The following is a 46,216-nucleotide window of genomic DNA, read 5'->3' on the forward strand; positions in this document are numbered from 1 at the left end:
CTCATGCAGAGCGAGGAAGCCTGCTGTGCGGTCCTCGGGCGTCTCCGCGGCGAGCACCACCACGTTGGGGTCGAACCCCGCCTCGGCCAGCACTTCACGGGCGATGCGCACCGTGATGGCGAGCGGCAGCACCGCACTGGGGTGCGGCTTGACGATGACCGGATTTCCCGTGGCGAGCGAAGCGAACAGGCCCGGATAGCCGTTCCAGGTCGGGAAGGTGTTGCAGGCGATCAGCAGAGCCACACCGCGGCCGACCGCGGTGAACTTCTTCTGCATCACCAGCGGGCCGCCCTTGCGCTGGGGCTTGCTCCAACGCGCCGATGCCGGATGTCGCTTCTGCTCCGCCCAGGCGTAGGCGACCGCTTCCAGACCGCGGTCCTGCGCGTGCGGGCCGCCGGCCTGGAAGGCCATCACGAAGGCTTGGCCGGTCGTGTGCTGAACGGCGTGAGCGATCTCGAAACTCGCCTCGTTCAGCCGGGACAGGATCTCCGCGGCGACACCTGCGCGAACGTCGGGATCTGCGTCGCGCCAGGCGGCCGCGGCGGCCCTGGCGGCGGAAACCGCCTCGTCCGGCGAGACGCGGGGATAGGTGATGCCGAGGGGGAAGCCGTACGGAGAGGTCTCCGCCGGCGACAAGCGCCCCTCGCCCGGATGCCCCGGGAGGTCGAACGGCTCACCGATCTGGTCCTGGAAGGTTGTCTCCCCGTTCTTCGCGGCGTCCGCGCCGTACACCGATCCACTGGGCGATTCCGGGTACGGAGTCCAGTGGTCACGGTTCGCGGTGGCGGCCACGGCCTGCTCTAGCAGCAGGCGATGGCGCGCGAAGAAGTCGGGGCCCTTGGTGATCTTCTGCAGCATGTGGTCCACCTCTTGACAGGCAGTGGTGTTGCTGGATTACTAGGCCGTGCCGCACGCTAACCGAATGTTCGGTCGGTTCACAAGGTGGGTGGAACAGTGAAGCAGACCACTGACACGGATCCCGGGCCGGTGGAGAAGATGCTCGCCGCCGACGAGGCCTCACAACGGCTCGGTATCGAACTTCTGGAGCACAGCACAGGGACCGCAGTGCTCCGCATGACCGTCAAACCTGACATGGTCAACGGGCACAAAATCGCCCACGGCGGGTACCTGTTCCTGTTCGCCGACACCGCCTTCGCCTGCGCCTGCAACAGCCACGGCCCCGTCACAGTCGCGGCCGGGGCCGACATCGACTTCATCGCACCCGCATACGAGGGCGATGTGCTGGTGGCCACAGCCAAGGAGCGCACCAGGTTCGGCCGTAGCGGCATCTATGACGTGAGCGTGCTGCGCGGCGACGAAGTGATCGCGGAATTCCGCGGCCGCAGCCGCACCATCCGGAGTACGGGAACGAAGGAGTCGCGATGAGCAGCGAACCGATGAAGCCGACGCCCAGAGGAGCCCGCCTGGGAGAACCGCTCCCCGAGGAGCTTCTCGACGACACCGAGCGGATGCCGCGCGAGGAGCTGAGAGCAATTCAGCTCGAGCGCCTGCAGGTGACGTTGCGCCACGCCTACAACAACGTGGAGCTCTACCGGAAGAAGTTCGACGACGCCGGCGTCAAGCCCGACGACTGTCGCTCCCTCGAGGACCTTTCCCGGTTCCCCTTCACCACCAAGGCAGACCTGCGGGACACCTACCCCTTCGGCATGTTCGCCGTCCCCATGGCCGACGTCCGCCGCGTGCATGCCTCCAGCGGCACCACCGGCCGCCCCACTGTTGTCGGTTACACCGAGAACGACCTGGATATGTGGGCCGATGTGGTTGCCCGTTCGATCCGCGCCGCAGGCGGCCGCCCCGGGCACAAGGTCCACATCTCCTACGGATACGGGCTGTTCACCGGCGGGCTCGGCGCCCACTACGGCGCTGAGCGGGCCGGATGCACGGTTATCCCCGCCTCCGGCGGCATGACCGCCCGCCAGGTGCAGATCATCCAGGACTTCCAGCCCGAGATCATCATGGTGACACCCTCATACATGCTCACCCTGCTCGACGAGTTCGAGCGCCAGGGCATCGACCCGCGCTCCACCTCCCTCAAGGTCGGCATCTTCGGCGCCGAGCCGTGGACCGAGGAGATGCGCCGCGAGATCGAAGACCGCATGGACATCCACGCCGTCGACATCTACGGACTGTCCGAGGTGATCGGCCCGGGTGTCGCCCAGGAGTGCGTCGAGACCAAGGACGGCCTGCACGTATGGGAGGACCACTTCTACCCCGAGGTCGTCGACCCGATCTCCGGTGAAGTCATGGCCGAACAGGAGGAGGGCGAGCTGGTCTTCACCTCCCTCACCAAGGAAGCGCTGCCGATCATCCGCTACCGCACGCGCGATCTGACCCGCCTGCTGCCCGGCACCGCGCGCCCCGCCTTCCGGCGCATCGAGAAGATCACCGGACGCAGCGACGACATGATCATCCTGCGCGGAGTGAACGTCTTCCCCAGCCAGATCGAAGAGATCGTCCTGCGCGTACCCGAGGTGGCCCCGCACTTCCAGATCCAGCTGAGCCAGCGCGGCCGGATGGACCACATGACGGTCCGCGTCGAGGCCCGCCCCAACACCGGACCCGAGCAGCGCGAAGCGGCGGCCAAGGCGATCGCCACAGGCATCAAGGACGGCATCGGTGTGACCGTCGAGGTGGAAATCGTCGATCCCGAAACGCTGGAGCGCTCGCTCGGAAAGCTCCGCCGCATCAAGGATCTGCGCAAGGCATGATCCCGTGCCTTGACACAATGGCCCGGTGAGCAGAACGCCCATGCGAGACGCTGCCGACCGTCGAAGCCGGCCCTACTACGACCGCGAATCCCTGGTACAGGCCGCGGTCGTGGTCTTCAACGAGCGTGGCTACGACGGCACGGGCATGGATGAGCTGGGCAGGCGGCTGGGCTTGAGTAAGTCGAGCATCTACCACCATGTCTCAGGCAAGGAGGAGATCCTCGACCTCGCCGTTGTTCGTGCCCTGGACGCCCTGTTCGCCGTGCTCGACGAGGACCCTGGACGGGACGGCACAGCCGTCGCCCGTCTGCGGCACGTCGTCAGACGCAGTGTCGAGGTGCTCGCCGCTGAGCTGCCCTACGTGACGCTTCTGCTGCGGGTCCGCGGAAACAGCGATGTCGAACGCCGGGCCCTGAAACGCCGCCGTGAGTTCGACCAGCGCGTTGCCGAACTGGTGGCGCGCGCGGCAGCTGAGGGAGGGCTACGCCCAGACTTCGACCCGCACTTCACGAGCCGGCTCCTGTCCGGCGCGGTCAACTCCCTCATCGAGTGGTACCAGCCCGAAGGGGACCTGCCCGTGGGTACGCTGGCGGACGCCATGACCGCGGTCCTCTTCGACGGCTTGCGCGCCCGCTCCGAGAGCTGATCCGCGCCGGCCCTGACCCCTCGCACGGTCGCCCGACCTCAGCCGCCGGGAGCGGAGCGGTTGTACTTCTTCCGGCGCATCACCCCCGACGGCCAGCCGTGAGCCGAACCGCGTAGGGCCGCTCCCTCATGCATAACTCGCGTACTGCGCATCTGGATGGGCCCTTCACCGCGGGGCAGCGGTGACGGCCGTCAGACGCTGAAGCGGGATACGGCTCGCTCGTCCCAGGTCATGCCGAGGCCAGGCCCTCGTGGGGTGATGCTGCCATCGACGAGCTGTACGGGCTCGGCCAGCAGGGGGTTGGCGAGGTGGGTCAGGGCCTCGTTGAGGTGTCGGCACACCCTGCTGCGTGCCCTTGCGGAACACTGCCCCATTGAGTTGATTGGTCTCGGTGGGGCGCCCGCGCAGGAGGTCCTGCAGCATGGAAGGAAGGTGGTGGGGGGACCCGGGGCGGGTTTGGTCCAGGGCGTCCTGGAGCGGTGTGGACCTCGCTTGCCGACAGCCTGACACCGTCGGCGTGCGCGACCGCGACCACCTCGTCCAGCACGGGGGAGACGAGCCGGTCCAGCTGCGCATACTCGCTCAGCATGCCGACCGGCACCCGGATCAGGGCGGACAATGCGTTCAGCACACAGTTGAAGGCCACTTTGGTCCAGACGATGCGACTCACGTCCGCGGAGCGTTCGGCCCGTAGGCCGGCCTCCGCCATGACGCGCACGATGCGCGAGACGCCTCGTCGGCGCCCTGTGCTCGTGGAGCTTCCACCAGCTCGGCCGGTACATCGAGTACAAGGCCAGGCGGGTCGGGGTGCCGCTGGTGTACGTCGATCCGGCGTACACCAGCCAGCAATGCTCCGAGTGCGGCCACATCGACCGGAAGAACCGCGTCGACCAGGCGACGTTCGCGTGCCGGGCCTGCGGGTCCCTCATGCACGCGGTCCCGCAACATCGGCCGCAAGGCCGAGACCGTGTGGACTGCGGGGCGTGAGTCACGCGTCCCTGCCACCCCGTAACGGGTGTCTGGACGGAGGAGCCAACCCAGCAGCCAGTTGGGCACTACCTCCAAGCCCGGTCCTTCAGGGCCGGGTCAAGTTGACCGCTCCCATTGCGCGGTCGATGAGTACAGCGAGCGGAACGGCTCCGTTGCAGGCCGTCCAGGTGACCGAAGCCGCGTCCTCGCAGGCGAGGGCTGAGGCGACGAGCGCGCGAGCACGGGGGTCGTCGACGGCGGCCGGGTCGATGCCGAGTCTTCGGGAGACCTCCGGCACGAGCAAGTCCTGCCATGCCTGCTGCTTCTCCCAGCGGCGCGCCTTCAAAGACGGGGTCTCGTCGAGCATCCGCACGTACGCCAAGGTCTTCTCGGGTTCGTCGGCATTGAACTCGGTGAGGACGTCGAAGGCGCGGCGCAGCGAATCCCAGGGCCGCTCGTCCTCAGGGCGCTCGGTCAAGCGCCTGGCGACATCGTGGCCGAGGCCATCGAGATCACTGAGGACGACGTCCTCCTTCGTCCCGAAGTAGCGGAAGAAGGTTGCACGCGACAGTCCCGCCTCGGCGGCGATCTGATCGACGGTCGTCTTGTCGAAGCCCTGCTCGGCGAAGAGGCGGAATGCCACGGCGCTCACTTCCGCCCGCATTGCCTGGCGGGTCCGGTCGCGCAGCGTCGAGGGTGCCGCACGGCGTGCGGGAGGTCTCGATTTATCAGCCATTCCAGGAAGTCTACCCTCCAGGCTCATTTTGAGACTCAGTCTCACAGTGATGTAGCGTCTCTCGCGTAGACCTCGTTTCGCTTCTGGGGAGTATCCGCATGAGCAAGATCTGGTTCGTGACCGGTTCGTCCCGCGGCTTCGGCCGTCATTTCGTCGAGGCGGCCCTGTCTCGCGGTGACAAGGTCGCGGCGACCGCCCGCAGCACCGAATCCTTGTCGGACCTGGTCGCCGCGCACGGTGACCAGGTCCTTCCGCTGGCCCTGGACGTGACCGACAAGGCCGCCGTCGCGGCGACCGTCAAGCAGGCCCATGAGCACTTCGGGGGCCTTGACGTCGTCGTCAACAACGCTGGCTACGGCCTGTTCGGCGCTGTCGAGGAACTCAGCGAGCAGGAGGTCCGCGCCCAGTTCGAGACCAACTTCTTCGGCGCCCTGTGGGTCACCCAGGCGGTCCTGCCGTACCTGCGCACCCAGGGCAGCGGACACATCGTGCAGATTTCCACCGTCGGCGGTGTCACCTCCTTCCCTACCCTCGGCGGCTACAACGCCTCGAAGTGGGCCCTGGAGGGCCTGAGCGAGGCCCTGGCTCAGGAGGTCGCCCCGTTCGGGGTCAAGCTCACCCTGGTGGAACCTGGCGGCTTCGCCACGGACTGGGCAGGATCCTCCGCGGCCCAGGCCCAGCCGCTGCCCGTCTACGACGGCGCCCGCGACGCTGTCATCGCTGCTTTCGCAGGGCTCAAGGTGGGCAACCCCGCGGCCGCTGGCCCGGCGCTGCTGAAGATCGTCGACGCCGAAAATCCCCCACTGCGGGTCTTCTTCGGCACCGCCCCGCTCCAGGTCGTCCCTCACATCTACGCCGAGCGGCTCAAGACCTGGGAGGAGTGGGCCGAGGTGTCCACCGAGGCCGAAGGCGCGCCCGCCTGAAATCAGTGACCTCGGCTGCGAGCAAAGTGCCCGGCACCCCGCCGCCGTCCCTGCGTGACCGCTGGGCTCTCCCAGCAGTCCGTCCGCGGCCCGCCCCCACACGCAAGGGCCGCTCGACCGCACAAAGCCAACACCTGATCATGGAGCACACAGTGACCTTGTCCACCCCCCGGGAAACGGGCCCCAACCGTTCTGAAAAGACCGACCACAGCGCGGACAACCCCGTCGTCCTCACCGGCGGCACGGTGCTGACCTGCGACCGAGAGGACACCGAGGCCGAGGCGATCGCGATCGCCGGCGGTCGAATACTGGCCGTCGGCGACCTGGAAACCGTCCGCTCGGCCGCCGGCTCCGAAGCCCGGGTCGTGGACCTGGACGGCGCGACCGTTCTGCCCGGCCTCATCGACACCCACCCCCACGTGCTGCACCTGGGAGTCATGGCCTACCCGTTGGTCCAGCTGGACGACGCCGTCGACCACGACGACATCGTGGCGAGGATCGCGGCCAAGGCCGCGCAGACCCCAGCCGGGCAGTGGGTCATGACCATGCCCGTCGGCGAGCCCTCATATTTCATCCGTCGTTCCTGGCGGGACCTGCGAGAAGGCGAACTGCCGACCCGTGAAGTCCTGGACCGTGCCACCACCGAGCACCCCGTGCTCATCCAGGCCTGGGGGCCGACCACACCCAACGTGATGGTGTTCAACTCCGCCGGCCTGCGCGCGGTAGGCATCGACAGCAGCACTCCCGACCGCGTGGAAAGCGTCGAGATCGAGAAGGACGCGAACGGCGTTCCCACAGGCCGGCTCTACGGCCGGGTCAACAACATCTACAGCGGGGATCCCTTCACCGAGCAGCTGATGCGGGAGCTGCCCATCTTCGACCCCGCGGCTGTCCTGCCGGGAACCCAGCACGCGATGCGCGAGTACAACGCCCTGGGCGTGACCACGGTCTACGAAGGTCACTCACTGGACTTCCCCGAGATCGGCGCCTACCAGGCGCTGCGCGACGCAGACGCCATGACCCTGCGCGTCCTGTGCTGCCCCGAGGCGCAGCCCAACGGCCTGCCCGGGAGCGCGCCCATCGACGACGAGGCGCTCATCGCCCGCCTGGAGCAGGCCGCGGCCATGGTCCAGCGGACGGACGACATGCTGCGGGTCGACGGCATCTCGTTCGGCCGCGGCGGTCCGATCTCCTCCGGCATGATCCTCATGCGCGACCCCTACCAGGACCCGGACGGCAACCCCACCGTGGGTGCCTCGTTCCTCAGTGCCCAACGAGCCGAGACCATCATCCGGTTCGCCTACGAGCACGGGCTGCGCCTGAACATCGTGACCGCCGGAACCGCCGAGCATGACGTGAACCTGGACGTGCTGGAGAAGCTGGCCGGCGGGGGCACGCTGGACACCGAAGGCCGTGCCTGGCTCCTGCAGCACCTGTACTTCTTCGAGCCGGAGCACGCACGCCGGGCCGCCGCCCTCGGCCTCGATGTCACGACCAGCATGTCGTTCTCCTGGGGCAAGGGCGAGCTGGCCCGCGAGCGGATCGGCGAGCACATGCTCGAGCACCTCATCCCGCTCCGGAGGCTGCTCGACGCCGGCCTGCGGGTCGGCTGCGGAACCGACTGGGGACCGAAGAACGTTTTCGAGCACATCGCGCTCGCCGTCGAGCCCACCTACGCGGGCACCGGCGCCAAGGCCCCGACCCCGGGCATCAGCCGCAAGGAAGCCCTGGCGATGTGGACCCGCGACGCCGCCCACGTCCTGCGCTGGGAGGGCATCGGATCGCTCGAGCCCGGCAACTGGGCCGACCTCGTCGTGGTCGACCGCAATCCGCTGACCTGCCCGGTCGAAGACCTGCCTGCCACCGAGGTCTGGGCGACGCTGCTGGCCGGCGAGCTCGTACACGGCAGCCTCGAGTAGCGACGAACGCCCGGGTTCGCCAAGAGGAAATCCCGGAAGCACACCTGGCCCGGCGCGACCGCAATGTTCGCGCCGGGCCAGCTCACGTCACTGCGCAAGGAAACTCGCAGCGGACGTGGTCACCGCTCGATGATTGGAAGCACGAGCCGGCTGGGGTGCACCCGCCCGTGGTGGACGGTGTTCACAGCCGGCACCATGTCCGCCAGCCGCTCCTCGGCGATTACACCACCGGTGTTGCTGTTGCGGTCGTAGCGGGGGAAGTTACTGCTGGAGACCTCCAGCCGGATCTGGTGCCCCGGCAGGAACACGTTGGAGGTGGCGCCCAGGTCCACGGTCAGCTCGGTGATCTCACCCGGGGTCAGCGGCTCGGGTTCGGTGAGGGAGCGGCGGTAGCGGGCCCGCAGGATCCCTTCGCAGAGCAGGACGGCCCGGCCGTCCGGGTGGACGTCGACGAGCTTGCCGGTGAAGTCGGTGTCCACGGCCGACGAGGACACGAACAGCTTCAGTGCCACATGGCCGGTGACCTCGACCGGGGCGGTCAGCTCCGGGGTGGTGAAGCACAGCACGTCGTCGCGGGACTCGACCACCCGCTGGTCGAGCGGCCCCGCGTCCGTTCCGGTTGCCGCGCCCAGGACCGGCCCGCCGATGCTCGGCACGGGGCGGAGCGGGTCGTAGAGGTACGTGTCGTGTCCCTCGTCGGCCGGCGTTTCGACGGACAGCAGCCCGTCGCCTGCGGCGGAGTGCGCACCCGCAGTGCTGGACAGGTGGTAGTCGGTGTAGCGGGTGTCTGGCAGCGGCCAGTCCGCCTCGTCGCGCCACTCGTCGAGGCCCATGACGAAGATCCGTACGGGGTGGTCGTCGTCGACCACGTCGGTCCGCCCGCGCAGCCACCGGTCGAAGAACGCCACGTGCCGCTCGGTGATCTCGGCGAACTGGAACGCGGACAGCGGGCCGTGGTCGCGGCCCGGGAAGGTACCGGACCGGTGCTCACCCATGTGCGCCCAGGGCCCGATGATCAAGCGCTGCCCGGCGCGGGCCTCGGCGCTGCCGCCGCGCTCGCGCATCGTCCGGTAGGCCTGCAGGGTGTTCGGCAGGAACAGGTCGTACCAGCCGCCGACGTTGAGCGCGGGGACGGTGACCCGCTCCGGGGTCTGGAGGGCCGACATGTCCGTCCAGTACGCGTCGCGGGTCGGGTGAGCCAGGACGTCCGCGAGCGCGGGCATCCTGGAGCGCACCCACGGATGGTCGCGCAGCGGTGTGGCCGCGAAGGCCTCCGGCAGGGTGGCAACGTGCCCGAGGGCCGTTCCGATCTCCGCCGGATCGCCCTTGCCGAGGGTGAGGTCGCGCACCACCGCGTTGGTCGAGAGCATCGTCGTCCACGTCAGCAGTGTGTCCAGCGACAGCGCACCGCCGGGCGAGTACCAGGGGGCGAGGTACGGGTCCGCGGACGCGGTCAGTGGCGCGATCGCCGCCAGCCCCTCGATACCGGCGGCTGCGGCGTGCCACTGCACCATCCCGACGTAGGAGGTTCCCAGCATGCCGACGGTGCCGTTGCACCAGGGCTGCTCCCGCAGCCAGGCCACGGCGGCCGCGCCGTCGCCGGCCTCGTCGACGTGAGGTGTGAAGGATCCCTCGGATCGGAACGTCCCGCGACAGGACTGGTAGACGACGGCGTACCCGGCCTCCACCAGGGCGTGGACGTTGGCCGAGATGTCGTCGACGAGGACGTTGAGATCGTCCTTGCCGTACGGGGTTCGGGCGAGCAGGACCGGTGTCGGCTCCGCGACGTCCGGGCGCCACACGTTGGTGGCGAGCGGCGTGCCGTCGTGCCCCGGAACCAGGATCTCTGTATCGATCAGGATGCGCATGGTGTCCCCTTGATTCGGGCGGGTCGGAGGTCGGCGCCGACGGCGCTCGCGAAGCCCATGGCGGCTTCGAGGAAGGCGGCGTTGAGGGCCTTCTCGTCGACGAAGGTGGCGGCACGGTCCTCGACCAGGATCCGTCCGTCCACCACGACGGTGTCGATGTCGCTGCTGCCGCCCGTGATGAGGAAACTCTGCAGCGGCCGGTTGGTGCCGACGCAGCGGTAGTCGTCGATCGGCACCGTGCAGAAGTCGGCTTGCATGCCCGGCCGCAGCATGCCGATCCGGTCCGACCAGCGCAGCGCCTCGGCGCCCGCCCGGCTGGCCATGGACAGTGCCCGCATCGGGGTGACGACCGTGGGATTGGAGGCAGTCTCCCCGTAAGCGAGCCAGGCCATCCGCATCGACTCCGGCAGGCCGCCGATCGGGAGGTCGAAGCCGTCGGAACTCAGCGAGATGCGCGCGCCGTCCGCGAGGAACCGCAGGACCTGGCGGGTCGTGGTGATCACGCCTTCGCCGGCGGCTCCGTAACGCTGCGGGGAGTGCGTGACATGCACACCCGCGTCGAGCAGCCAGGCGTACTCGTCGTCATCGGCGAACGCGGTGTGCGCCGAGATCAGCCGGGATGACAGCACACCCAGCCGGTGCAGACGCTCGATCGGGCGTGCCCCGAAGTGCCGCGTCGAAGCGGCCGACTCGTTCGCTGCCAACGCGACGTGAGAGCCCCACGGGGTGTCGAACCGTTCGGCCAGCGCGGCGACGCCGAGCAGCAGCTCGTCGCTGGCGTTGGCGCCGAACAGCGCGGACGGCATTGCCCGCAGACGGCCCGAGGGGTCGTCCCCGTACGTGGTGAGCATCCGCTCGATGGAGGCAAGCATCGCGTCGGTGTCCGCGGTCCGATGGAACCCGTCTTCGCCGGGCCGGCACTCACCGTCCACCCCGTAGGCCGAGACGACACCCCGGATGCCGGTGGCGTGCACCGCGGCGGCCAGCGCCTCCGGCGTGTTCAACGAGCCGAAGTCCGCGACGCAGGTCGTCCCGGACCGCAGCTGCGTAACAAGCGACTGGATCGCGCACACCTGCGCGACCTCCGGCGGCAGCGCGGCGAGCAGGCCGGGGAAGCTGTTGAAAAGCACCGATGCGGCTTCGATGTTCGTGCCGTGCGCGAACTCGCCCGGGACGGTGTCGGCGTCGTCCGGGCCCACGGTCAGGCCTCCCATCGCCCGCATGGCCCCGGCGTCGTGCCAGTGGTCGTTGACCAGTCCCGGCAACACCATCCGGTCCGAGGCGTCGATGTGGCGGATACGACCCACGGCCGGACCGAGGGACGCCTCGGCCGCGTCGACCTCGGCGGACGTGCCGACGGCAGCAATCGTCGACCCGGTCACCAACAATGAGGCGTCGGGCAGGACGGCCCGGTCGGGATCGGCTGTGTAGATGAAAGCGCCGTCGATGCGGAGGCGGTCATATGGTTCGGGTAGCGGAGAAAGCAGCGAACCGGGGTCGGGGGCGCTCACGACCACGCTCCGTTGAGGGGACATTCCAGCGCAGACAGCGGGCCGTGTTCCAAGGCGAAGGCGGCGGGGGTGATTTCGGCGGCTGGTGTAGTTGGCGACGTCGCTCCTGCCGGGGAAGAGGGGTGCTGTGCGCTCCAGTTCTCTCGGACCACGTCCGCCTTCACCGCCGTCGGTGTGTGCTCCATCCGCAGCCTGTCCGCAACCTCATGCATGTGCGTCTACCTTTGGGCTTGACGGGAATTCGTTAGGGGGACCTTGAGGTGAGGTATCGAAGGCCCCTGGCGAGCGGCTGACCTGTCCCATCGCCTCCTCATGGGGCGTCCCGCCAGTCACCAACTGCTTCTCGTGTCACTCGCTCAGGGAGGGTGCTCGGGCTGCAGATGCGACGTGGGGTCGGTCGCAGTCCTCCTGGTGGCGGCGCCGTGAGTGGGGCCGGGGGCCTGTCCGCCTCGGGATGGCCAGGACGCTAGATGCAAGCACCGATCAGAGTCAATAGAGGGTGACAAATTTTTGAACTATTCGTTCATTAATTTGTCGAGTGGTTCAGTATGTGAAGGTGTCCGGCGCCAAGAGCCTTCCGATTGCCTGTTGCCAGGCAGCCGGGCCGTGGGACCCGCTGAACACGCGGGCCCCACGGGGAGAGCACAGGCCTGTCCGGCCAAGGATTCGAGCGGAGGCCCCGCGCTACGCCTGGGAGGGGAGCGAGCCGTCGTCGTGAACCGTGCGGCCGCCAACGTGGGTACGCAGCACGCGGGTCGACGGGAGCGCGTCGATGTCGCAGGTGATCGGATTGCGGTCGACGATGGCGAGATCGGCGTGGTGACCGGGGTTGAGGGTGCCGATGCCGCCCCAGCGAAGTACCTTCGCGCCGGCTGCGGTCCACATCCCGAAGGCCTCGGCGCGTGAGATGACCTGAGCGGGGCCCGCGTTGGTGCGGCCGCTCGGGAACATCTGGTGGGTGACAGCGATCTGCATCTGCTCGAAGGGGTTGGTGGGACCCCAGTCCATGCCGGCGGAGGCGGAGAGCCCGGCGTCGAGGTGGGCGCGGAAGGTATTGAGCTGCTTCAGCGCCTCGGGACCGAAGCGTTCGGCGATCATGTCTCCCTTGCCGAAGGTGAAGCTCGCGCTGACCGTCAGGTCGAAGCCCAGTTCGGCGAGTCGCTTCGACTGGCCCGGACGCGTCATCTCAGCGTGCTGAATCAGGCCGTCCATACGAGCGAGGCCGTGCTTGCGCATCGTCTCTTCCGCCAGCGCGATGTTCTCGTCGTGCTCGTCGGGAGTGATGGAGACGACGTTCAGGCGCAGCCCGTGCTCGGCACAGAAGTCGAAGGCGAGGCGCATGTTCTCCTCGCTGATCGCACGGTGGCCCCTGGTGACGTTCCCGTAGGGATCCTGATAGCCGTCGTGCCACAGGACGTTGCCGCTGTAGCAGGTGCCGTACGTACAGGCAGTGACACCGTCGACGCGCACCCAATCGTCTTCGAGCGTCCGCATCGCCAGTGCGGTCTCCAGCAACGCGCGTGCCTCTTCGACCGACTTGGGCCGATCTCCGGGCAGAGCCGTACCCTGAAGCTCAGGAGCCGCCTGGACGCGCAGATTCAGCAGGCCCTGAGAGCTGAGGGCACGGTAGACGTCGATCTGCGGGATCTCTATGGCATGGCCCTCGTACACCGTGGTGATGCCCATGGCGTTGTAACCCTGGACGGCCTGCAGAAGAGCGTCGACGACGAACTCCCGCTGGATCAGCTCGGGCATCTGCTCCCGAAGGCTGTTGAAGAACGGGTCCTGGTTGTAGTAGCTCGTGACGCTGCCGCGCAGGATGCCGGTGGGCGTTCCCTCGCTGTCCTTCTCGATCCACACGTTGCTCATGCGGTCGGGAGTCGAGGCGGAGATGCCGAACTTGGCCAGGGCCGCGGAGTTCATGGCCACCACGTTCGGCAGCACGGGAGCCACCGCCTGGATCAGAACGGGGTGGTCGGGAGCCGCCCGGTCGAGGACGCGCCGGTCGGGCAGGGCGCCTTCCTCGAGGTCACGCCAGGAGCGGCGGTGGAAGTAGTGATACTCGCCGACCGGGGTGGTCAGGATCCACTCGCCGGCAGGGACCTCCTCCGCCTTCTTCCGGATCGCCGCGACGATGTCAGAGTGGTTGCGCGCCTCCGAGATGTCGACGAGCGGAGCCCGCATCGCGGAGAAGTGCATCAGGTGCGGGTGGGTGTCGATCAGGCCGGGGATGACGGTGGCGCCGTCCAGGCTCTGGCGCTCGACTCCCGATCCCGCCGCGCTCAGGACGTCCGCGTTCGATCCGACCGCGGCGACGCGGCCTCCACGGATGAGGATGGCCTCGGCGGATTCACTGTGGGGGTCGATCACCACCTCCCCGTCCGTGTAGACGACGTCGGCCGGTCCGGCGTGCGATTCGTTGCTCATCGTCACTCTCCTGCCTGCTGCTGAACATGACTGAATCAACCCCCTGAATTAGGGTGCGCCGAATCAATATGAAGCGAACCCGAAAGGGAATTGATAGGGACCCTAACATCACTCTCCCGGCCTCTGGTGCCGGGTAATGCGGAATGTTTTTCATCCCCCCTCGCCCTTGACGCCCCCGGCCTCCGTGTGAACAACATCCGTCCTGACCTGCCCATTTGTGATTTGACATCTCGGTGTGGGTGTGAGCATCAAGGAAATGAATCCGCTTTGGGTGCACGCCCGTCGAGGAATTTCAAATCGCCCCTGCGGTGCGACCCGGCTGCCGGTCCGGAGCCTCGCGAGGACCCGAGATGTATTCTCTGCCGGTCCGGAATCGAGGAAATTGGAAAATTTCGGCTGTCGAGTAGGTCGGTCGCAGTGAGGGGGCGTGATCGATCGGGTTGAGGTCGGGGTCGACCGGCCCGATGGGTACCGCGCAACAGGTTTCAGGGCTGGTCGCCCGCTCGCTCAAGATCTCGACGGCACTCCTGTCCGCGCCGTCCGCAGGGTTCGGAGTCAGGCGGATCCATCCCAGGAACGTTCCAGGAAGAGTGCGACGTCCGCCAGCTCGGGCAGGGCGATCCCGTGCCCCAGGCCTGGATAGAGGCGCTCCTCCAGGCGCGCGCCCGAGTGCTCGCGCAACCACGTCCCGGTGCGCTCCACCAGGTCCGCCGGGATCACGGTGTCCTCGGTGTCGCGCCCCCAGAAGACGGGCACCCCGGTCAACCGGCCCGGCTCCCCGGGCAGCTCGGCGTCCCAAGGCAGAGTGCCCGACAGGAGCGCCGCCGCAGCGAAACGGGCGGGCTGCGCCAGAAGTAGCCCGCCTGCCATGGCCATGCCGCCGGAGAAGCCGATCAGGGAAACGGAACTATGCGACGTTGTGACCGTGTCCAGCCAGCCGAACAGCCACTCTGCGGTAGCTGAGATGGAGTCCGGCAGTGGCCGCCCGATCCCGCGGTTGGCGAACCACGCATAGCCGCCGCCTTCGGCGATCGGCGCGCGCACGAAAGCCACTGTCGCCTTCTCGGGCAGGTGCGGCGCGAGCCGGGCGAACGACTCCTCGTCTGAACCCCGTCCGTGCAGGGCGACCACGAGAGGCGAATCCGGCCTTTCGTCGGGACCGATGGACCAGTGGACCACGGGGGTTGCGGCATACGGCATGGCGAACTCCAGGAAGACGTGGATGTGGTGGGAGGCCGACCGGCGACGGTGGGGTGAAGGGGGGCTGCGCCGCGCACTGCACTCCTCCCGGTCCGGGCACACTCTCACTGCTTGAAAGTTGTAGCAACTGCTATGATCCTTGAAACTTCAAGTTCTCCGTTGTGCGCCCATCTCGGGCTGCCGACCTCAAGGAGCAACCTCTTCATGGCCACCACCGCTGCCTCCCCGTCCCTTTCGGCCGACACGTCCACCGGGCCTGCACCCGTGCCCACGTCACACACCTACGACGCCGGTCTTCTCGTCCTGCGGCTTGCGCTCGGCCTGACCATGGCCGTTCACGGAGCTCAGAAGCTGTTCGGCTGGTTCGGAGGCGGTGGAATCGAAGGAACCGGTCAGTTCTTCGCCGCCTCCGGATACCCCTCGGCCAAGGCGTTCGCCGTCGTGGCCGGCCTGAGCGAGACGCTCGGCGGGCTGGGTCTCGCCGTCGGACTGCTGACGCCCCTGGCCGCTGCCGCCATTGCCGGCACCATGATCAACGCGATCGCCTTGAAGTGGGGCAACGGCTTCTTCGCCCCGACCGGCATCGAGTACGAACTCCTCATCGGCCTCGCCGCCGCTACCCTCGCACTGGCCGGCCCGGGCCGTCTGGCGGTCGACCGGCTGCTGCCCGGTCTGCGTGTGCACCGGCTTGGCTACGGCATTGCCGCCCTGGCCCTGGGCGTGGTCGCGGCCATGGTGATTCTGCTGCTGCGTCACTGACGACCCAGCTGTCCCCGAACGGGCTGACGGGCGACGCATCAGCCGGTGGAACTTCCTCTGGGCCTGACCAGGAAGCTCCACCGGCCTCGCCGGTGTTTCGCCCCGGTAGCGGAGCGATGTGGTTCAGATGTCCTGGGCAGCGGAGCAGGGCGGGAAGACGGGGCCTGAAGGCCCCAGGATGCCGGCGCCCGAGGGGGAGAGATTCCAGCGGTCCGCGCATCATTCCCCGCGATGTGCGCGGCGGCTGTGACGGGTGGTGTCGTTGCCGTCGTGGCAGCAGGGAAGGCGACAGGAAGAACCTCCCAGCCAGAGACAAAGGTGGCCGGTCTCTTCGGGAGTTGGTCGGCAGGGCGGGCGAGGGTGAGGTCCGGGAGCCGGTCCAGGAGCCGCTCGACCGCGGTCTGGCAGATCAGCCGGGCGAGATGGGAGGCGGGGCAGCCGTGAACGCCGGCGGAGAAGGCCAGATGCGCCTTGTTGCCGGCCGCGGAAGCACCGCCGGGCTGGACGGACGGATCGGTATTGGCCATCGCGAAGCTGATCAGGATCGGCACACCAGCACGGAGGGAGACCCCTTCGTAGGTCATGTCCCGACGCGGATAGAGCGGGCAGCAGTTGGCCATCGGCGGGTCCGTCCACAGTACGTGGTCCAGCGCGTCACTCACGTGTTGCACCCCGTTGAACACATCCCCCGCGAACCGATCGTCGCCGATCATCAGCATCAGCGCGTTGCCGATGAGGTTGGTGGCGGGATCGCTACCAGCGGCTATGAGAAGGAGGATCGTCTGGACCATCTCGTAGTCGGTGAGCCGGGCAGGGTGGTCTATCAGCCACGAAGTCAGATCCGTACCGGGAGATGCGCGCTTCAGAGCGACCAGCTCCAAGCCCGCGGCGTCCAGCTCGGCGAGGGCTTGGCGGGGGTCCGACGAGGCATCGAAGATCTTGATGAATGCGTCCACCATGCGCCGAGCAACCTCCGGCGGACAGCCGAGCATGTCGATCAGCACTGCGGTGGGTAGTCGGGCGGCGTAGTCCCCGATGAGGTCCGCCTCGCCTCGGTGGGCGAAGGAGTCGATCAGGCAATCGGAGATGCGCGCTGTGGAGCCTGCCACGGCGTGGGTGTCAACACGCTCCAGGCTGTCGGTGATCGCTTGCCGCAGCCGGACGTGCTCCTTGCCGTCCATGAACATCGCGTTCTCGGGCGGCAGCATCATTGCCAGGGCAGGGCTGTCGACGGGTACTTCACCTCTGCGCAGCGCCTCCCAGTTGCTGGGATGCTTGGCGAACTTGCCCGGGTTGTTCCGCAGCAGATGCAGGGCGGCCCGGTAACGAGTGGTGATCATTCCGTGGACGCCGGGAGCGATCTCGACCGGGGCGATCGGGCCCATGGCGCGCAACTGCTCATAGGCTGCCTGAGGGTTCGCGTTGAAGTGGGCGCCATGGAGAGGAGTCGGCCAGGAGGCGGGGAGCGAACCGTGGTCGAACGGGCAGCGACCGGAGGCGGCGTCCGGCTCGGCGTTGCCGGCATCGAACGACGGGCCGGAAGACATGGGGGGCTGACTCATGGGATGGGCTCCGGTTCACGGCTGAGCAGATACTCGACCAGGGCGATCAGCCCCTGCTTGGAGCTATGGCGATCGCGTGCATCGCAGATCACCAGAGGCGTTTCATCGGCCAGGTCGAGAGCGCCGCGTAGCTGCGCTACGGGGTATGCGGGTGCGTCGTCGAACTGGTTGATGGCGATGGCGTATGGGAGACCCAGCTCCTCCACTACACCGATGATGTCGAAGGACTCGGCCAGGCGGCGGGTGTCAGCCAGGACCAGGGCGCCCAGGGCGCCTCGCGTGAGGTCGGCGAGCAGGGGCATGAAGCGCTGCTGGCCGGGAGCGCCGAACAGGTAGAGCACGATTTCGTCGGTGAGGGTGAGGCGACCGAAGTCCATGGCCACGGTGGTGGAGGTCTTCCGCGGAAGGCCCTTGAGGTCGTCCGTGGCCACGCTGGCCTCGGTCATCACCTCCTCGGTGCGCAGCGGACGTATTTCCGACAGGGAGCCGACGAATGTGGTCTTGCCGACTCCGAAATGTCCCGCGACCACGATCTTCACGGCTGCCTCGTTGCCGCGTAGATGCGTGCCGGCGGCTGGGTTAGAGAGCGCGGAGTCCACGGAGCACTTCCTCCAAGAGCTTCTTTTCCCGTCGCTGGGCGGCCGGGATCGGGGCGCGGGTGGTGATATGGCCGGTGTCCATCAGGTCGGCGAGCAGAATGCGCAGCACGCTGAGCGGAAGACCGAGATGGCCGGAGACCTCCGCGACGGACAGCGCGCCCGGCAGGCAGAGCTCCACGACTTGCCGCTGTTCCGGAGTGAGAGGCGCCCGCGAGATACCGGAGTGGGAGATCACCAGCGTGGTCAGGTCGAAGGAGTTGCGGCTCGCGGCGGAACGACCGCCGGTCACCACATACGGACGCACCAGTCCGTCGCCCCTGCCACGCGGGCTCGGCGGGTTCATGAAACGCCGCCCTGGCCGTTCCGGGCGGCCAGATACATCTCCTGCCCGACCCGGCCGATGGCCTTCTCCATGGCGTACGAGACGGACTCGACATCTGCTTCCTTGCCGGCCGAGACCGCCAGATAGGTGCCCTGGCCGGCGGCCATGATGAAGATGTAGCCGTCCCGGTACTGGATCATGGTCAGCTCCCAGGGCGCGCTCTGGCAGTTGGCGAACTCTGCGGCCTGGCCGCTGAGAGCCTGCATCCCGGAGACGGCAGCGGACATCCTGTCGGCCATATCGCGGTCGACACCCTGCGAAGAAGCAGCACGCAGACCGTCCGCCGAGAGCAGCAGGGCATGCAGGGTGTACGGCAGACGCACCAGGTCGTCCAGCACCCAGCCCAGGTTGCTCAAGCTGTTGCGGGGATTCATGGTCAGGAGTTCCTCTCGTCCTGGTTCTGCTGGTCATCCGGGTTCTGCTGAGCTGCTCGACGACCGCGCACGAACGCGCCGAGGCTGCTGCCGGGGTTGGTGGGCGGCTGCATGGGGGGAAGGGACTGCGGGGTTGCCTGCGGCTGGGGTCGGCGACGTCGTCGCTGAGGGAGGCCATCGGCGCGCAGGGGAGCGTCCCAGTCATGTTGCGCCTGCGAATCGGTGAGGGGGGCCGGCATGGCCGACGAGGGGAATTCGGGAAAGGGGGTGCCCCAGGGCGGTCCGGACGCCTCAGATGCTGCGGCGGATTCGATGACTGCATGGGCGGAGGCGGACGACGGCTCGTAGGGCGGAGGCTCGTGCTCCCCAGCCGGGACCAGCAGCGACTTCGGGAGAAAGACGACCGCCCGCACACCTCCGAAAGGGGACCCTTCGGCATCGACGCTCGCCCTGAACCCGTACCGGGCGGCCAGCACCCCTACCGCGGCGTGACCGAACTTTGGGGGATTGCGAAGCTCGGTGAGTCGCACCGGCTCACTGCCGGTCAGCAGCCTCTTCGCCAGTGCGGAGTCCTCCGGCTTGAGCCCGACACCGGAGTCGTCGATGACGATGCTCACGCCGTTGTGGGCCTGCAGGAACCACACCTGGACATGGGAGCTGGGCTCACTGTGGCGGGCTGCGTTGTCCAGCATTTCGGCTATGGCAAGCACCACGGGCTCGACGGCCCGGCTGATCACGGCGACCGGCGGCTCGCCGATCACCTGGATCCGCTGGTAGTCGCGGATCCGTGAGACTCCACCGCGCACCACGGCCAGCAGCGGCGTGTTGACCCGCTGCCGGCCCGGCCAGGATCCCGTGAGGACTCCGATGATCTGGGCCCGACGCCCCAGCTGGCTGCTGGCGTGGTCGATCGCGCTCGCGTCATGCAGGACCTTCTCGTCATGGTGGCGCTGCAACATCTCCAGGATGGCCGCCTGTTGTTCGTTGATGAGGGCCTGCATCGACCTGGTCACGGTCTTCACCGCGGCCTGCGCCGCTTCCTCAGCGCGGTCTGCCGCGTGCGCGGTGACGCTGTGGACGATGTCGATCACCCCTTCGATGGCCGCTTCGAACGGGCTTCCCTCAAGTTCGGCCCGGTGCAGTGGTCCGGGTATGAGGGCTTCCTGGCCGTGCCGCACTTGGCTCATCAGAGCGGGCAGCCGATGGTCGACCAAGTGACGTGCCTCCGCGTCGCGCAGCTCGAGACGCTGCTCCAGCGCCGAAACGCGCTCGGTTTGCCTGGACGCCTTCCTCCTGCTGCGAACCGCGAGGTACACGGCAGCGGCCAAGAACGACAGCAAGATCCAGAAGGCTGCGTCCGTCGTGGGCTGGGTCATGGAGTCCTCGTGCGAAAGCGGATGAGGCGGGCCGGTGAGCCCACGGGGTGGTTCTTTGGGAGGGCGATCCGGATCTCAGGCGAGATCTGAGGCGAATCCGGAGGCGCAGGGGACCGCCTGAGGCGAGCCGCGGATCTGATCGCTGAGCAGTGAGACTTCAAAGGCGTGCATGCCGAGGCTCCCGTGCCGCTGCAACAGGGCTCAGCGGCACGGGAGCGCAAGCGAGGTCCCATTACAGGACGATGGTGACGGCCTTCTCCTCAGTGTTGGCCAGGATTCCACTCCAGCCCAGCTCTCGACCTATACCGCTGGCCTTCATGCCGCCCCAGGGAAGCGCCGGGTTGATGGCGCCCCAGCCGTTCACCCAGACCGCACCCGCGCGCACCTTCCGGGCGAGCGTGTGGGCCAGGCTGACGTTCTTGGTCCAGATTGTGGCGGCAAGGCCGTACTCGGTGTCGTTGGCGATCCGGATGGCCTCCTCGACGTCGTCGAACACCATCACCGCGCCGACCGGACCGAAGATCTCCTCCTGCGCGATGGTGGATTCGTTGTCGACGTCCGCGAAGATCGTGGGCTTGACGAAGAACCCGTCCCGCTGGGGCTTGCCGCCGCCGGCGACGAGCCGCGCGCCCTCGGCCTGGCCCTTGTCGATGTAGGACAGGACGCGGTCCCTGTGCTTGCTGCTGACCAGCGCTCCGACCGTGGTGTTCGGGTCGAGCGGGTCACCGAGCACCTGGGAGTCCGCCGCCTTGGCCAGCTCCTGCACGACGCGCTCGTAGAGGGACCGGTGGACCAGGATGCGCGTTCCGGCGGCGCAGACCTCGCCCTGGTTGAAGAACAGGCCCATGGCGATCCCCTGGACTGCTGCCTCGACGTCTGCGTCCTCCAGAACGATCTGGGGGCTCTTGCCGCCGAGTTCGAGAGTGACCCGCTTGAAGGAATCGGCAGCGACCTTCTGGATCTCCTTGCCGACGGCGGGGGATCCGGTGAAGCTGACCTTGTCGACCTCCGGATGACGGACCAGCGCGGCGCCGGCCTCGCTCCCCAGACCGGGTACCACGTTCACGACACCGGGCGGGAAACCGGCCTCCTCGATGAGCTTGGCCAGGTGAAGGACCGACAGCGGAGCGTCCTCAGCCGGCTTCACCACGAGCGTGTTGCCCGCAGCCAGGGCAGGCGCGAGCTTCCAGCCGGCAATCATCAGCGGCGTGTTCCAGGGGATGATCGCCGCGATGACGCCGATCGGCTCACGCACCGTGTACGAGTGCGTCGGGCTTCCCATGTGACCGGCGGTGGGCACCGTGCTGCCCTGAATCTTGTCGGCCCACCCGGCGAAGTGGCGGAAGGTGGCAACGGTGTTCGGCACGTCGAGCAGGGACGGGTGAGTGACCGGCTTGCCGATGTCGAGGGACTCGAGGCGAGCGAGCTTGTCGGCGTCCCGCTCGATGAGGTCCGCGAGCTTGTTCAGAAGCCGGCCTCGTTCGGCGCCGGAAACAGAGCTCCAGGGGCCGGAAGTGAGGGCGCGGCGGGCGGCACGGACTGCGTCGTCCACATCGGAGGCGCTGGCCGCGGATACCCGGGCCAGCAGCGTCCCGTCCGCCGGATTCAGGTTGTCGAACGTGCTCGACGCCGGCCGCCAGCGGCCGTCGATGAAGAGATTCGTCTGGAATGTCGTGTCAGCTGTGGCGGTTCGACGCCTCACGTCAGCTCCGTTCGTCGTGCGGGGCGCCGCAGGCGCAACAGTGCAGCGGCGTACATCGGCTTCCATCGCGTCGAGACTCGCCGAGAGGCGCTCGACGAGCAGGTCCACGTGCGTGTGCTCGAACACCATCGGCGGACGGATCTTGAGAACGTTGCCGTGCGGGCCGATCTTGCTGATCAGCACCCCGCGGTGCCGCATGTCCTCGACGATCCAATTCGCCTGCTCGGTACCCGGGTTGCCGTTCTTGTCGATGAACTCCAGGCCGAAGAAAAGCCCTTGTCCCCGCACCGTCTTGACCCGGTGGTCCTGGTCGGCGAGCTTCTCCAGCAGGTCGCGGGCGTGACGACCGACTTCCAGGGCGTTTCTCTGCAGTTCTCGGTCGGCCGACTCGCGGAGCACCGCAATGCCTGCTGCAGCCGACACGGGGTTGCCGGCGAAGGTGTTGAAGTAGAGATTCGCCGCGCCGAACTCGTCCAGCAGCTCGGTGGTGGTGACAACGGCGCCCAAGGGGTGCCCGTTGCCCAGGGGCTTGCCCAAGGTGACCAGGTCGGGCGCGATGCCGTACAGCTCGTGCCCCCAGAACTCGGCGCCGGACCGGCCCAGACCGGACTGCACCTCGTCGGCGATGATCAGCCCGCCCGCCTCCTGGACCATGGCCGCGACCGCCTCGATGTAACCCGAGGGCGTGCGCAGCAGTCCTTCAGTCGAGAAGAGCGGATCGAAGAGGAAGGCCGAGACGCCCATCCCTGCGGCCTGCAGGGATGCGATTGCGGCTGCGGCCTCTTCCACCGCCTCGGCCAGCACCACTTCCTCGGAGCGGGGGTCGCTGTCGAGGTCAGGTATCCGAAGCGGGCGGACATGCGAGCCCAGCGCCTCCTTGACCTGCAGTCCCGTGGTGAGTACGGCGAGGCTCGTGGTGTTGCCGTGGTAGCTGAAGTCGGTTACCAGAAGGCCGGTGTTTCCCGTGCGCTGACGCGCGATACGCAGGGCCAGCTCGTTGGCCTCAGACCCGCTGTTGGTGAGGAAGACCTTGTCCAGGTCTGGGGTGAAGGTCGCCAGGAGAGCCTCGGCGTACTCCACGACATGTTCGGACAGGTAGCGCGTGTTGACGTTGAGGCGGGCGGCCTGGTCGGCGATCGCCCTGACAACCCGTGGGTTGCAGTGGCCCACGTGAGGGACGTTGTTGTAGGCGTCCAGGTAGTCGACCCCGTCGGCTCCGCGGAGCCACACTCCCTCCCCTGACACCACGTGGAGCGGTTCCGCGTAGAAGGTGGGGGAGTGCGGCCCCAGCGTGGCCCTCCGGCGGGCCATCAGCGCCCTGGCCGTCCACTTGCTGGCGGTCGTCATGACGTCTCCTGTCGACTGATCCTCCTCGGCAAGAGGTGAATGAACGCCGAGTATAGTAATTGTACGACGCGTAAAGCGATTCGTCTGCAGGTGTCAGGCCGTCAGGTGTTCCGTCACGCTGCGGTACCGGTCCGGGCGCCGAAACTTCAGCCAGAGGCCGTACCCCGCGCCGGCGGCGAACACGACGGCGATGAAAGCGGGCAGTACGTTGACCAGCACGCTGCTTGCCCCGATGAGCAGGTCGAACTTGCTCACGGCCAGGGCGACGCCGGCACTCATCCCCGCGAACGCCAGAAGGGGAGCGATGGTCGTCGACCACACCGTCCCTCCGCCGTTCCTGCGGAAGTAGCCGACGAAGGCCAGGCACGCCAGACACTGCAGGGCCATGATCCCCACGGTCCCCAGGCCTGCCGCAACGGTCCCCAGCCCAACCATCGGCGAGACACCGCCGACGAAACTGATGCCGACGATCAGGGCGAGGATGATCGATACGACGATGCTCGCAGTGGCCGGGCTGCCGTACCGGGGATGCACCCGGCTGACCGCGCTGGGAAGGCATCGTTGGCGTCCCAGCGCGAACAGGTACCGGCTCGCGACGTTGTGCAACGAAAGCGTCGTGGCGAACATGCTGGTCGCCATGCACACCGCCATCACCTGCATCACCCACGGCGCCAGGTACTCCTCCGCCAGGCCGAAGTACAGGCTTCCGGTGGCCTGGTTCGCCGCCTCGGATATCCGTCCGCTGCCGATGGCCCCGACCGTCACCCAAGTCGTCAGGATGTAGAAACCGCCGATCAGGGCGACGGACCCATAGGTGGCACGAGCCACACTCCGGTGCGGGTCGCGGGTCTCCTCCGAGTACATGGCCGCGGACTCGAAACCGATGAAGCAGGTGAAGACCAGCATCACCGCGATGCCCGGCGCGCCCGAGCCGGCCGCATGGAGCGAGAACGACTCGGTGGGAAACGCGCGAGTGCCGAGGTGCCCGATGATGCTGACGACGAGGCACAGGAGGATCGCGAACTCGGCGACAACCAGTACCGCGATGACGCGCGAGCTGATGTCGATCCCCCGCAAGCTCAGCGCGGCCACGAGCAGCCCGCCAATGGCGGCGAACCATATCCACGAGGGGGCCCAGCCGAACAGGCCGGCCACCGCCGCCTGCGCGAAGTAGGCGAAATATGCGAGCGCCCCGGCGGCGATCACCGTGTACGAGAACATCGCCACGAACGCGGCCCCGAGCCCGGGCACGCCACCCAGCCCTCGCGTCACGTAGGAGTAGAAGGCGCCGGTCGAAACGACCCGACGGCTCATCGCCGAGTAGCCGACGGAGAACAGTGCGAGGATCACGCTCACGCCGAGGACGGTGAGAGGAACCCCGGCGCCGTTGCCGAAGGCGAAGGCGACGGGGACGATCCCGACCACTGCCCCCATGGGGGCAGCTGCGGCGACCACCAGCAAGATCAGGTGCCAAGCGCTCAGGCTCTGGCGCAGCGTGCTGTCCCCTGCCTCATCCGGAGCGTGAGTCGAGGGGCCGGACTTCACTTCCTGCCCGGCGGCGGATCTGTCCATGGTGCCTGTCCTTGATCTCTTCGGGGGCTCGTGACAAGCGTTTTCCAGCGGATTGGTGCATCCCCGTGCGATGCGCCGTCGCATCGCACGGGGACGCGTTCACGCGCCTTTCGGCGGAGAGGGTGGTCAGCGCCGCACGTAGCCCGGATGTGCTGGTCCTGGAACGGGAGTTCGTCACTTGCTTTAACCGGGCGTGCCCCTTGGTTTTCGGGGCGCCTCCCGTCGTTCCCTGCATGTGGCCGGATCGCCCTGCGGACGCCGGCTCTGGAAGGTCACCGCGCCCTTCGGTCTGGTCGGCGACACCCGCTTTTGCTGGTGCCCCCTACCTCTTCGGGTGCATGGAAGGACGTTAAGTTCAAGGGCTGGAAAGAGTCAATACTATGTGGCAGGAGTTTGAACGATGCGTACAGGCATTCTGTCGTGGGAATACTGAGCCCCGGGGCGGAACGGCCGACGGTAGCCGTCGCGCACGGCGAAGCCGCGGCGGTCATCCATAACGGCCGCCACGGCCTCGGGTGGAACATGAGGGAAGGGGTCAGGTGTACCCGACCTGATGGCAGAGAAAAGGCGACGCGGGGTGCTGTCCGGCGCGTTGCCATGCGGGGGCGTACGGCCCCAACCGGACGGCACAGGCCACGCGATCAGTTGCCAGTACTTCGGCCGGGCTCACCAGAGGCGGACCGCTGACGAGGAGGAGCCTGCGCGTTCAACCGGCTTGCCCGGCCGTGCGGCGGCTACAAGCTCCCGTGTACCAGCTCGCCGCCGAGCAGGGTCGCCTGGACCTGCGTGCCAGGAAGTTCCTCGATCGGGCAGGTCAGCGGGTTCCGATCGACTACGCAGAGGTCTGCCCAGTTGTCGGGTGCGAGCGAGCCGATGCCCTCCCAGCGCAGCACATGAGCGGCCTCTCGGGTCCACATCGCCAGCGCTTCCTGGCGTGTGACGCCAGGCGTCGGCGCGGGAGCTCCGCTGCCCGCGTACGTGGGCTCGATGGCGAGTGCGATCTGCTCGAAGACGTTCTTGGGTCCCCAGTCCGTACCGCAGCCGACGTGCAGGCCGGCGTCGAGCAGCCTCCGGAGCGGGATGAGGTGTTCGAGCATGTGCTCACCGATCCGCTCCCGGGCCAGCTCGCCCTTGCCCCAGGAGAACGACATGCTGGTCGTGACATCGAGGCCGAGCGCAGCCGCTCGCTGCGCGTGCTCCGGCTCGAAGAAGTACAGATGCTGAAGGAGCCAGGCTCGGCCGTCGGCGTGCAGCGTACCCCCGTCGGCGATCTTCTCGAGCAGGTCGAAGTTCAGGTCGTGTTCGGCAGTTCCCGCAGTCACGATGTTCAGACGCAGCCCGCGCTCGTACGCGAACCGGGCGACCGTCGCAGCACGCTCCTCACTCAGGAACGTCGTGCCCAGCGTGGGCTTCCCGTCGGGGCCCAGATAGGGATCGCGCATCAGCAGCATGCCGGGACCGCACGGGCCGCCGCGCCCCATCGCGATGCCGTCGACACGCAGCATGTCGTCGGTGCGCTGGACCAGGCCGGCCGCCTGCTCGAGGCGGGCGAGGAACTCGTCGTCGTCGTACTCCCTGCTCCACGGCATGCCGTTCGGCTGTGCCTCCGGACAGCACAGGACGCGCAGTGTCAGCTTCCCCGCATCGCGCAGGGCCTGGTAGGCGCCGATCTCGGGAAAGTCCAGCACGTGGCCTTCGTAGACGGTTGTCACGCCGAGAGCGTTGTTCTGGCGCATCGCAAGCTCGGTACCAGGCATGATCGCGGCGAGGTCCAGGATGGGGAGCTTGCGCATCAGCCCCTCGGTGAAAGCGTCACCGCTGTAGATGGTGTTGACGCGGCCGCGCAGCCGACCGGTCGGCGCACCGCCGGGCCCCTTCTCGATCTCGACGCCGCCGATGCGGTCAGAGGTGGCGCTGTCGATGCCGAGCTCGTGCAGTCCGGCCGAATTGAGCACCATCACGTTCGGCGTGGTCGGACCCCACGCCTGGATCATGACAGGGTGCTCCGAGGTGGCGCGGTCGAGGACCTGGCGCGAAGGGAGCTCGCCTTCCGAGAGGTCGCGCCATGAGCGGCGGAGGAAGTAGCTCGGTTCCCCGACCGGCGTTGTCATCACCCACTGCCCGGGAGGTGTCTGAGCGGCCTTGGCGGCGATCCTCGCCACGATGTCGTCGTGGTCGACCGCATCGGTCAGGTCTACCAGGGGATACGCCATGACCCCGAGGTGCATGACATGGGGATGCGTGTCGACCAGTCCCGGCATGATCGTCGAACCGTCCAGATCGACCACCCGCGCGCCCGGACCGGCCGCCGAGCGAACCGCGTCGTCATCCCCGACGGCCAGCACACGGCCGCCGGCGATGGCAACCGCCTCGGCCACCGTGTCCGCCTGGTCGCAGGTCAGGACGGTGCCGCCAGTGAAGACGACCCGCTCATCGGCGCCGAATTCCCCCTTGTCCGGTCCGCTCGGATCTGTGGTCACAGCCGATGAGGTCACTGTCTTCTTCATGGCCTTGTCCTCCAGGGGATGAGTGATCAGTCCTCGAGTGCCGACCCCCTCCAGCACGCCCCTGACAGATGTGGAGGCCTGCTCTCGCCGCTCGAGGCCGCGCTCGATCGACGGGCATCGCCCTCCAGCGCGGCCATCAGAACCCGCTCTGCAAGGCGGGAGCGGCGGGCTCGAGGGCCGCGTAGGGGCGGGGGCGGTTCGGGTGACATCAATCTGTACGACCCGTTCATAATTTTGTCAATGAGTATTGAATTTTTCGAGCCTCCCCGGCCCGACGCCCTCAGCGGCATCGCCGGAGGGGAGGAGATGATCAAGCCGGCCGTCATCGAACGATCAAGCTTCCCCGGCGCATCCGGCTGTCCGAGGCGCTGAGCGAGGGGCACACCCGGGCGGCGGGGGAGCCGGTGGCCGCATCGGCGTATCGCACGGCAGGCCTGCCGTCTGTGGCTACTGCCAGTGACTATCCAGCTGAAGAGCCCGTGTGTGCTCAATCCGCCGAGGCGGTCTCCCGGAACAGCGCTGCCAGTTCGCTCCGGGAACGGATGCCGAGCTTCGTGTAGACATGCGTCAGGTGGTACTGCACCGTCTTCACGGAGATATACAGCTCAAGAGCTACCTGCTTGTTGCTCGATCCCGCGGCGACGAGCCGTGCCACAGCCCGTTCCTGAGGCGTGAGCTGCGCCAGCCCGGGGTCGCTGCGGCTTGTGTGGACGCCACCCGCCTGGAGTTCACGGTCACACCGCGTCACGTAGGTTTGGGCGCCGAGCCTGACGAACGCATCGCGGGCATTTTTCAGGACCGTGTCTGCCTCACGGCGCTTTCCGGCGCGCCGCAGGGTCTGGCCGAAGGCGAAGGTGACCCGGGCGCGATCGTAGGGGAGTGGCAGGCGCTCGAGGTGGGCCAGCGCCTGCTCGAAATCCTTGCGGGCCGTCTCGATGTCTCCGCGGGCTGCAGTGAGGCGGCCACGGGCCAGGCCGAGACGGGCCAGGGCCGAGTGGCGGCCTCGGCGGGAGGCTAGGGTCTCGTGCTCGCTGAGGAAGGAGTCGGCTTCGTCCAGGCGGCCGGTCAGCACCAGTGCATTGGCATATACGTCAGGCCATGGCCAGAATCCCGGCTCGTTGACGGCCTCTCGTGGTGACAGGTGGACGATGGGGGACAGCGCTTCGATGACCCGGTCGTACTCCCCGCGTGCCTCGGCGACGTGTGCACGAGCCAGACAGGACGGGAGCAGCATGACTTCGTAGTCGTGCAGATCGGCTGACGCTTCGTTGAGGTGGTGGTCCGCCATGACCCAGTTGCCCTGCAGGGCGTAGATCTGTGCACCGGTCCAGTGCACCATCGGGCGGACGAGTTCGATCCTGACTTCGGCCAGGCGCCGCGCGGACCGCTGTACGTTTTCCAGGGCCTCCGGCCAGACCCCGAGCAGGAACTGGGTACGGGCAAGCCAGCTCTGTGCCCACAGCGAGATGCGGGTGGATCCCATGCGGTAGCTGGTGGGGACCGCGGCCTCGAGCCTGCGACGGGCGGCTTCAGGTGCGTCGAGGGCGAGGTCCACCCAGCCGCGCCCCAACCGGAAACGCTGTGGCTGAGCGCCGGCGGGGAGTCTGGCTGCGGCTGACTCGTATGCGGTGACGGCGTCGGCTGGTCTTCCCATGGCAGCCAGGCCGAGGCCCAGGACAGCCTCCGATTCGACGGCCGAGGGGTCGTCCGGGGCGGCGAGCTCGATGGCCCTCTGCGCCCAGGTGACCATGTCGTTTCCGTTCCAGCGGCCGAGTGAGTGGAGGACGCGGCGCTGGCAGATCATCGCCATGAGGTCCTCGTCGCGCTCGGGGTCGCAGCGATCCCATGCCTGGGTGAGGAACATGTCTGCTTCCGTCGGGCGCCCGCGCATGATCGAGAGGTAGCCCAGGACGACGTCGCGCAAGGTGCTCGCGGGGAAACGCTCCAGTTCGGCGGCGAACATGGCTGCCTGTGGCATGTCTCCGGCGCCGACCATGGCATCGACGGCGCGGAGTATCCGGTCCTGCCGGAGAGTCTGCGAACCTGTCAGCTTGCCGGCCCGGACCAGTGTGCTGGCGGCCGTGGACCATTCGCCGGATGAGGCACGCTCGGCTGCGTACCGATCAAGTTCGTCGGCCAGGGCGTCATCCGTAGTGGTGGCCACGGCCACCTTGTGCAAGAGCCGTCGACCGGGGTCGGTGATGAGCACAGCGGCGCGTTCATGCAGTGTGGCGCGATCCGTCAGGCTGATGAGGCTGACGACGGCTGCCCGGGCCAGCGGGTGGGTGAAGTTCAGCTGTGCATGCCCGGGGTCGAGGGTGGCCGTGAGGAGGCCTGCTGCACGGGCTTCGTCCGCCGCTCGCAGAGGGTCGCGGATTTCCGCCAGTTCAGCGGCCTCGGCAAGTGAAATGTCGCTGCCCAGGATGGAGCAGGCCCTTACCAAGGCCTGGGCGGACTCGCTGCACCGGGCGAGTCGGAGGCGGACATCTGCGGTATAGCGCGCCGGGGCCGGAAGCTCCGGCTGCCACTCGTGCCAGGTATCGGCCGGCAGCTCCTGCAGAAGCTGCGTGAGGTACTGAGGGTTGCCGAGGGTGTGTTCGCACAGGTGGCGGGCGGAGGGAAGGTCCAGGGCGATTCCCCAGTTCTCCTGGGCGAGGACGCGGACCTCCTCAGGATTCAGCGGCCCCGGACGTACGGCATCAGTGCGACACCCCTCAAGGAAATCGAGGACGGCCAATGCTCTGGGCGGCAGCTGTGCGTGTGGCGTTTCGTCCGCGTCCTGAAGGTCATGAGGAGCATCCCGTGCCACCAGAAGGACGAGAACACGTTCGTGCGACATCCTGCGCACCGCCGACTTGATGGCGCGCAGGCTCTCGATGTCGGCCCACTGAGCGTCGTCGACGACGACGACGAGCGGCCTCTGCGCTTGCTGTTGCGTCCACCGGTGGTGCAGAGCCAGCCCTGCCTTCAGCACCGCATCCGAAGCTGCGCCGTCGGGCAATTCTGAAGCGTCGGCTCCACCGGCACGGAGCAGCTGGCCCGCGACGCCGAGGGGGAGATCCGCTTCCCAGGGGACCCCTGTCACACGGAAAGTATGAAGATTGTTCTGTTCTGTGCGTGTGCTCACGGTCCTGAGGACATGACCCACAAGGGCTGTCTTGCCGATGCCTGCAGGACCTTCCACGACCATCATCGTGGCGCCGCCGGAGTGGGCCGTAGCGATGGCGCGGGCCAGCGCATCAGTTTCGCGGACCCGTCCGATAAAGCGTTCGTGCTGATCAGGACGGCTATCCATGGGTCAGCACGCTAACACTGAGACGGGTCGATCGGGCGGCTGCGGACGACGTGCGGGGTGATCGCTGAGTGTTCATCGCTGTGTCCGCCCATGTGGGTGCGGTGGGGGAGGATGCCTCTGCCCGGCCCCAGTCAGGGGCGCATCCGGGCCGGGCAGAGGCTGTGGGGCGCCGAGGAGACGTACACCCCACAGACGGGGGGAGATCCGGCTTCAGCCGAGGTCTCCGCCGGCGACGGGAAGAACCGTGCCGGTGATGTACGACGCTTCGTCGGAGGCGAGGAAGCAGATGGCTGCTGCCTGATCCTCCGGGGTTCCGTAGCGCTTCATCAGGGTCGAGTCGATGGTCTGGTCGACGATCTGCTGGGACCAGATCTTCTCCTGCTCGCTCTGGGGCGCAGGTCCCCGGGGGACCCGGCGAGGCGGGGCCTCAGTGCCTCCCGTGGCGGTGGCGACCACGCGGATTCCGTACTGCGCGGCCTCCATGGCCAGGGACGCCGTGATGGCGTTGATCCCTCCCTTGGAAGCCGAGTAGGGCACACGATTGATACCGCGTGTCGCGATCGACGAGACGTTGACGATGGTGCCGGAGCGCTGCTTGATCAAGTGGGGCAGCACGGCCCGGGTCGTCCAGAGCGTGGGGAAGAGGGAACGGCGTACCTCTGCCTCGATCTCGTCAGGGGCGTAGTGCTCGTAGGGCTTGGCCCAGATGGTGCCGCCGACGTTGTTGATGAGGACATCGATCCCGTCGAGCAGTGCCAGAGACTCGGAGATGGCCGAATGCGCGCCGTCGAAGGACTCCAGGTCGGCGAGGACTGCATGAGCCTTCAGCTCCGCGGCGGCTTCCTGGACCGTCTCGGAGCGGTCCACCAGGACGACCTGTGCCGACTCGGCCGCCAGGCGGCGAGCGATGGCGAGGCCGATGCCCTGGGCAGCTCCGGTGACGACGGCCTTCTTCCCCGCGAATCGGTCGAGGTGAATGCTCATGCCGCCTCCGCCGTTTCTCGCACGGCGGCCGGGTTGAACTTCTCGTAGTAGAAGTTCCCCGGAGTCACGCCGAGTGACGTGATGTGGCCGCGGACGCCTTCGACCATGGCAGGAGGGCCGCACAGGTAGATGTCCACATCGCCGTCGTGGAGCGTCGAGGAGTCGATGAGGCCGGTGACGAATCCCTTGTTGCGGGCCGTGCTGGAGGCGTCCGCGACACAGTGATCGAACGTGAAACCGTCGATGACCTCTGAGTAGTCCTCCAGGGTGTCCAGGTGGACCAGGTCCTGGTCGGTGGTGACGCCATAGAGCAGGTGGATGGGTTGGGCGGCCGGCTTCTGGGCGAGGTGCTCCAGCATCGACAGCAGCGGTGCGAGGCCGGTGCCGCCGGCCAGCAGAAGCGCGGGGCGGGTGACATCGCGGAGGTAGAAGCTGCCCATCGGGCCAGTGAATTCCAGGCGGTCGCCGATGCGGGCCTGCTGCGTCAGATAGCCGGACATGGCGCCTCCTTCCACGATCCGGACCAGGAAGGAGATCTGCCGCTGGCTCGGGCCGGAGCTGAAGGAGTAGGACCGGCTCTGGTCGGTGCCGGGGACGGCGATGTTGACGTACTGGCCGGGAAGGAAGTCCAGCGCTTCCCGGTCGTCGACGTTCAGGGCGAACTCGACCACGGTGGGGGAGTGGCGCCTGATGTCGGTGATCGTGCCGGTGTGCGTGGCTGCAGCCGTTTTCGCGGCGGCCGACGACGACGGGATGCGCAGCACAAGGTCGCTGTGCGGAGTCATCTGGCACGGCAGGCAGTAGCCGAGCGCGGCCTCGTCGTCGGTCAGCGCTTCGTCGATGTAGTCGCCGCCGTCGTAACTACCCGACTCGCACAGCGACTTACAGGTTCCGCAGGCGCCGTCGCGGCAGTCGAGCGGAATGTTGATGCGGGCCTTGTAGGAGGCCTCGGCGACCGTCTCGTCAGGGCGGCACTCGATGAACCGGGTGATGCCGTCCTCGAAGTTCAGGGCGACCTGGTAGGACATGCGGGTGCTCATTTCAGACGTGGTAGACGTCGACGACGTGGTGCACGTAGTCGTTCTTCAGGACGACCTTCTTGCGAGTGATCAGCGGCTCGGGGCCGGAGACATCTATGCGGTAGAAGGACGTGCCGAAGTAGGTGTCGACGGTCTGGTAGCGGTAGTAGAGCGTGAACCAGTTGAAGCGAACTTCCACCGAGTGGCCGTCCTGGCCGGTGATTTCGACGTTGGTGATGTTGTGTCCGGTGCGCGGCTCCGGCAGGCTGGTGGCGCTGGAGCGGTCGGTCCGGATGCGGAAGACGCGGTCCTCGAGGCCGGCCCTGTTCGGGTAGTAGATCAGGGAGATCTCCCGCTGGGGGTCAGCCGTGAGCTGGTCGTCGTCTGCCCAGGCCGGCATCCAGAACTCGGCGTCCGGGTGGTAGCACTCCAGCCACTTCTCGAACTCGCGGTCGTCGAGGAATCGGGCCTCGCGGTAGAGGAACTGGCGGATGCCCTCGAGCGTGATGTCTTCGGTCAGCGTGGTCACTTCGCCGCCTCCGCGGACTCGGAGGCCAGAGCCTCGCACAGGGTCTTGAGCCAGTAGCCGTGCTGGATGGGGTAGAGCCCCTCGTCCTCGGTGCGCACACCGCTGGCGATCGGATTGATACCAATCTTCTCGGCGTCCTCGTCCGGCCCGTTGATCTGGTGCACGGCGCCGCGGCTGAGGTCGTTCCACGGCGCGGACCCGGCGAGGTAGGTCTTCTGGCAGGACCGGAACTCCTCCAGGTCGTCCGGAGTGGCCATGCCGGTGGCGTTGAAGAAGTCCTCGTACTGGCGGATGCGGCGGGCGCGGTCCTCCGCAGGCTCGCCCTTGGGGGCGATGCAGTAGATGGTGACCTCGGTCTTGTCGACGGAGATGGGCCGGAAGTGCCGTATCTGCGAGCTGAACTGGTCCATCAGGTACACGTTCGGGTAGAGGCACAGATTGCGGGAGACCCCGATCATCCAGTCGGCCTTCTCAGCGCCGAACTCGGCGGCCAGCTCGTCGCGCTTGCTGTGCAGGGGCCGGTTCGTGGGGTCGAGCCACTTGGTCCACAGCAGCAGGTGACCGTTGTCGAAGGAGTAGAAGCCACCCTTCTGCTTCGACCAGCCGCCGGCGTCCATCGTCTTGGTGTCGTTCTTCGACTCGCCGGAGGTGCGGCGTGCCTGGGTCGCCGCGTAGTTCCAGTGCGTGGCAGAGACGTGGTAGCCGTCGGCGCCGTTCTCGGCCTGAAGCTTCCAGTTGCCGTCGAAGTGATACGTCGAGCTGCCCCGCAGCACCTCCAGGCCCTCAGGGGACTGGTCGACGACCATGTCGATGACGACCGCCGCGTCCCCGAGGTGCTCCCTGAGCGGCTTGACCTCGGGGTTCAGGCTGCCGAAGAGGAAGCCACGGTAGCTCTCGAAGCGGGCGACCTTCTTCAGGTCGTGCGAGCCGTCGGTGTTGAACTGCTCCGGATAGCCCGCCTCGCGCGGGTCCTTCACCTTCAGCAGCTTGCCGCTGTTGTTGAAGGTCCAGCCGTGGAACGGACAGGTGAAGGTGGTCCGGTTGTCGGTCTTGCGCCGGCACAGCATCGCACCGCGGTGGCTGCACGCGTTGATCAGGCAGTGCAGCTCGCCCTGCTTGTCCCGGGAGATGACCACGGGCTGGCGGCCGATGTACGTCGTGAAGTAGTCCCCGACCTCCGGGATCTGGCTCTCGTGCGCGAGGTAGACCCAGTTCCCCTCGAAGATGTGCTTCATCTCCAGTTCGAAGAGCTCCTCGTCGGTGAAGACGCTGCGCCGCACGCGGTACACACCGCTGTCGGGGTCCTCCACGAGGGCGTCTTCGAGGATGGTCCGCGCACGGCTGAAGTCCTCGGCCATGGTCAGTTTCCTCCCGGTCGTATGCCGCCGTCCGGTCCCTCCGGTCGGCAACGGCCTCTTACGGCTGCTTTTCAGAACCATGACAGCGAGGTGAAAAGTCGGCCCCAGGCATTTGTCCAGGGTTGACCCAGGGGGGTATTGAGATCCGGGACGTCTCAATACCCTCTGAACAAGTATTTGTGTCGTATGGGATTCGCTCCCTACGCTGGGTCGCAATCGAGGGCCCCACGGGAAGAAAGGGGCAGCCAGGTGGAGCTGCGGAACCTTCGCTATTTCGCGACCGTCGCCGAGACACGCCATTTCGGAAAGGCCGCGGAGCTGCTTCACATGTCCCAGCCCCCGCTCTCCCAGGCGATCCGACGACTGGAGACGGAACTGGGTGTGGAGCTGTTCACCCGCACCACCCGGCAGGTCGCCCTGACCGGCGCAGGTGAGGTGTTCCGCACCGACGTGGAGCGCATTCTCAAGGCCGTCGATGAGGCGGCCGCCCGGGCCGTCCGGTTCGCCCAAGGCGCTGAGGGCGTGCTCCGCATCGGCCTCACGGGCTCCGCCTCGTACCGCCAGCTGCCGGCGCTTGCACGGCTGGTCAAGCGAGAGATGCCACACGTGATGATGGAGGTGCACACCGAGATGCTCACACCCGCCCAGGAGCAGGGGCTGATCGAACGCCGCCTCGACATCGGCGTCCTGCGCCCGCCCGTGCGCGAAGAAGGAATCTCCCACCGGACCATCGCCACCGAGCCGCTCGTGGTCGCCGTTCCCGAGCAGCACTGGCTCGCCGAAGCCGACACCGTGCGGATCGAGCAGCTGAGGCACGAAGACTTCATCATGTACGCCGCCGCGCTCGGCTCCGTCGTCGATGACGCCGTCTCCCGTAGCTGTCTCGCCTCCGGCTTCTACCCGCACCGCGCCTATGAGGTCACCGAGACCTCGGCCGCGCTGGCACTGGTCGCCGCCGGCATCGGTATCGCCGTCCTCCCCGACTCGATCCGCTCCGCACTTCGCGACGGAGTGGTGTGCAAGGACATCGAGGACGCCCTGGCCGTCAGGCTCGACCTGGCCTGGCGTGAGGACGATAAATCGCCGCTGCTGGGAAATCTCCTCGAGGTGCTGGAGAAGAACGATGTATTTCTCGAAGGAGTGGCATGAAAATCGTCGCCGTAGAGGCAATCCCTTTCGCTATTCCTTACATGAAGCCGCTGAAATTTGCGAGCGGGGAAGTGCACGTCGCGGATCACGTCCTGGTCCGCGTGCACACCGATGAGGGGCTCACGGGAACAGCCGAGGCACCACCCCGCCCGTACACCTACGGCGAGACCCAGGAGTCGATCGTCGCGGTGATCGACAAGATCTTCGCGCCGCAGATCCTGGGGCTGAGCCCCCTGGAGCGGGAGGTTGTCCATGAGCGCCTGAACCGTACGGTCGGCAACCCCACCGCCAAGGCCGCGATCGACATGGCGCTGTGGGACATCCTCGGCCAGGCGGCGGGCATGCCGGTCTCGGGAATGCTCGGCGGGTACACCGACCGGATGCGTGTGAGCCACATGGTCGGATTCGCGCCGGCAGAGAAGATGGTGGCCGAGGCGGAACGGGTCCGAGACACCTACGGCATCACGACCTTCAAGGTGAAGGTGGGCCGGCAGCCCTACGGCGACGACGTCGCCGCGTGCAGGGCACTGCGGGAAGCCCTCGGCCCCGGCATCGAGCTCTACATCGACGGCAACCGGGGCTGGAGCGCCTCTGACTCCGCGCGTGCCCTGCGTGAGATGGCGGATCTGGGACTGACGTTCGCCGAGGAACTCTGCCCCGCAGACGACGTTCTGGGACGACGCTGGCTGGTTGCGCAGAGCCCGGTGCCGTTCATCGCCGACGAGAGTGCCACCAAGGCGGCCGAGGTGACCCGCGAACTCCTCGGCGGATCCGCGACGGCCATCAGCATCAAGACCGCCCGCACCGGCTTCACCCACTCCCAGGCCGTGCTCCACGAGTGCGAAGGGCTCGGCGTGGAAGTGGTGATGGGCAATCAGATCGACGGGCAGGTCGGCACGCTGTGCTCGGTCGCCTTCGGCGCCGCCCATCGCACCTCTGCACGGTACGCGGGCGAGCTTTCCAACTTCCTCGACATGACCGACGACCTCCTCACGGAGCCGCTGACCATCGAGAACGGCACCCTCCGCATCCGTGAGGGCGCCGGCCTGGGTATCGACATCGACCCCGACAAGCTGGCGCGCTACCGCAAGGACCACTGACCCGTTTTCGGGGCACTAACAAGGGACGGAAAAAAATGACCGACATCGCCGACACGACGGCCACCGCCGCCGCCTCCGGAGCCGCCGCCACCGAGCAGTTCCGCAGCAAGCAGCGCACGGACTCCGTCGAACTCAACACCCAGCGCGTCAACACCCTGCTGGGCGAGCTCATCGACGCCGTCCACGGCATCGTCCGCCGCCACAAGGTGACCTACGCCGAGTACGACGTACTCAAGGCGTGGCTCATCCAGGTCGGCGAGGACGGCGAGTGGCCGCTCTTCCTCGACGTGTGGCTGGAGCACGTGATCGAGGAGGTCGCCAACGAGAACCGCGAAGGCAGCAAGGGCACCATCGAGGGCCCGTACTACGTTCCCGACTCCCCGCTCCTTCCCGCCGAGGCGACGCTGCCGCAGAGGGAGAACGAGGCCGGCACGCCGCTGCTCTTCCAGGGACAGGTGACGGCCGTGGACGGCACTCCGCTCGCCGAGGCGACGGTGGAGATCTGGCAGGCCGACGCCGACGGCTTCTACTCGCAGTACGCGCCCAACCTGCCCGAGTGGAACCTGCGCGGCACTGTCATCGCCGACGAACAGGGCAACTTCAAGATCCACACCATCGAGCCGGCCCCGTACCAGATCCCGACCGACGGCTCCTGCGGCAAGCTCATCGCCGCCGCCGGATGGCACGCCTGGCGTCCCGCCCACCTGCACCTGAAGGTGTCGCACCCCGGCCACCAGCTCGTCACCACCCAGCTGTACTTCCAGGGCGACAACCACCTCGCCGACGATGTCGCGTCCGCCGTGAAGCCCGAGCTGATCCTTGCCCCGACCCCCGTGGCAAACAGCAACGGCCGCGAGGTCACCTACGACTTCGTGCTCGACAAGGAGTGATCGAAGGTGCTTTTCGCAGTACGTATGGACGTTGCGATTCCGCGCGACCTCGCCCCGGAGGTTCGCGCGGACCTGGTGGCCCGCGAGAAGGCCTACTGCCAGGAACTGCAGAAGTCGGGGGAGTGGGTGAGCATCTGGAGGTGCGTCGGGCAGTACGCCAACATCAGCATCTTCGATGTAGCCGACAACGAGGCTCTGCACGACATTCTGTGGAACCTCCCCCTCTTCCCGTACATGAAGATCGACGTGACACCGCTGGCTCAGCACCCGTCCGATCTCGCAGCCAGTGAGGGCGTGGCCTGATGGACAAGGTGGTTTCGACCTCCCGCGAGGCGGTGGCCGACGTACCGGACGGCGCCTCGCTGGCGGTGGGCGGATTCGGTCTGAGCGGCGTGCCGAACGTGCTGATCCAAGCTCTCTACGAGCGCGGGATCAGCGGGCTGAGCGTCGTCTCGAACAACTGTGGAGCCATGGAGTCCGGACTCGCCGTGCTGCTGTCGGCCGGACGGATCTCCCGGGTCACCGGCTCCTACATCGGTGCCAACAAGGAGTTCGCCCGCCAGTACCTTGCCGGCGAGCTGGAGGTCGAGCTCATCCCGCAGGGAACCCTCGCGGAGCGCCTGCGGGCCGGCGGTGCGGGTATCCCCGCCTTCTACACCCCCGCAGGCGTGGGCACCCAGGTCGCCGACGGCGGCCTTCCCTGGCGCTACGACGGCACCGGCAGCGTGGCACTGGCCTCCCCGCCGAAGGAGGTACGCGATTTCGACGGCACCGAGTTCGTGCTGGAGCGAGGCATCCGTACCGACTTCGCCCTCGTACGCGCCGCCAAGGGCGACCGGCACGGCAACCTGGTCTTCAACAAGTCCTCCCGCAACTTCAACCCGCTGGCCGCCATGGCCGGGCGCGTGACGATCGCCGAGGTCGAGGAACTTGTCGAGCCGGGTGCGATCGAACCCGATGCCGTGCACCTGCCGGGCGTCTTCGTCCAGCGCGTCGTGGCACTGACGCCGGAGCAGGCGGCGGACAAGAAGATCGAGCAGCGGACGGTGAGCAGCTGATGGCCTGGACACGCGAGGAGATGGCCGCCCGCGCCGCACGCGAGCTGCAGGACGGCCAGTACGTCAACCTCGGCATCGGTCTGCCGACACTGATTCCGAACTACCTCCCGGAAGGAGTGGAGGTGGTGCTGGAATCAGAGAACGGCATCCTGGGCACCGGCCCCTATCCGACGGAAGACGCCGTCGACCCCGACCTGATCAACGCCGGCAAGGAAACCGTCACGGTCCTGCCCGGCGCCTCCTTCTTCGACTCCGCGCTGTCGTTCTCGATGATCCGCGGCGGCCACATCGACGTCGCGGTGCTGGGCGCGATGCAGGTCTCCGAGAAGGGCGACCTCGCCAACTGGGCCATCCCCGGAAAGCTGGTCACAGGGATCGGCGGAGCGATGGACCTGGTCCACGGCGCCCGAACGGTCATCGTCGTCATGACCCACACGGCCAAGGACGGATCACCCAAGATTCTCCCCGACTGCGCACTGCCCCTCACCGGCAAGCGCTGCGTGAACCGGATCATCACCGACCTCGGTGTGCTCGACGTGACGGACGACGGCCTCGTGCTCGTGGAAACCGCACCTGGCGTCAGCACCGCGGAGATCACGCAGAAGACAGCCGCCAGAGTGCTCATTCCAGAGGAGGTCCTGTCATGAGGACCGTGTACATCGTCGACGCGGTGCGCACCCCGATCGGCCGCTACAACGGCGGCCTCGCGAGTGTGCGCCCGGACGACCTGGCCGCGCACGCACTGAGGGAACTGCTCGCCCGCACGCCTGGCCTGGACCCGTCCCGAATCGAGGACGTGTACTTCGGCAACGCCAACGGCGCCGGCGAGGAGAACCGCAACGTCGCCCGAATGGGTGCGCTGCTGGCCGGCCTTCCGACCTCGGTCCCGGGCGTCACGGTCAACCGGCTGTGTGCCTCAGGCCTGGAGGCGGTGATCCAGGCAGCACGCGCCATCGCGGTCGGCGACGCCTCCATCGCCGTAGCGGGTGGTGTGGAGTCGATGACCCGCGCCCCCTACGTACTGCCGAAGTCGGACCGGGCATTCCCAGCGGGGCACGCCGAGCTGTACTCGACAACTCTGGGCTGGCGGATGGTCAACCCGAAGATGGGCCCGCAATGGACCATCCCGCTGGGCGAGTCGGCCGAGCTCATCGCAGACAAGCACAAGATCAGCCGTGAGCAGCAGGACGAGTTCGCACTGGGAAGCCACCAGAAGGCCGCCCAGGCGCAGGCGCAGGGTCTCTTCGACCCGGAGATCGCACCGGTGTCGATTCCGCAGCGCAAGGGCGACCCGTTCGTCCTCTCCGCCGACGAATCGGTCCGCCCCGGTGCATCCCTCACTGCGATGGGCAAGCTCGCGCCGTCCTTCCGCAAGGAGAACGGCACGGTGACAGCGGGCAATGCTTCGCCGCTCAACGACGGGGCCGCCGCGCTGCTGCTCACAGACGAGGAGGGGCTGAAGGCCACCGGCCGAGAGCCGCTCGCCCGGGTGTCTGCCACCGGCGTCTCGGCGATCGACCCGCACTACTTCGGTCTCGCCCCCGTCGAGGCCGTCAACCGGGCACTGGCCAAGGCCGGTAAGGAATTTGCCGACCTGTCGGTTCTGGAGCTGAACGAGGCCTTCGCTGCCCAGGTCCTCGGCTGCGTCGCCGAGTGGCCCGAGTTCGACCCAGCGGTTCTCAACCCGCAGGGCGGTGCCATCGCCCTCGGGCACCCGCTGGGTGCCTCCGGAGCCCGGCTCGCCGGGACGGTCGCCCACCAGCTCGCCCGTCGGGGAGGTGGCGTGGGGGTCGCCACCCTCTGCATCGGCGTCGGCCAGGGCCTTGCCCTCGTATTGGAACGGTGAACGCTGTGTCCGGAGGAACGGTCCCTTCTCCTTCCACGCTTCTGCACCATCGGCTGGAAGGGCCGCCAGGCGCACCGCTTTTGGTGCTGGGGCCATCCCTCGGCACGTCCATGTCCGTCTGGGAGCCCCATCTGCCCACCCTGCTGGGATTCTGTCGAGTCCTGCGCTTCGACCTTCCCGGGCACGGCGGCTCGCCCGCCGGTCTCCTCAAGAACTCGAGTCCGGGCAGAACAACCGTCGCTGAGCTTGCACAGCTGGTGCTCGACGTTGTCGACAGCCATTTCCAGCAGCGGTTTCACTACGCCGGCATCTCGCTCGGCGGGGCAATTGGCGCCCAGCTCGCCCTACAGCACCCTGAGCGGGTGGCCTCTCTGGCCATGGTCTGCTCTTCCGCGCACTTCGGTGCTTCGGGGCCGTGGCACGAGCGGGCGGCCCTCGTCCGACGTGAGGGAACCAGGGCACTGCTCGCGGCCACACCGAGCCGTTGGTTCGCTGACCCGGAGGGAGCGGAGAGCCCGCTCGGCAAGGCCTTGCTGAGCGATCTGATGGCAGCGGATCCGGCCGGGTACGCGGCATGCTGCGATGCTCTTGCCACATATGACATCCGGGACGACCTCAAGGGGATCACAGCACCCACGCTCGTTCTCAGCGGCACCCATGACAGGCCTACACCCCTGCTTCACGCCGTCGAGATCGCGGAGGCGATTCGCGGTTCCCATCTGAAGGTGATCTCCACAGGGCACCTCGCATTCGAGGACCCCGAAGCGGTGGGGGTTGCGCTGACGGACCAATTGAGCGCCGTCGTCCATGCTGCGTTGCCTAGCTGAAAGCAGAGGCCCTGGGAGCCGGACCTGGTCAGTCCGAGCGATCTAGAGCCTTGGTCCAGCACAGCGAGGGATCTCTTCGGCCCGGCATTGAGGGAAACCGAACCCGAGGGGCACGCGGATCCGGAACACGCGTCGCTTCCGGCACGACTGAGGGGTGCCGGAAGCGCGCGGATCCGGGGCACATGCAGATGCTTCCGGCAGGGCTGAGCGACGCCGGCCGGCGGCCGGAGGAGACCTGACGGGCGCGCCGTTCTACGGGTGCAGCTGTTCCTCGGACAAGAAGAACGAAGGCCGCGGCGGATCTTCCAGCCGCGGCCTCCGTGCGTGCATCAGCTCAGGGCCGGGAGAGTACCGCTGTCGTGCACGATTCGTCCGCCCACGCTCGTCCGGAGAACCCGCGTGGACGGGAGGGCGTCGAGGTCGCACGTGATCGGGTTGCGGTCCACGATCGCCAGGTCGGCGTGGTTGCCCGTTCCCAGGCCTCCGATGCCGTCCCACCCGAGGACCTTGGCGCCGCCGGCCGTCCACATCTCGAAGGCCTCTGCCCGTGACACCGCCTGAGCGGGCCCGGCGTTGCTGCGACCGCTGGGGAACATCCGATGGGTCACCGCCAGCTGCATCTGCTCGAACGGGTTGGTGGGACCCCAGTCCATCGAGGCGGCCACGGACATTCCCGAGTCCAGAAGGTTCCGGAACGGATTGAGCTGCGGGAGCACCTCAGAGCCGAACCGGTCAGCGATCATGTCTCCCTTACCGAAGGTGAAACTGGTGCTGACCGTCATGTCGAAGCCGAGGTCGGCGAGTTGCTGCGCCTGGTCCTCCCGCATGATCTCGCCGTGCTGAATCACCCAGCCCGTGCGCTCGATGCCGTACTTCCGCATGACCTCGGAAGTCATGGCGATGTTCTCGTCGTGCTCGTCGGAGTGGATGGAGCACAGGTTGAGGCGCAGCCCCTGCTCGGCGCAGAAGTCGAAGGCCAGCTGCATCTGCTCCTTGGTGATGCCGCGGACGCCGGTGGTCGTCCCTCCCCACGGGTCCTTGTAGCCGGCGTCCCAGCGCGCGACGCCGGTGTAACAGGGGCCGTAGACGCAGGCCGTCACTCCGTTGACGCGCATCCAGTCGTCATCGACATCCCGGATGGCCAGAGCCCTCTCGAGGGTTGCCCTCGTCTCCTCCAGCGACATGGGGAGGTCGCTCGGCAGGGCGTTGGGCTGCAGCTCGGGAACCGCGTGCACGCGCAGGCTCAGCAGGCCCTGCGCCGCCATGCCGCGGTAGGCATCGATCATCTCGAAGTTCATCGCGTGACCTTCGTAGATGGTGGTGATACCCATCGCGTTGTAGCCGGCCATCCCCGCCATCATGGCGGCGGGGACCAGTTCCGGCTGGATCAGCGGGGGCATGTGCTCACGGAGCCCGCTGAAGAACGGGTCCCTGTTGTAGTAGTTGATGACATTGCCTCGCAGGACGCCGGTGGGCGATCCGTTGCGGTCCTTCTCGATCCAGACGTCACTCACCCGGTCCGGCGTCGAGTCGTCGATGCCCACGGTCGCGAGAGCTGCCGAGTTCATCGCGATCACGTTGGGGACCACCGGTGCCCATGCCTGGATGTACACGGGGTGGTCGCTCGTCGCGCGATCAAGGACGTGACGGTCCGGAATACAGCCTTCGTCGAGGTCTCGATAGGAGCGACGGTTGAAGTAGTGAGGCTCTCCCACAGGCGTGGTCACGATCCACTCGCCCTTAGGCGTTTCCTTGGCCCTGATCCGGATCGCTTCGACGATCTCCGCGTGACTGCGGGCCCCGGTGATGTCGACCAGCGGGGCGGCAATGGCCGCGAAGTGCAGGAGGTGAGGATGGCTGTCGATCAGGCCGGGGATGACGGTCGCTCCGGCGAGTCGCTGACGCGGAGTGTCCGGCCCGGCGGCGCGCAGTACCTCTTCGTTCGTGCCGGCGACTGCGACGCGCCCGTCGCGGACGAGGATGGCCTCGGTGCTATGACCGCGGGCGTCCAGCAGCACCTCACCATCGGTGTATGCGACGTCTGCTCGTTCAGTGTTCGGTGTCGTGCTCATCGTGCTCTCCCTTTCCCTCCGGGCAGCACTCCGGGGGATCCCGCCTGACGCTGGGCTGGTGGGCCGCCCTGTCGACTCAGCTGACGTGATCCTGAGGGCGCTGAGGTTTACGCAATGGTTGTACGGGTCGTTCAGATTCCTGTCAAAGGGTGTTAAAATTTGCCTACTCTTTAAGATGGTTCTCCGAGTGCTCTATGGCGAGGAGCACCCGAGTCCTGTGGTGCGTCATGCGCGGCAGGGGTTTTCCCTGCAAGGCGACCGCGGCGGAGTCGGAGTGACGAGCGCTCCGGTGGGGCCTGTCTCGTGCTGCACGCCTGGCACGGGGTGGCGTGCGGGGCGGGTATTGTCGGGATGGCTGAGGATCAACAACGTGTCGAGAAGCAGAGGGAGTACGCGCGTGGCGGGCAAGGCGAACCACACAGAACGCCCCGCGCGGATGTCGCTCCGCGAGCGCAACCGCCTGCGGACGCGGCGTGAACTCCTCGACGCCGCCCTCGAGGTCTTCGCGGAGTCCGGCTATGGATCGGCCACCGTGGAGAACATCGCGCTGCAGGCCGGCGTCTCCAAAGTGACGCTGTACACCTACTTCCCCGAAGGGCGCGAGGAGCTCTTCCGGGAGCTGTACGAAGAGGTCAACAGCGAACTCATCGAGAAGGCCACCGCGATCTACGAGGCGGACGGGGACTTCGCCACCCACGTCCTGGAGCTGACCGAGGCGTTGCTGGAGCTGGGGGAGAGGCCGTTGATCGGCCGCTTCTACTCCATCGACGACCCGGCGCTCGACGAAGCGCTCAACCCGGTACGCGGGCACGCCTCCCGGGTCTGCGTCGAACTGATCTCCGGGGACCTCGAGGCCGCACAGCGCGCCGGGACCGTCAAGGCGGTCGCTCCGGCCGGTGCCATCGCCGAGCTCCTGGTCGGTTCGCTGCGCTCCGCTCTCTCTCGGGTGGCGCGCGACCGTGGAACGTCCACCGAGATAGTTTCCGCCATGGAGGCGCTGGTGCGCGGCCTGTGACGGTCGCGCCAGCCGTTTTCTGAACGGACCGTTCAGTAAGTTTTCACGCAGTGTTGACTCTGCACTGGCTGGCTGACAATATCCCTACAGCAGGTGCTGCACCCGCTCCACGACGCGGTGGGATCGCGCGGGGCCGGCGAAGCATTCGACGCCAGGTGCCAGCCTGATAATTCCAGCAGTGCACGGAGTTCCTTGCGTCCAGTGGCATTGCTTCGGCTAATTCAAGCCATGCGCGAGAATTAGTGAGCAGAAACCTCAGCCGGCAGTCCTGTTGAAGATCACCTACCTCCTAAGCCCCGGGACTTTGCCCGGAGAGGGGAAACGCGGAGATGATCGCCGACATCGATGCTGCCAAGCGGGTCGCGGAACAGGCGCTGGCCCATTACGGCTCTGCTCGGAACGCTTCCATTACCTTTGTCAAGTACCGTGAGAACTACGTATTCAGGGTCGACGAGGCGGACGGCAGTTACGCATTGCGCCTCCACCGCAGCGGTTACCGCACCGATGCCGAGATCCTTGAAGAACTCGACCTGGTCACCGCGCTTGCCGCGGCGGGCGTCAGCGTCCCGCAGGTCCGCCTCACCCGCTCCGGCGAACTCATCTGTCGGGTCACGGACGAGCACGGAGACGTGCACCAGGCAGACATGCTCAAGTGGGTGGATGACGCCTCTCCGATCGGGGACGTGGGGGAGGCGTTCACCGGAGCCGCCACCGTCGACCCTGCCGTCTTTCACGCGCTGGGTGCTCTCATCGCGAACGTGCACGAGGCGGCGTCCAAGCTGCAAACCCAGAGCTCATCGGTTCGACCGGCCTGGGACGCAGAAGGGATCGTGGGCTCGCGAGCCGTCTGGGGTGACCCCCGCCGTGCGTTCGCTGACGGATCGGACGGCCTCGACATCGTTGACGAGGCCATCTTCCTCCTGACCGGCGCGCTGCAGACGTACGCCACCGGGACCAGCTGTTACGGTCCCATCCACGCTGATTTCACTCCCGAGAACGTCCTTGTCCGGGACGGCCTCATGACCGTCATCGACTTCGATGACAGCGGTGAGGGCTTCTACCTCTTCGACCTCGCGACCGCAGCGTTCTTCTACCTCCCGCACCCGCGCGCCGAAGAGATCATTGCGGAGCTCTTCGCCGGCTACGCAAGCGTCAGGCCGCTGGAGGACCAAGACCTCGTCATGTGGCGTCCCATGCTGCTGGCCCGAGGCCTCACCTATCTCGGCTGGGCCGCGGACCGCATCGGTGACGAGACGTCCGACTTCATCCTTCAGCAGATCCGCCCCCGGGTCGTCGACCTCGCCGCGGAATTCGTCGCCTCCAGCGCGGTTCGCTAAACCTCCGCGCCCTGCAGGGGAAAGAACCAGATCCCCGCAACCCTTCCCTCTCCCTTATCAAGGAGAAGCAGCCATGAACAGCGCGGATCTGGTCCTCATCAACGCAGATGTATACACCGGCGACCCCGAAAACGCGTGGGCCGAAGCCATCGCCGTGGCGGGAGGCAAGCTGGTCTCCGTCGGTACAGCGGCCGAGATCAGCACGCTGGTCGGACCGGACACGGAAGTCATCGATGCCGGCGGCCGCATGGTCATGCCCGGCCTCTGCGACGTCCACACCCACCTCGGCTATGGCGGGACGCAGGCTGCGTGGGAGTTGTCTCTGTCGCCCACAGCGACCCTGGAAGACATCCTCGACCAGGTCCGCTCGCACGCTGCCGCCCTGGGCCCGGACGAGTGGATCACGGGCGGCAATATCGCCAGCACGGTGCTCGCCGACCTGGCGAGCACCCGGCACCTGGAGGCGCTCGACGAGGCCGCAGGAGGCCGCCCAGTGATCCTGCGCGACGACTCCATGCACAACCGCTGGGTCAGCTGTCAACGGCCATGTAGTTCTCCCCAGAGGCGGCCAGTAGTTCTCCCCACGGACGGCCAGTGGAAGTTCCCCGGTGGCGGCCAGATATATCCCC

Annotated in this window: 40 protein-coding genes and 2 pseudogenes (1 of these 42 running past the window's edge); 19 read left to right on the forward strand and 23 right to left on the reverse strand. The window is 67.4% G+C overall.

Features of this window, described 5'->3' with window-relative positions; all coding sequences use genetic code 11:
* On the reverse strand, positions 1-858 hold the 5' portion of the coding sequence (gene paaN, locus ACWGN5_RS17535; protein ID WP_453515902.1) for a phenylacetic acid degradation protein PaaN. 855 nt of this gene lie to the left of the window's left edge; 858 of the gene's 1,713 nt are visible here — the first part of the coding sequence; it begins with the start codon at positions 856-858; the stop codon falls past the left edge of the window.
* Positions 859-996: 138 nt separating this feature from the next.
* Between paaN and paaI the strand changes: the two genes are divergently transcribed.
* Genes paaI through ACWGN5_RS17550 form a run of 3 tightly spaced genes read left to right on the forward strand, consistent with a single transcriptional unit; the run spans position 997 to position 3,375 of the window.
* Positions 997-1,386: a hydroxyphenylacetyl-CoA thioesterase PaaI gene (paaI, locus tag ACWGN5_RS17540; protein ID WP_453515976.1), complete on the forward strand. Its 390-nt coding sequence runs from the start codon at positions 997-999 to the stop codon at positions 1,384-1,386.
* Positions 1,383-2,729 carry a phenylacetate--CoA ligase PaaK gene (paaK, locus tag ACWGN5_RS17545; RefSeq protein ID WP_453515905.1) on the forward strand — a complete coding sequence of 449 codons (1,347 nt, stop codon included), beginning with the start codon at positions 1,383-1,385 and terminating at the stop codon, positions 2,727-2,729. Before paaI ends, paaK begins: the two co-directional genes overlap by 4 nt.
* A 40-nt stretch (positions 2,730-2,769) precedes the next feature.
* Positions 2,770-3,375, forward strand: coding sequence for a TetR/AcrR family transcriptional regulator (locus ACWGN5_RS17550; protein ID WP_453515978.1), 606 nt, complete (start codon positions 2,770-2,772; stop codon positions 3,373-3,375).
* A 191-nt stretch (positions 3,376-3,566) separates the two neighbouring features.
* Here ACWGN5_RS17550 and ACWGN5_RS17555 read toward each other — a convergent pair whose 3' ends face one another.
* The 3 genes and pseudogenes from ACWGN5_RS17555 to ACWGN5_RS17565 form a co-directional block, all read right to left on the reverse strand.
* Positions 3,567-3,716 carry a hypothetical protein gene (locus tag ACWGN5_RS17555; RefSeq protein WP_453515985.1) on the reverse strand — a complete coding sequence of 50 codons (150 nt, stop codon included), beginning with the start codon at positions 3,714-3,716 and terminating at the stop codon, positions 3,567-3,569.
* A gap of 46 nt (positions 3,717-3,762) precedes the next feature.
* Positions 3,763-3,951, reverse strand: a pseudogene (locus ACWGN5_RS17560) (hypothetical protein); the annotation flags it as partial.
* Positions 3,872-4,084: pseudogene (locus ACWGN5_RS17565) on the reverse strand (ketopantoate reductase family protein); the annotation flags it as partial. The pseudogenes ACWGN5_RS17565 and ACWGN5_RS17560, both read right to left, overlap by 80 nt.
* Before the next feature lie 71 nt (positions 4,085-4,155).
* Between ACWGN5_RS17565 and ACWGN5_RS17570 the strand changes: the two are divergent.
* Positions 4,156-4,362 carry a zinc ribbon domain-containing protein gene (locus tag ACWGN5_RS17570; protein ID WP_453515981.1) on the forward strand — a complete coding sequence of 69 codons (207 nt, stop codon included), beginning with the start codon at positions 4,156-4,158 and terminating at the stop codon, positions 4,360-4,362.
* Positions 4,363-4,450: 88 nt separating this feature from the next.
* Here the strand turns inward: ACWGN5_RS17570 and ACWGN5_RS17575 are convergent, their stop codons facing one another.
* Positions 4,451-5,080 carry a TetR family transcriptional regulator gene (locus ACWGN5_RS17575; RefSeq protein WP_453515907.1) on the reverse strand — a complete coding sequence of 210 codons (630 nt, stop codon included), beginning with the start codon at positions 5,078-5,080 and terminating at the stop codon, positions 4,451-4,453.
* A 98-nt stretch (positions 5,081-5,178) separates the two neighbouring features.
* Here ACWGN5_RS17575 and ACWGN5_RS17580 point away from each other — a divergent pair, with 98 nt between their 5' ends.
* Both ACWGN5_RS17580 and ACWGN5_RS17585 read left to right on the forward strand, forming a co-directional pair.
* Positions 5,179-6,003, forward strand: a complete 825-nt coding sequence (locus ACWGN5_RS17580; RefSeq protein ID WP_453515910.1) for an SDR family oxidoreductase — start codon at positions 5,179-5,181, stop codon at positions 6,001-6,003.
* Between the two features lie 152 nt (positions 6,004-6,155).
* Positions 6,156-7,922, forward strand: coding sequence for an amidohydrolase (locus tag ACWGN5_RS17585; RefSeq protein ID WP_453515911.1), 1,767 nt, complete (start codon positions 6,156-6,158; stop codon positions 7,920-7,922).
* Positions 7,923-8,041: 119 nt separating this feature from the next.
* Here the strand turns inward: ACWGN5_RS17585 and ACWGN5_RS17590 are convergent, their stop codons facing one another.
* The 4 genes from ACWGN5_RS17590 to ACWGN5_RS17605 all read right to left on the reverse strand — a co-directional run bounded on the left by ACWGN5_RS17590 (position 8,042) and on the right by ACWGN5_RS17605 (position 14,928).
* On the reverse strand, positions 8,042-9,790 hold the full coding sequence (locus ACWGN5_RS17590) for a CocE/NonD family hydrolase (RefSeq protein WP_453515914.1): 1,749 nt from the start codon (positions 9,788-9,790) through the stop codon (positions 8,042-8,044).
* On the reverse strand, positions 9,778-11,301 hold the full coding sequence (locus tag ACWGN5_RS17595; protein ID WP_453515917.1) for an amidohydrolase family protein: 1,524 nt from the start codon (positions 11,299-11,301) through the stop codon (positions 9,778-9,780). The genes ACWGN5_RS17590 and ACWGN5_RS17595 overlap by 13 nt, the downstream gene beginning before the upstream one ends.
* A 684-nt stretch (positions 11,302-11,985) precedes the next feature.
* Positions 11,986-13,728, reverse strand: a complete 1,743-nt coding sequence (locus tag ACWGN5_RS17600) for an amidohydrolase (protein WP_453515920.1) — start codon at positions 13,726-13,728, stop codon at positions 11,986-11,988.
* Between the two features lie 555 nt (positions 13,729-14,283).
* A complete protein-coding gene (locus ACWGN5_RS17605; RefSeq protein ID WP_453515921.1) occupies positions 14,284-14,928 on the reverse strand; it encodes an alpha/beta hydrolase in 645 nt (214 codons plus the stop codon).
* Positions 14,929-15,132: 204 nt separating this feature from the next.
* Here ACWGN5_RS17605 and ACWGN5_RS17610 point away from each other — a divergent pair, with 204 nt between their 5' ends.
* On the forward strand, positions 15,133-15,687 hold the full coding sequence (locus ACWGN5_RS17610) for a DoxX family protein (RefSeq protein WP_453515923.1): 555 nt from the start codon (positions 15,133-15,135) through the stop codon (positions 15,685-15,687).
* 38 nt (positions 15,688-15,725) lie between these two features.
* On the opposite strand, the gene ACWGN5_RS17615 is transcribed toward ACWGN5_RS17610, so the two are convergent.
* The 8 genes from ACWGN5_RS17615 to ACWGN5_RS17650 all read right to left on the reverse strand — a co-directional run bounded on the left by ACWGN5_RS17615 (position 15,726) and on the right by ACWGN5_RS17650 (position 27,108).
* A complete protein-coding gene (locus tag ACWGN5_RS17615; protein ID WP_453515926.1) occupies positions 15,726-17,249 on the reverse strand; it encodes a cytochrome P450 in 1,524 nt (507 codons plus the stop codon).
* On the reverse strand, positions 17,246-17,848 hold the full coding sequence (locus ACWGN5_RS17620; RefSeq protein WP_453515928.1) for a GTP-binding protein: 603 nt from the start codon (positions 17,846-17,848) through the stop codon (positions 17,246-17,248). The genes ACWGN5_RS17615 and ACWGN5_RS17620 overlap by 4 nt, the downstream gene beginning before the upstream one ends.
* Positions 17,829-18,191 carry a DUF742 domain-containing protein gene (locus tag ACWGN5_RS17625; protein WP_453515931.1) on the reverse strand — a complete coding sequence of 121 codons (363 nt, stop codon included), beginning with the start codon at positions 18,189-18,191 and terminating at the stop codon, positions 17,829-17,831. The genes ACWGN5_RS17620 and ACWGN5_RS17625 overlap by 20 nt, the downstream gene beginning before the upstream one ends.
* Positions 18,188-18,604 carry a roadblock/LC7 domain-containing protein gene (locus ACWGN5_RS17630; RefSeq protein ID WP_453515933.1) on the reverse strand — a complete coding sequence of 139 codons (417 nt, stop codon included), beginning with the start codon at positions 18,602-18,604 and terminating at the stop codon, positions 18,188-18,190. Before ACWGN5_RS17630 ends, ACWGN5_RS17625 begins: the two co-directional genes overlap by 4 nt.
* A gap of 2 nt (positions 18,605-18,606) precedes the next feature.
* Positions 18,607-19,980: an ATP-binding protein gene (locus ACWGN5_RS17635; protein ID WP_453515935.1), complete on the reverse strand. Its 1,374-nt coding sequence runs from the start codon at positions 19,978-19,980 to the stop codon at positions 18,607-18,609.
* 232 nt (positions 19,981-20,212) lie between these two features.
* Positions 20,213-23,029: a phenylacetaldehyde dehydrogenase StyD gene (gene styD, locus ACWGN5_RS17640; protein WP_453515938.1), complete on the reverse strand. Its 2,817-nt coding sequence runs from the start codon at positions 23,027-23,029 to the stop codon at positions 20,213-20,215.
* 93 nt (positions 23,030-23,122) lie between these two features.
* On the reverse strand, positions 23,123-24,601 hold the full coding sequence (locus ACWGN5_RS17645) for an APC family permease (protein WP_453515941.1): 1,479 nt from the start codon (positions 24,599-24,601) through the stop codon (positions 23,123-23,125).
* Positions 24,602-25,335: 734 nt separating this feature from the next.
* Positions 25,336-27,108: an amidohydrolase gene (locus ACWGN5_RS17650; protein ID WP_453515942.1), complete on the reverse strand. Its 1,773-nt coding sequence runs from the start codon at positions 27,106-27,108 to the stop codon at positions 25,336-25,338.
* A 240-nt stretch (positions 27,109-27,348) separates the two neighbouring features.
* Here ACWGN5_RS17650 and ACWGN5_RS17655 point away from each other — a divergent pair, with 240 nt between their 5' ends.
* Positions 27,349-27,480, forward strand: coding sequence for a hypothetical protein (locus tag ACWGN5_RS17655; RefSeq protein ID WP_453515945.1), 132 nt, complete (start codon positions 27,349-27,351; stop codon positions 27,478-27,480).
* Between the two features lie 115 nt (positions 27,481-27,595).
* Here ACWGN5_RS17655 and ACWGN5_RS17660 read toward each other — a convergent pair whose 3' ends face one another.
* The 5 genes from ACWGN5_RS17660 to benA form a co-directional block, all read right to left on the reverse strand.
* On the reverse strand, positions 27,596-30,403 hold the full coding sequence (locus ACWGN5_RS17660) for a helix-turn-helix transcriptional regulator (RefSeq protein ID WP_453515947.1): 2,808 nt from the start codon (positions 30,401-30,403) through the stop codon (positions 27,596-27,598).
* Positions 30,404-30,613: 210 nt separating this feature from the next.
* Positions 30,614-31,387: a 1,6-dihydroxycyclohexa-2,4-diene-1-carboxylate dehydrogenase gene (locus tag ACWGN5_RS17665; RefSeq protein WP_453515949.1), complete on the reverse strand. Its 774-nt coding sequence runs from the start codon at positions 31,385-31,387 to the stop codon at positions 30,614-30,616.
* Positions 31,384-32,427: a benzoate 1,2-dioxygenase electron transfer component BenC gene (benC, locus tag ACWGN5_RS17670; protein WP_453515951.1), complete on the reverse strand. Its 1,044-nt coding sequence runs from the start codon at positions 32,425-32,427 to the stop codon at positions 31,384-31,386. Before benC ends, ACWGN5_RS17665 begins: the two co-directional genes overlap by 4 nt.
* 1 nt (position 32,428) lies before the next feature.
* Complete coding sequence (gene benB, locus ACWGN5_RS17675) at positions 32,429-32,935, reverse strand: benzoate 1,2-dioxygenase small subunit (RefSeq protein ID WP_453515952.1); 507 nt, start codon at positions 32,933-32,935, stop codon at positions 32,429-32,431.
* Positions 32,932-34,293 (reverse strand): benzoate 1,2-dioxygenase large subunit, encoded by a 1,362-nt coding sequence (benA, locus tag ACWGN5_RS17680; protein ID WP_453515953.1) that lies wholly within the window; start codon positions 34,291-34,293, stop codon positions 32,932-32,934. Before benA ends, benB begins: the two co-directional genes overlap by 4 nt.
* A gap of 249 nt (positions 34,294-34,542) precedes the next feature.
* On the opposite strand from benA, the gene ACWGN5_RS17685 reads away from it, so the two are divergent.
* From ACWGN5_RS17685 to ACWGN5_RS17720, 8 genes are all read left to right on the forward strand, one after another.
* Complete coding sequence (locus tag ACWGN5_RS17685) at positions 34,543-35,442, forward strand: LysR substrate-binding domain-containing protein (protein WP_453515955.1); 900 nt, start codon at positions 34,543-34,545, stop codon at positions 35,440-35,442.
* A complete protein-coding gene (locus ACWGN5_RS17690; RefSeq protein ID WP_453515958.1) occupies positions 35,439-36,542 on the forward strand; it encodes a mandelate racemase/muconate lactonizing enzyme family protein in 1,104 nt (367 codons plus the stop codon). Before ACWGN5_RS17685 ends, ACWGN5_RS17690 begins: the two co-directional genes overlap by 4 nt.
* Positions 36,543-36,577: 35 nt before the next feature.
* A complete protein-coding gene (gene catA / locus ACWGN5_RS17695) occupies positions 36,578-37,432 on the forward strand; it encodes a catechol 1,2-dioxygenase (RefSeq protein ID WP_453515959.1) in 855 nt (284 codons plus the stop codon).
* Between the two features lie 6 nt (positions 37,433-37,438).
* Positions 37,439-37,735 carry a muconolactone Delta-isomerase gene (catC, locus tag ACWGN5_RS17700; protein ID WP_453515961.1) on the forward strand — a complete coding sequence of 99 codons (297 nt, stop codon included), beginning with the start codon at positions 37,439-37,441 and terminating at the stop codon, positions 37,733-37,735.
* Complete coding sequence (locus tag ACWGN5_RS17705; RefSeq protein ID WP_453515964.1) at positions 37,735-38,490, forward strand: CoA transferase subunit A; 756 nt, start codon at positions 37,735-37,737, stop codon at positions 38,488-38,490. Before catC ends, ACWGN5_RS17705 begins: the two co-directional genes overlap by 1 nt.
* Positions 38,490-39,137 (forward strand): CoA transferase subunit B, encoded by a 648-nt coding sequence (locus ACWGN5_RS17710; RefSeq protein ID WP_453515965.1) that lies wholly within the window; start codon positions 38,490-38,492, stop codon positions 39,135-39,137. The genes ACWGN5_RS17705 and ACWGN5_RS17710 overlap by 1 nt, the downstream gene beginning before the upstream one ends.
* Positions 39,134-40,336, forward strand: a complete 1,203-nt coding sequence (locus tag ACWGN5_RS17715; protein WP_453515967.1) for a thiolase family protein — start codon at positions 39,134-39,136, stop codon at positions 40,334-40,336. Before ACWGN5_RS17710 ends, ACWGN5_RS17715 begins: the two co-directional genes overlap by 4 nt.
* An 83-nt stretch (positions 40,337-40,419) precedes the next feature.
* Positions 40,420-41,163 (forward strand): alpha/beta fold hydrolase, encoded by a 744-nt coding sequence (locus ACWGN5_RS17720; RefSeq protein ID WP_453515982.1) that lies wholly within the window; start codon positions 40,420-40,422, stop codon positions 41,161-41,163.
* 329 nt (positions 41,164-41,492) lie between these two features.
* Here ACWGN5_RS17720 and ACWGN5_RS17725 read toward each other — a convergent pair whose 3' ends face one another.
* Positions 41,493-43,235: an amidohydrolase gene (locus ACWGN5_RS17725; RefSeq protein WP_453515969.1), complete on the reverse strand. Its 1,743-nt coding sequence runs from the start codon at positions 43,233-43,235 to the stop codon at positions 41,493-41,495.
* 397 nt (positions 43,236-43,632) lie between these two features.
* Between ACWGN5_RS17725 and ACWGN5_RS17730 the strand changes: the two genes are divergently transcribed.
* The 3 genes from ACWGN5_RS17730 to ACWGN5_RS17740 all read left to right on the forward strand — a co-directional run.
* On the forward strand, positions 43,633-44,250 hold the full coding sequence (locus ACWGN5_RS17730) for a TetR/AcrR family transcriptional regulator (RefSeq protein ID WP_453515971.1): 618 nt from the start codon (positions 43,633-43,635) through the stop codon (positions 44,248-44,250).
* Between the two features lie 329 nt (positions 44,251-44,579).
* Entirely contained in the window at positions 44,580-45,587 is a 1,008-nt protein-coding gene (locus ACWGN5_RS17735; RefSeq protein ID WP_453515973.1) for a phosphotransferase enzyme family protein, read from the forward strand.
* A 73-nt stretch (positions 45,588-45,660) separates the two neighbouring features.
* Positions 45,661-46,216: amidohydrolase family protein (locus ACWGN5_RS17740; RefSeq protein ID WP_453515974.1), on the forward strand; the 556-nt coding region annotated here is incomplete at its 3' end.

This window comes from Streptomyces sp. NPDC055815 (assembly GCF_053616475.1).

Coding starts and splice junctions, on each gene's coding strand:
- ACWGN5_RS17610 (WP_453515923.1), top strand. CDS start 15,133: ATGGCCACCACCGCTGCCTCCCCGTCCCTTTCGGCCGACACGTCCACC.
- ACWGN5_RS17600 (WP_453515920.1), bottom strand. CDS start 13,728: ATGAGCAACGAATCGCACGCCGGACCGGCCGACGTCGTCTACACGGAC.
- benC (WP_453515951.1), bottom strand. CDS start 32,427: ATGAGCACCCGCATGTCCTACCAGGTCGCCCTGAACTTCGAGGACGGC.
- ACWGN5_RS17590 (WP_453515914.1), bottom strand. CDS start 9,790: ATGCGCATCCTGATCGATACAGAGATCCTGGTTCCGGGGCACGACGGC.
- ACWGN5_RS17665 (WP_453515949.1), bottom strand. CDS start 31,387: ATGAGCATTCACCTCGACCGATTCGCGGGGAAGAAGGCCGTCGTCACC.
- ACWGN5_RS17635 (WP_453515935.1), bottom strand. CDS start 19,980: ATGACCCAGCCCACGACGGACGCAGCCTTCTGGATCTTGCTGTCGTTC.
- ACWGN5_RS17615 (WP_453515926.1), bottom strand. CDS start 17,249: ATGAGTCAGCCCCCCATGTCTTCCGGCCCGTCGTTCGATGCCGGCAAC.
- ACWGN5_RS17605 (WP_453515921.1), bottom strand. CDS start 14,928: ATGCCGTATGCCGCAACCCCCGTGGTCCACTGGTCCATCGGTCCCGAC.
- ACWGN5_RS17655 (WP_453515945.1), top strand. CDS start 27,349: ATGAGTATTGAATTTTTCGAGCCTCCCCGGCCCGACGCCCTCAGCGGC.
- paaK (WP_453515905.1), top strand. CDS start 1,383: ATGAGCAGCGAACCGATGAAGCCGACGCCCAGAGGAGCCCGCCTGGGA.
- ACWGN5_RS17725 (WP_453515969.1), bottom strand. CDS start 43,235: ATGAGCACGACACCGAACACTGAACGAGCAGACGTCGCATACACCGAT.
- styD (WP_453515938.1), bottom strand. CDS start 23,029: ATGACGACCGCCAGCAAGTGGACGGCCAGGGCGCTGATGGCCCGCCGG.
- paaI (WP_453515976.1), top strand. CDS start 997: ATGCTCGCCGCCGACGAGGCCTCACAACGGCTCGGTATCGAACTTCTG.
- ACWGN5_RS17645 (WP_453515941.1), bottom strand. CDS start 24,601: ATGGACAGATCCGCCGCCGGGCAGGAAGTGAAGTCCGGCCCCTCGACT.
- ACWGN5_RS17650 (WP_453515942.1), bottom strand. CDS start 27,108: ATGAAGAAGACAGTGACCTCATCGGCTGTGACCACAGATCCGAGCGGA.
- ACWGN5_RS17625 (WP_453515931.1), bottom strand. CDS start 18,191: ATGAACCCGCCGAGCCCGCGTGGCAGGGGCGACGGACTGGTGCGTCCG.
- ACWGN5_RS17580 (WP_453515910.1), top strand. CDS start 5,179: ATGAGCAAGATCTGGTTCGTGACCGGTTCGTCCCGCGGCTTCGGCCGT.
- ACWGN5_RS17690 (WP_453515958.1), top strand. CDS start 35,439: ATGAAAATCGTCGCCGTAGAGGCAATCCCTTTCGCTATTCCTTACATG.
- ACWGN5_RS17735 (WP_453515973.1), top strand. CDS start 44,580: ATGATCGCCGACATCGATGCTGCCAAGCGGGTCGCGGAACAGGCGCTG.
- ACWGN5_RS17550 (WP_453515978.1), top strand. CDS start 2,770: ATGCGAGACGCTGCCGACCGTCGAAGCCGGCCCTACTACGACCGCGAA.
- ACWGN5_RS17705 (WP_453515964.1), top strand. CDS start 37,735: ATGGACAAGGTGGTTTCGACCTCCCGCGAGGCGGTGGCCGACGTACCG.
- benA (WP_453515953.1), bottom strand. CDS start 34,293: ATGGCCGAGGACTTCAGCCGTGCGCGGACCATCCTCGAAGACGCCCTC.
- ACWGN5_RS17660 (WP_453515947.1), bottom strand. CDS start 30,403: ATGGATAGCCGTCCTGATCAGCACGAACGCTTTATCGGACGGGTCCGC.
- ACWGN5_RS17710 (WP_453515965.1), top strand. CDS start 38,490: ATGGCCTGGACACGCGAGGAGATGGCCGCCCGCGCCGCACGCGAGCTG.
- ACWGN5_RS17630 (WP_453515933.1), bottom strand. CDS start 18,604: ATGAATCCCCGCAACAGCTTGAGCAACCTGGGCTGGGTGCTGGACGAC.
- catA (WP_453515959.1), top strand. CDS start 36,578: ATGACCGACATCGCCGACACGACGGCCACCGCCGCCGCCTCCGGAGCC.
- ACWGN5_RS17715 (WP_453515967.1), top strand. CDS start 39,134: ATGAGGACCGTGTACATCGTCGACGCGGTGCGCACCCCGATCGGCCGC.
- ACWGN5_RS17575 (WP_453515907.1), bottom strand. CDS start 5,080: ATGGCTGATAAATCGAGACCTCCCGCACGCCGTGCGGCACCCTCGACG.